Annotated in this window: 51 protein-coding genes (1 of these 51 only partly in view); 25 read left to right on the top strand and 26 right to left on the bottom strand. The window is 65.5% G+C overall.

Going from position 1 to position 56,779, the window contains the following annotated elements:
• Window positions 1-78: 78 nt before the first annotated feature.
• The 4 genes from E4K64_RS19490 to E4K64_RS19505 form a co-directional block, all read right to left on the bottom strand.
• A complete protein-coding gene (locus tag E4K64_RS19490) occupies window positions 79-375 on the bottom strand; it encodes a HigA family addiction module antitoxin (protein ID WP_135164960.1) in 297 nt (98 codons plus the stop codon).
• A 26-nt stretch (window positions 376-401) separates the two neighbouring features.
• Entirely contained in the window at window positions 402-1,427 is a 1,026-nt protein-coding gene (locus tag E4K64_RS19495; RefSeq protein WP_167772122.1) for an AlbA family DNA-binding domain-containing protein, read from the bottom strand.
• Between the two features lie 134 nt (window positions 1,428-1,561).
• The gene (locus E4K64_RS19500; RefSeq protein ID WP_135164962.1) at window positions 1,562-2,059 is read right to left on the bottom strand and encodes a GNAT family N-acetyltransferase; all 498 of its coding nucleotides are present in this window, start codon (window positions 2,057-2,059) and stop codon (window positions 1,562-1,564) included.
• Window positions 2,060-2,061: 2 nt separating this feature from the next.
• Window positions 2,062-2,421: a type II toxin-antitoxin system TacA family antitoxin gene (locus tag E4K64_RS19505; protein ID WP_430642512.1), complete on the bottom strand. Its 360-nt coding sequence runs from the start codon at window positions 2,419-2,421 to the stop codon at window positions 2,062-2,064.
• Between the two features lie 644 nt (window positions 2,422-3,065).
• On the opposite strand from E4K64_RS19505, the gene E4K64_RS19510 reads away from it, so the two are divergent.
• Together E4K64_RS19510 and E4K64_RS19515 are read left to right on the top strand one after the other, a co-directional pair.
• The gene (locus E4K64_RS19510) at window positions 3,066-4,697 is read left to right on the top strand and encodes an amidohydrolase family protein (protein ID WP_135164963.1); all 1,632 of its coding nucleotides are present in this window, start codon (window positions 3,066-3,068) and stop codon (window positions 4,695-4,697) included.
• A 3-nt stretch (window positions 4,698-4,700) separates the two neighbouring features.
• Complete coding sequence (locus E4K64_RS19515; protein WP_135164964.1) at window positions 4,701-5,660, top strand: CobW family GTP-binding protein; 960 nt, start codon at window positions 4,701-4,703, stop codon at window positions 5,658-5,660.
• Between the two features lie 208 nt (window positions 5,661-5,868).
• On the opposite strand, the gene E4K64_RS19520 is transcribed toward E4K64_RS19515, so the two are convergent.
• A complete protein-coding gene (locus E4K64_RS19520; protein WP_135164965.1) occupies window positions 5,869-6,246 on the bottom strand; it encodes a tautomerase family protein in 378 nt (125 codons plus the stop codon).
• Between the two features lie 161 nt (window positions 6,247-6,407).
• On the opposite strand from E4K64_RS19520, the gene E4K64_RS19525 reads away from it, so the two are divergent.
• Complete coding sequence (locus E4K64_RS19525; RefSeq protein ID WP_135164966.1) at window positions 6,408-7,013, top strand: TetR/AcrR family transcriptional regulator; 606 nt, start codon at window positions 6,408-6,410, stop codon at window positions 7,011-7,013.
• 97 nt (window positions 7,014-7,110) lie between these two features.
• Here E4K64_RS19525 and E4K64_RS19530 read toward each other — a convergent pair whose 3' ends face one another.
• Window positions 7,111-7,584, bottom strand: coding sequence for a hypothetical protein (locus E4K64_RS19530; protein WP_135164967.1), 474 nt, complete (start codon window positions 7,582-7,584; stop codon window positions 7,111-7,113).
• 11 nt (window positions 7,585-7,595) lie between these two features.
• On the bottom strand, window positions 7,596-8,096 hold the full coding sequence (locus E4K64_RS19535; RefSeq protein WP_135164968.1) for a hypothetical protein: 501 nt from the start codon (window positions 8,094-8,096) through the stop codon (window positions 7,596-7,598).
• Window positions 8,097-8,381: 285 nt separating this feature from the next.
• Here E4K64_RS19535 and E4K64_RS19540 point away from each other — a divergent pair, with 285 nt between their 5' ends.
• From E4K64_RS19540 to E4K64_RS19550, 3 genes are all read left to right on the top strand, one after another.
• The gene (locus E4K64_RS19540; protein WP_135165036.1) at window positions 8,382-10,064 is read left to right on the top strand and encodes a methyl-accepting chemotaxis protein; all 1,683 of its coding nucleotides are present in this window, start codon (window positions 8,382-8,384) and stop codon (window positions 10,062-10,064) included.
• Window positions 10,065-10,344: 280 nt separating this feature from the next.
• A complete protein-coding gene (locus tag E4K64_RS19545; RefSeq protein ID WP_167772123.1) occupies window positions 10,345-13,650 on the top strand; it encodes an acetyl-CoA carboxylase family protein in 3,306 nt (1,101 codons plus the stop codon).
• Between the two features lie 272 nt (window positions 13,651-13,922).
• A complete protein-coding gene (locus tag E4K64_RS19550; RefSeq protein WP_167772124.1) occupies window positions 13,923-15,794 on the top strand; it encodes a sigma-54-dependent Fis family transcriptional regulator in 1,872 nt (623 codons plus the stop codon).
• Between the two features lie 68 nt (window positions 15,795-15,862).
• Here E4K64_RS19550 and E4K64_RS19555 read toward each other — a convergent pair whose 3' ends face one another.
• The 5 genes from E4K64_RS19555 to E4K64_RS19575 all read right to left on the bottom strand — a co-directional run bounded on the left by E4K64_RS19555 (window position 15,863) and on the right by E4K64_RS19575 (window position 19,946).
• Window positions 15,863-17,080, bottom strand: coding sequence for a hypothetical protein (locus tag E4K64_RS19555; protein WP_135164971.1), 1,218 nt, complete (start codon window positions 17,078-17,080; stop codon window positions 15,863-15,865).
• A 177-nt stretch (window positions 17,081-17,257) separates the two neighbouring features.
• Window positions 17,258-17,518, bottom strand: a complete 261-nt coding sequence (locus tag E4K64_RS19560) for an SEC-C metal-binding domain-containing protein (protein ID WP_167772125.1) — start codon at window positions 17,516-17,518, stop codon at window positions 17,258-17,260.
• A 119-nt stretch (window positions 17,519-17,637) separates the two neighbouring features.
• The gene (locus tag E4K64_RS19565; protein ID WP_135164973.1) at window positions 17,638-18,024 is read right to left on the bottom strand and encodes a hypothetical protein; all 387 of its coding nucleotides are present in this window, start codon (window positions 18,022-18,024) and stop codon (window positions 17,638-17,640) included.
• Between the two features lie 212 nt (window positions 18,025-18,236).
• Complete coding sequence (locus tag E4K64_RS19570; protein ID WP_135164974.1) at window positions 18,237-18,791, bottom strand: flavin reductase family protein; 555 nt, start codon at window positions 18,789-18,791, stop codon at window positions 18,237-18,239.
• Between the two features lie 57 nt (window positions 18,792-18,848).
• Complete coding sequence (locus E4K64_RS19575; RefSeq protein WP_135164975.1) at window positions 18,849-19,946, bottom strand: LLM class flavin-dependent oxidoreductase; 1,098 nt, start codon at window positions 19,944-19,946, stop codon at window positions 18,849-18,851.
• A gap of 252 nt (window positions 19,947-20,198) precedes the next feature.
• Between E4K64_RS19575 and E4K64_RS19580 the strand changes: the two genes are divergently transcribed.
• The 3 genes from E4K64_RS19580 (at window position 20,199) to poxB (ending at window position 23,602) form a co-directional block, all read left to right on the top strand.
• On the top strand, window positions 20,199-21,113 hold the full coding sequence (locus E4K64_RS19580; RefSeq protein WP_135164976.1) for a 2-dehydro-3-deoxygalactonokinase: 915 nt from the start codon (window positions 20,199-20,201) through the stop codon (window positions 21,111-21,113).
• 13 nt (window positions 21,114-21,126) lie between these two features.
• A complete protein-coding gene (locus E4K64_RS19585; protein ID WP_135164977.1) occupies window positions 21,127-21,759 on the top strand; it encodes a 2-dehydro-3-deoxy-6-phosphogalactonate aldolase in 633 nt (210 codons plus the stop codon).
• Window positions 21,760-21,865: 106 nt separating this feature from the next.
• Window positions 21,866-23,602: a ubiquinone-dependent pyruvate dehydrogenase gene (poxB, locus tag E4K64_RS19590; RefSeq protein ID WP_135164978.1), complete on the top strand. Its 1,737-nt coding sequence runs from the start codon at window positions 21,866-21,868 to the stop codon at window positions 23,600-23,602.
• 78 nt (window positions 23,603-23,680) lie between these two features.
• On the opposite strand, the gene E4K64_RS19595 is transcribed toward poxB, so the two are convergent.
• Together E4K64_RS19595 and E4K64_RS19600 are read right to left on the bottom strand one after the other, a co-directional pair.
• A complete protein-coding gene (locus tag E4K64_RS19595) occupies window positions 23,681-24,094 on the bottom strand; it encodes a hypothetical protein (RefSeq protein ID WP_235884715.1) in 414 nt (137 codons plus the stop codon).
• 67 nt (window positions 24,095-24,161) lie between these two features.
• Window positions 24,162-25,070: a PaaI family thioesterase gene (locus E4K64_RS19600; RefSeq protein ID WP_135164979.1), complete on the bottom strand. Its 909-nt coding sequence runs from the start codon at window positions 25,068-25,070 to the stop codon at window positions 24,162-24,164.
• Between the two features lie 139 nt (window positions 25,071-25,209).
• On the opposite strand from E4K64_RS19600, the gene E4K64_RS40410 reads away from it, so the two are divergent.
• On the top strand, window positions 25,210-25,530 hold the full coding sequence (locus tag E4K64_RS40410) for a hypothetical protein (protein WP_167767702.1): 321 nt from the start codon (window positions 25,210-25,212) through the stop codon (window positions 25,528-25,530).
• A gap of 172 nt (window positions 25,531-25,702) precedes the next feature.
• Here E4K64_RS40410 and E4K64_RS19610 read toward each other — a convergent pair whose 3' ends face one another.
• Window positions 25,703-27,172, bottom strand: coding sequence for an amidase (locus E4K64_RS19610; RefSeq protein WP_167772126.1), 1,470 nt, complete (start codon window positions 27,170-27,172; stop codon window positions 25,703-25,705).
• 127 nt (window positions 27,173-27,299) lie between these two features.
• Complete coding sequence (gene atzD, locus E4K64_RS19615; RefSeq protein ID WP_135164980.1) at window positions 27,300-28,412, bottom strand: cyanuric acid amidohydrolase; 1,113 nt, start codon at window positions 28,410-28,412, stop codon at window positions 27,300-27,302.
• A gap of 283 nt (window positions 28,413-28,695) precedes the next feature.
• On the opposite strand from atzD, the gene E4K64_RS19620 reads away from it, so the two are divergent.
• From E4K64_RS19620 to E4K64_RS19635, 4 genes are all read left to right on the top strand, one after another.
• The gene (locus E4K64_RS19620; RefSeq protein ID WP_135164981.1) at window positions 28,696-31,035 is read left to right on the top strand and encodes a Tex family protein; all 2,340 of its coding nucleotides are present in this window, start codon (window positions 28,696-28,698) and stop codon (window positions 31,033-31,035) included.
• 336 nt (window positions 31,036-31,371) lie between these two features.
• Window positions 31,372-31,779 (top strand): hypothetical protein, encoded by a 408-nt coding sequence (locus tag E4K64_RS19625; protein WP_135164982.1) that lies wholly within the window; start codon window positions 31,372-31,374, stop codon window positions 31,777-31,779.
• Window positions 31,780-31,876: 97 nt separating this feature from the next.
• Entirely contained in the window at window positions 31,877-32,569 is a 693-nt protein-coding gene (locus E4K64_RS19630) for a response regulator transcription factor (RefSeq protein WP_135164983.1), read from the top strand.
• Window positions 32,556-33,632 (top strand): sensor histidine kinase, encoded by a 1,077-nt coding sequence (locus tag E4K64_RS19635; RefSeq protein ID WP_135164984.1) that lies wholly within the window; start codon window positions 32,556-32,558, stop codon window positions 33,630-33,632. Before E4K64_RS19630 ends, E4K64_RS19635 begins: the two co-directional genes overlap by 14 nt.
• A 6-nt stretch (window positions 33,633-33,638) precedes the next feature.
• On the opposite strand, the gene E4K64_RS19640 is transcribed toward E4K64_RS19635, so the two are convergent.
• Window positions 33,639-34,010 (bottom strand): response regulator transcription factor, encoded by a 372-nt coding sequence (locus E4K64_RS19640; RefSeq protein WP_135164985.1) that lies wholly within the window; start codon window positions 34,008-34,010, stop codon window positions 33,639-33,641.
• Complete coding sequence (locus E4K64_RS19645) at window positions 34,007-34,873, bottom strand: S1C family serine protease (RefSeq protein ID WP_135164986.1); 867 nt, start codon at window positions 34,871-34,873, stop codon at window positions 34,007-34,009. The genes E4K64_RS19640 and E4K64_RS19645 overlap by 4 nt, the downstream gene beginning before the upstream one ends.
• A gap of 184 nt (window positions 34,874-35,057) precedes the next feature.
• Between E4K64_RS19645 and E4K64_RS19650 the strand changes: the two genes are divergently transcribed.
• The 4 genes from E4K64_RS19650 to E4K64_RS19665 all read left to right on the top strand — a co-directional run bounded on the left by E4K64_RS19650 (window position 35,058) and on the right by E4K64_RS19665 (window position 40,695).
• Entirely contained in the window at window positions 35,058-36,023 is a 966-nt protein-coding gene (locus E4K64_RS19650) for a VOC family protein (protein ID WP_135164987.1), read from the top strand.
• A gap of 62 nt (window positions 36,024-36,085) precedes the next feature.
• Entirely contained in the window at window positions 36,086-36,961 is an 876-nt protein-coding gene (locus tag E4K64_RS19655) for a dihydrodipicolinate synthase family protein (RefSeq protein WP_135164988.1), read from the top strand.
• A gap of 176 nt (window positions 36,962-37,137) precedes the next feature.
• Window positions 37,138-38,244 carry a S1C family serine protease gene (locus E4K64_RS19660; protein ID WP_135164989.1) on the top strand — a complete coding sequence of 369 codons (1,107 nt, stop codon included), beginning with the start codon at window positions 37,138-37,140 and terminating at the stop codon, window positions 38,242-38,244.
• Between the two features lie 126 nt (window positions 38,245-38,370).
• Entirely contained in the window at window positions 38,371-40,695 is a 2,325-nt protein-coding gene (locus E4K64_RS19665) for a xanthine dehydrogenase family protein molybdopterin-binding subunit (protein WP_135164990.1), read from the top strand.
• A gap of 237 nt (window positions 40,696-40,932) precedes the next feature.
• Here E4K64_RS19665 and E4K64_RS19670 read toward each other — a convergent pair whose 3' ends face one another.
• Genes E4K64_RS19670 through E4K64_RS19680 form a run of 3 tightly spaced genes read right to left on the bottom strand, consistent with a single transcriptional unit; the run spans window position 40,933 to window position 44,144 of the window.
• Window positions 40,933-42,129 carry an acyl-CoA dehydrogenase family protein gene (locus E4K64_RS19670; RefSeq protein WP_135164991.1) on the bottom strand — a complete coding sequence of 399 codons (1,197 nt, stop codon included), beginning with the start codon at window positions 42,127-42,129 and terminating at the stop codon, window positions 40,933-40,935.
• A 15-nt stretch (window positions 42,130-42,144) separates the two neighbouring features.
• A complete protein-coding gene (locus E4K64_RS19675; RefSeq protein WP_135164992.1) occupies window positions 42,145-43,284 on the bottom strand; it encodes an acyl-CoA dehydrogenase family protein in 1,140 nt (379 codons plus the stop codon).
• 5 nt (window positions 43,285-43,289) lie between these two features.
• Window positions 43,290-44,144 carry an enoyl-CoA hydratase gene (locus E4K64_RS19680; protein ID WP_135164993.1) on the bottom strand — a complete coding sequence of 285 codons (855 nt, stop codon included), beginning with the start codon at window positions 44,142-44,144 and terminating at the stop codon, window positions 43,290-43,292.
• 277 nt (window positions 44,145-44,421) lie between these two features.
• Here E4K64_RS19680 and E4K64_RS19685 point away from each other — a divergent pair, with 277 nt between their 5' ends.
• The 6 genes from E4K64_RS19685 (at window position 44,422) to E4K64_RS40415 (ending at window position 49,901) form a co-directional block, all read left to right on the top strand.
• Entirely contained in the window at window positions 44,422-45,030 is a 609-nt protein-coding gene (locus E4K64_RS19685; protein WP_061878947.1) for a LemA family protein, read from the top strand.
• Between the two features lie 132 nt (window positions 45,031-45,162).
• A complete protein-coding gene (locus tag E4K64_RS19690) occupies window positions 45,163-46,086 on the top strand; it encodes a TPM domain-containing protein (RefSeq protein ID WP_167772127.1) in 924 nt (307 codons plus the stop codon).
• A gap of 5 nt (window positions 46,087-46,091) precedes the next feature.
• Window positions 46,092-46,589 (top strand): TPM domain-containing protein, encoded by a 498-nt coding sequence (locus E4K64_RS19695; RefSeq protein ID WP_135164995.1) that lies wholly within the window; start codon window positions 46,092-46,094, stop codon window positions 46,587-46,589.
• Between the two features lie 505 nt (window positions 46,590-47,094).
• Window positions 47,095-48,081, top strand: a complete 987-nt coding sequence (locus E4K64_RS19705) for a hypothetical protein (RefSeq protein WP_167772128.1) — start codon at window positions 47,095-47,097, stop codon at window positions 48,079-48,081.
• Between the two features lie 93 nt (window positions 48,082-48,174).
• On the top strand, window positions 48,175-49,713 hold the full coding sequence (locus tag E4K64_RS19710; protein ID WP_135164998.1) for a hypothetical protein: 1,539 nt from the start codon (window positions 48,175-48,177) through the stop codon (window positions 49,711-49,713).
• 23 nt (window positions 49,714-49,736) lie between these two features.
• The gene (locus tag E4K64_RS40415; RefSeq protein ID WP_167772129.1) at window positions 49,737-49,901 is read left to right on the top strand and encodes a hypothetical protein; all 165 of its coding nucleotides are present in this window, start codon (window positions 49,737-49,739) and stop codon (window positions 49,899-49,901) included.
• 124 nt (window positions 49,902-50,025) lie between these two features.
• Here the strand turns inward: E4K64_RS40415 and E4K64_RS19720 are convergent, their stop codons facing one another.
• The 3 genes from E4K64_RS19720 to putA all read right to left on the bottom strand — a co-directional run bounded on the left by E4K64_RS19720 (window position 50,026) and on the right by putA (window position 55,429).
• Complete coding sequence (locus E4K64_RS19720) at window positions 50,026-50,673, bottom strand: glutathione S-transferase family protein (protein ID WP_135165000.1); 648 nt, start codon at window positions 50,671-50,673, stop codon at window positions 50,026-50,028.
• Between the two features lie 221 nt (window positions 50,674-50,894).
• Window positions 50,895-52,100 (bottom strand): CaiB/BaiF CoA transferase family protein, encoded by a 1,206-nt coding sequence (locus tag E4K64_RS19725; protein WP_135165001.1) that lies wholly within the window; start codon window positions 52,098-52,100, stop codon window positions 50,895-50,897.
• Between the two features lie 329 nt (window positions 52,101-52,429).
• On the bottom strand, window positions 52,430-55,429 hold the full coding sequence (gene putA, locus E4K64_RS19730) for a bifunctional proline dehydrogenase/L-glutamate gamma-semialdehyde dehydrogenase PutA (protein ID WP_135165002.1): 3,000 nt from the start codon (window positions 55,427-55,429) through the stop codon (window positions 52,430-52,432).
• Window positions 55,430-55,542: 113 nt separating this feature from the next.
• Between putA and E4K64_RS19735 the strand changes: the two genes are divergently transcribed.
• Window positions 55,543-56,004 carry an Lrp/AsnC ligand binding domain-containing protein gene (locus E4K64_RS19735; protein ID WP_135165003.1) on the top strand — a complete coding sequence of 154 codons (462 nt, stop codon included), beginning with the start codon at window positions 55,543-55,545 and terminating at the stop codon, window positions 56,002-56,004.
• A 173-nt stretch (window positions 56,005-56,177) separates the two neighbouring features.
• Here E4K64_RS19735 and E4K64_RS19740 read toward each other — a convergent pair whose 3' ends face one another.
• The gene (locus E4K64_RS19740; RefSeq protein WP_008563500.1) at window positions 56,178-56,378 is read right to left on the bottom strand and encodes a cold-shock protein; all 201 of its coding nucleotides are present in this window, start codon (window positions 56,376-56,378) and stop codon (window positions 56,178-56,180) included.
• A 209-nt stretch (window positions 56,379-56,587) separates the two neighbouring features.
• On the bottom strand, window positions 56,588-56,779 hold the 3' portion of the coding sequence (sorB, locus tag E4K64_RS19745; RefSeq protein WP_167772130.1) for a SorB family sulfite dehydrogenase c-type cytochrome subunit. 117 nt of this gene lie beyond the right edge of the window; only the last 192 of its 309 coding nucleotides appear in the window; the start codon falls outside the window, past its right edge; the stop codon is at window positions 56,588-56,590.

A 56,779-nucleotide genomic window follows, 5' to 3' on the forward strand; every position in this document is an offset into this window, starting at 1 on the left:
GAACTCGAACGCTGTGATGATGTCTTGGAACTTCGCGGGCATCGGACTTGGCTCCAAATCGCCGCAACTGCGGCCCCCTCAAGCCGCCTCGTAAGACGCGATTTTCCTGATCTGAGGTGCGAGCACGTCTTCCGCCGTTTCGAGGTCGAAACGGGTCTGGATGTTCATCCAGAACGCCGCGCCGGTCTTGAAGAATTTTCCCAGCCGCAGCGCGGTGTCGGCCGTGACGGGCTTTTCTTCGCGCGCAATGCGCTCGATCCGGGTGCGCGGCACGTTCAGCGCGGCCGCGACCGCGTAGGGGGTCAGCTTGAGCGGAACGAGAAATTCTTCGCGCAGGATTTCGCCTGGATGAATCGGCGGAAGTTTCCTTGCCATCTGCGAACTCCTACTGGGTCGCCACATCAGAACGAAGCATTTTCGAGGCTCTCCGCCAGTATCTCAAACATCTCCCATTTTCCTAACTCGAATGTGCCCGTGTCGGGAAGGACGTTCTCGGCGCCGAACGTTACTCGGAAAGTACCGAATGAGATATCTGACAAATTTTTCTCCTCGAACGGCTTAATTCGAAACAGCTTATCGTCTCTGGTTTCGCAAATCTTCGAGATTATCTCGCTGCGATCTCCTGTCATCATCAATTCGATACCTGATGTGCGTCGTGCGAGATGAAATTCGTCGTCGACGTGAACTAACTGATCGTTTTTGGCGTAGAGGCCTACTGTGTTGCCCCGAAGCTGGCGCACATCGAGGAGCCCGACACCAACTGCCTGCCAACCAGAGCTCGGAGAAACTTTTAGATATGGTGCTCGGACAGGAAGCTGTCCGGCGTTCGCGACCGAAAGCAGGAAGCTGCCTCCGAATTTGTTTCCTGACCTCATGCTAATCTGGGTTGAAGTTCTCACTTTTAGGCTGCCGTGACGTGTGGCGAACATGAGGTCGCGAATTTCGCCATGTTCCATTACCCGGGTTCTGTCTGCTCCTCGCCTAAAGTACTGGTGATGGACGTTGCTGTAGTGAGGGCGGTCCGGTGATGCGGGAACGTCGATTACGACAAAGCCCTCATCGTCCTTCTGGGCTTCAATAACGGATAGTAATTTGATTCCCGAATGTCGAGGCGAGAACATCTCTGGGATCTGTGCGCGTATTAGGTTGGCTGTACGCTGCAGTTGCTTGACAGATCGCTTTCCAATGGCCACATCGACACCTTCGAGACGCTTTGTCTCGATACCGATGATCAGAACTCCGCCTTCTGCATTAGCGAGGCCGGCGATAGCTTCAGCGATCATTTTCCGATCGTCACGCGTTAGCCTGCCGCCATCTTGTGCGAGTGTCTTAAATTCTAGATGGAGGGTCTCCTCCTCTCGATCGGCGATTATCTGCTCAAAATAGCTGGCACCAAGTGCGCGTATTTGGTCAACACGACTTTCCATTGGAAGTTTCTCGCCAAGATAGAAGACGCCTATCATAGGCCGGCAGGTTACGCTGACAATGCACTTGCCCTTGCTTGGCTGTCGGTTTCCTAATTGCGGTGCACTATAATCCGGACTGGGACGGCGTGAAGTGTCTAGCGAAGCGACGCCGCAATGTCGGCGATTGATCTAAAGAGAACGAGCGCATCATCCTTCGAGGCAATGAAGCCGCGCCGCGCCCAGAAGGCAGCAGCCTCGGCATCGACCGCATTGACGATCAGCGCGCGGCCTCCAATCAGGCCTGCGGCCGTGACGCAGCGCTGGAGCGCATGCTTGACCAAGCCGGTGCCGATCCCTTTGCCGATCCAGTTCTCGTCGGTTGCGAGCTGTCCCAGCAGGAGGCAGGGTACGGGGTCAGGCGGCTGACCGGTTCGTATCGACCGCGGCAGGGACGAAGGAACGATGGCCGTCGGTGCAAGGCCATAATAACCGACCACCCGGTTCATCTCGTGCACCACCATGACGGCGGTAAAACCCTTTTCCTGGTTGGACAGCGCCCGTGTTTTCAGCCAGCGGTCGAGCGATGGCTTGCCGCAGGAGAACTCGTCGAGTTGGTGCGCTGGCGCCAACGGCTCGGGGGCGGAGATCGCCAACCTCAGCGCCGCTTGCCCGAGCGGATCTTTCGCTTGGACGCGCCTTCTTCACGCGAACCGGTGTCCACGTTGCTTGAAGATGCATTGCTCTCCCATGGCGCAGCGCGCTCGAAGAGCTCGACCATTTCCGGCACCGGGGCGGCCGGTCCTGATAGTGTCGCCATGAACGCCTTGAAGCCGGCCGGACTCATGCGAATGGGAGCCGTCTCCATTAGCACGTCCTCGGCGGCGCGCACGGCTGCGTCCCGCACGAAGTCCGTACGCGAACGCCCGCGCAGCGCCGCGGCCCGGTCGATGATGGCAATGTCGGTTTCCGGCATCCGCATCGAAAGCGGATGCTCCTTGCGTTCTGCTCGCGACATGATGAACACCTCCGCAGACGCCAATATAGACTTTGTAGCGCATTTTGCAATACGATCAATGCAAACAGGTTCATCGCCCGTTTCAGCGAAACACCCCAGCCGCTGTCAACCCCTCTCCGCAAAAATATTCCACTTTACCGAAATTCGGATTTAGCGTATGTGTCGGCCATCCCAGCTCACCAAAGGGGCGGTCGTACGTCGTTTCGAACGCGGGCTGGGATTGCGGTGGACGCGGGCGGCGTTAAAGGCGGAGCTTGCGCGTGCAGGGCGAGATCACCTCGTGAGCATGCGTGACCCGCGAAGACGAACGGCGCCCCTGCGTGCGGCGAAACCGTGTGGTCCTGGCCGTCGTTGCTACGGTCAAGCCTTTCGCGAGATGCCAGCGAGCCCAACCGGGCAGACTGCATCATCCAATTCGCGGGGCGAGGGAGGCCAGAAGGAAAGTTCGGCTCCCGGGAGAGCGCGGCATAGGCCGTCAAACCATCGCGCAGGGAAGGCCGGGTTTTGGCTGCCCTGTGTCTCCCCTGTGCATTGCGTGTGCATCCATTCAGCACGGGGGTCTTTACGAGTGCCAGCCGGCGCCCGGCCTTCCCTGCGCCCTTTCCTTCGAGAGGGTGAGAAGAGAAGCACAGCTCGGGCAAATCATGCCGCGAGGACGTGGGCGCTTGTGCGCGACTTGCCTGCCAGACGATCTTCCCTATGAGCATGCTGCGTCGGCTCCGGTGGAGGTGGTCGTCGCTTCCGGAATCTGCCTTGATGCGATCTCGAGGTGGAGGAGTGACGATATGAGCGGTATGGTGATCTCTGGCGGCCGGGTGGTGGATCCCGCAAGCGGCATGGACGCCGTCGCCGACGTGGCGGTAATGGACGGCAGGATTGCTGCGGTCGGCTCCTCGCTCGGCGGCGCCGAGCGGGTGATCGACGCCACCGGGCTCGTGGTCGCCCCGGGCTTCATCGATCTGCACGCGCATGGCCAGTCGATCCCCGCCGACCGCATGCAGGCGTTCGACGGCGTCACGACTACGCTCGATCTCGAGGCCGGCGTGCTGCCGGTCGGGTCCTGGTATGAGCGCCAGGCCAGGAAGGGGCGCGTGTTGAACTATGGTGCCGCCACCAACTGGGCCTTTGCGCGCATCGGCGCGATGACCGGCTCCAATGCCGAGAGCTCGCTGGAGGCGTTCGGCAACGCCATGCGCGATCGCCGCTGGATGGACAATGTCGCGACCGACGCGGAAGTCTCGGGCATTCTCGAACGCCTCGGGCGCGGCCTCAACGAAGGCGGCATCGGTATCGGCATCCTCAATGCTTACGCGCCGGGCGCCGGCGTGCAGGAGCTGACCGCGGTCTGCCAGCTCGCGGCTGCCAGGAACGTGCCGACCTTCACCCATGTCGCCTTCATGTCGCGGATCGACCCTGAGAGTGCGGTGGAAGCCTATATCCGCCTGATCGGCTATGCCGGCGCCACCGGCGCGCACATGCACATCTGCCATTTCAACTCGTCGAGCAAGACCGACGTCGAGCGCTGCCGCACGCTGATAGAAAAGGCGCAAGGGCAGGGCCTGCCGATCACCGTCGAGGCCTATCCCTACGGCACCGGCTCGACCGTGCTGGCCGCCGCCTTCTTCAGCGACCCCGAATTCGTCGAGCGCAACGGCACCGGCTACGATTCCGTGCAGCGCGTGACCGACGGCTATCGCTTCCACGACCGCGAGGAGCTGTTGAAGGCGCAGGCGGAGGAGCCCTCCTCGCTGGTGCTCTGGCACATTCTCGACACCGAGCACAATGCGCATCACCGCGACCTGCTCGACATGTCGGTGCTGTATCCCGGCGGCGCAATCGCCTCCGACGCGATGCCGTGGACGACGTCGGACGGCAAGACCTACACCGGCGATGCCTGGCCGCTGCCGGACGATGCCACCTCGCATCCGCGCTCGGCCGGCTGCTTCACCAAATTCATCCGCGAATGGGTGCGCGAGCGCAAGACGGTGTCGCTGCTGGAAGGCGTGCGCAAATGCGCGCTGATCCCGGCCGAGATCTTGTCGCAGAGCACGCCGGCGATGCGCGCCAAGGGCCGGCTGCAACAAGGTGTGGACGCCGACATCGTCGTGTTCGACTACGAAAAACTCTCGGACCGCGCCACCTTCACGGCGATGAACCGTCCGTCCGAGGGCGTGCGGCACCTGATCGTCAGCGGCGAGGTGCTGATCAGCGACGGCATTCTCGATGTCGCGGCGCGGCCGGGAAAACCGGTGCGCCGCCCCGTCGTCGAGGGCTGACCCATGCCGGTCCCCATTCTGCTGGTCACGGGCTTTCTGGGGGCGGGCAAAACGACTGTCGTGAACCACCTGCTGGCGCATGCGGAGGGACGGCGCATCGCCGCCGTCGTCAACGATTTCGGCGCCATCAACATCGATGCCGAGCTGATCGCGGGCGCCAGCGACGGCGTGGTCAGCCTCGCCAATGGCTGCATCTGCTGCTCGCTGGAAGGCGATCTCTTGCGCACGCTTTCGATGCTGCTGCGGCGCGATCCGAAGCCCGATTATATCGTGATCGAGACCAGCGGCGTCGCCGATCCCGCCGACATCGTCCGCAATCTGATGGATCCCGTGATCCTGCGCGAGGCGCTGCTGGAGACGGTGCTGTGCGTGATGGACGCCGGCACACCGCCGGCCGCCCTTGACGATGCCCTCCAGCGTTCGCAATTGCGCGTCGCCGACATCGTGGCGCTCAGCAAGCTCGATCTGGCGGACGAGGGCGCGGGAATGCGGATGCGCGCCGCCATTCGCGCTCAGCGCGTTCCGGCCGTGGTCGTCGATGCGCCACACGGCGCAATTCCGTCCGCGCTGCTGTTTCCCGCGCATGTCGATCGCGCGCCGGCGCCGCGCACGCCCGGGCCGAAACGGCCGGCGGAGGACCGTTTCGAGACGCTGAGCTGGACCTCCGATCGTCCGCTCTCGCTGCCGCGCCTGCAACAGGCGATCGCCAGGCTGGCGCCGAAGCTGGCGCGCGCGAAAGGCCTGTTCGAGACGGTTGAGCAGCCCGGCCGCCAGATGGTGTTTCAATTCGCCGGCGGCCGCGCCACGCTGGCCCCTGGCGATGCACCCGCCCCGGGCGTGCCGCGCGCGCGGATCGTCTTCATCGCAGAGCTCGGGGTGCTCACGCGCGCCGAGCTCGACAGCATCATGGCGGCGTGCGTTGCGGATGAGAAAGGTTCTGAAGGCGGAATAGGATTTGGATGACTCGATGCAGGCCGAGAACTCGAACACCTCTCCCGTAGGGAGAGGTCGGATCGCATCGAAAGATCCGATCCGGGTGAGGGGTTACAGTCTCACTGAGTGCTGCGGCCCCTCACCCCGATTGCTCCGGACGATGCTTCGCATCGCAGCTCGGCGGAGGTGAGCCTTGCGGCCGAAAATTCTCAAGAGGGGGATGGAGGGCTCGGCAAATTCATGCGAATTGCGCGATGCCGTTTCCGACCGACCAGTTTTCCTTGGGAGCATCGAGCACGTTCACGAACACGTCCTCCGGCCGGATGCCGGGGCTTTCGCCGAGACGGTCCGCGATGCGGCGATACAGCGCCTTCTTCTGCTCGGTGGTGCGCGAGGCGAACACGGTGATCTGGATCAGCACCGCATCGTCGCTGCGCGCGACGCCGTAACCGGTGCCGCAGCGGAAGTTCGCGGGCTCATGCTCGGTGATGGCCATGAACGCGTCGTCCTCGGGCACGTCGAGCGCTTCGCGCATGGCGTAATAGAGGCCGTCGAGAATCGCCTGGCGGTAGGCTTCGGGCTTGCCGGCGCGAATCGCGATGTGAAGGAGAGGCATATCATTGGTCCCTTTGCATGCGGGCTCTATCCGGCATGGCGAATATGTGCGCCGCCGGTACGGCCCATTGACGAAATGGGCTATCACTTCCAATCAGTTTTTGACACGATGTCTAGAAAGCATGTTCTTGACACCATGTCAAATACTCTGGGGAGCCGAGGTTGAGGCCGCGCGAATTCGATCACGACGAGGTCCTGCGCATCGCGTTCGATCAATTCTGGCGCAAGGGCGTGCGCGGCACCTCGATGTCCGACATCGCGCGCGATGCCGGCGTGCAGCGCGGCAGTCTCTATAATGCCTTCGGCAGCAAGGAGGCGCTGTTCCTGCAGGCCTATGAACGCTATGCGGAGGATTATGTCGCAGCGCTGCAAAGGGCGCTGGGGATAGGCAGCTTGCGCAAACGCCTCACCGTGTTCTTCGAACTGACCATCACCAATTTCCGTTCCGGCACACCGCCGCGGGGATGTCCGACCACGCGCGGCTTGATGGAACTCGGCTCGGCCGAAGGCGAAGGGCTCGATGAAGCGGCGCGTCAGGCTTTTGCGAGCCTCCTCTCGCGCGTCACCGCTTTGGTTCAGGATACGCTCGCGGCCGGTGCAGAGCGCGGCGAGTTCAGCGGCAATCCCGCCGCCGCAGCGCTGCACATTGTCACGGTCACGCGCGGTCTCGCCGTGCTCGAACGTGCGTTCGGCGACGAGCCGCAGCTGCGCAAGATCGCCGCCCACGCGATCGATCTCGTGCTGGGCAAAAGGGGGCCTAAAGCATGATCCGGAAAAGTGCGTAGCGGTTTTCCGAAAAGATCATGCTTAAACAACAAGCTAAAGCGCGATGACGATTCATCCTAATCGCATCGCGCTTTTGGTGTCAGCACAGTGCAAGCGCGTTGACCGCCCGTGTCGCCGCGTCTTCCTTGCCGGAGCCGACCAGCTGGCAGACGATGGATTCGAGCTCGCCCGGCTGCTTGCGGCGCGCGACCGCCAGCAATTGCATCAATCCGGCCTCGTCCTTCGACAGGCGCCGGCAGGACGGCGGCATGAAGCACAATTCGCAGGGCCGGCCGCTGCGCAGGATTCTGACCAGCGCGGCAGCGCGTGCCACCAGCAGCGGACTGTCGGAGACGCCGGGCGCCTCGTCGGCAAAGCGATAGGCCGCTTCCCAGCAATCGGAGGCGCCGGTCGTATAGGCTGCCCCGATGAACCGGAACAACGACAGCGCGACGCGGCAGAAATCATCGTAGCTTTCGACGGTGGGACGCGCCGCAAGCGCGGCCTGGAGCGGACAGAGCCGCGGCTGGCCGGCGTTCGGGACCGTCACAGAACCGCAAATATCCGGAGGCATGAACGATCTCGTCAGTGCAGCGTCGGGCTTCCGACCAGCCAGCTCTTCATCGCCATGGTGCGGTCATGATCGAAAGACCGCACTTGGCGGTCGGGCAGGATGAGGCCTGCCATGCGAAAGATCGTCGCGAGCCCTCGCACGGGCGCGAGCGCCCAATCGGCGCCGACCGGCGGCAGCCAGCTCTCGAACCGCTCGCGCGCGATGTCGATGCGATCCTGTTGTGCCGCGGCGATGGCATGCAAAATTTCCCGCTCGCCGTCAGACACGCGCGGGCAGGTCGGGCAGTGCACTTCGATGGCGGTATGGGCCGTGCAGGCGAATATCTCGATGATGGATTCCAGCGAGGCCACGGCATCGCCCACGCGAAAATGGTCGTACACCTCCTGGATGTCGGCTGCGGTCGGAACGGCACCTCCGCTGCGTGCCTTGGCCCGGAATCCCCAGATGAAGAGCCGTTCCGCCGCGCTCAGCGCGGGCAGGTCGAGAGACCTTGGTGATGTCGATGGATGCATGGAGCCTCTGGCCCTTGGCTTCTCGCACGCCACAGCTGGCGCTGGTTGCTGCGTCGATCGTTCTGCCAGAGCCCCCGCCAAGTCAACGCGCAGAAGGCCGATATCGAGGTGTTCTAGATTTGAAGAGGTTTACATTCGAATGCGGGGCCGGGTCGTTAGACGACGACATCGATGCGCGGCGGCGGGCCTGCGGCGGCCGCTGGCGGAACCGGAATGCTTAAGGCTTTGCTAAGGGGGGCGGGATAAATTGGCATATCTGTACCGCCAATTCTGCGAGCTCTGATGATTTTTTTCTCCCGCATCAGCTTCAAGCTGGTCCTCATTGTCGGCATCAGCCTGCTCGGCATGATCGCGCTGGCGCCGATCGCGCTGTCGACCCTGCGCACCCAGATGGTGGCCGATCGCCAGGCCAAGACGCAGCAGATGGTCGACGTCGGCTACGGCATTCTCGCCCATTATCAGAACCTCGAGAGCGAGGGAAAACTGCCGCGCGAGCAGGCCCAGGCCGCCGCAATGGCCGAGATCAAGAGCCTGCGTTACGACAAGGTCGAGTACTTCTGGATCAACGACATGACCCCCAAGATGGTCATGCATCCGATCAAGCCGGAACTCGACGGCAAGGATCTGTCCGGCATGAAGGATCCCGCCGGCAACGCCCTGTTCCTGGGCTTCGTCGACGTGGTCAAGAAGCAGGGTGCGGGCTTCTACGGCTATCTCTGGCCCAAGCCCGGCTTCGACCAGCCGGTCGGGAAAATCTCCTATGTGAAGGGCTTTGCGCCCTGGGGCTGGATCATCGGCACCGGCATCTATCTCGACGATGTCGACGCCGCGTTCCGCCAGAACGCGATGACTTTCGCCTATGTCTGCCTGGCGGTGCTGGTGGTGGTCCTTGCAGCCTCCTTCCTGATCGGCCGCAGCGTCACCGGACCGCTGGCCCGGATCACCGCGCTGACCGAGCGCCTCGCCGCCGGCGACAGCGCCTTCGAGGTGCCCTACATCGATCGTCGCGACGAGGTCGGCGGGCTTGCCAAGGCACTTGCCGTGTTCAAGGACAATGCGTCGGCCGTTCGCCAGATGCATGCCGAACAGGAAGAGATGAAGCGGAAAGCCGATGACGAGAAACGCAAGGCGATGACCGACCTCGCCGGCAAGTTCGAGGCGAGCGTCCAGGCCGTCGTCCGCGACGTCTTCAACGAGGCGCGCGCGATGCAGCAGGCCGCGCAGGGCATGTCGGAGACCGCGAACAAGGCGAGCGACCGCGCCAGCTTCGTCGCATCCGCCTGCCAGCAGGCATCGAGCAACGTGCAGACCGTGGCCTCCGCCGCCGGTGAGCTGTCGTCCTCGATCTCGGAGATCAGCCAGCGCGTCGCGCAGGCCGCGACCGTGGCCGACAAGGCCGCCGCCGACGGGCAGCGCACCAACGACACCGTGCAGGGGCTGGCTGCGGCCGCGCACAAGATCGGCGAGGTCATCGACCTCATCAACCAGATCGCATCGCAGACCAATCTGCTCGCGCTCAATGCCACCATCGAGGCGGCACGGGCCGGCGAGGCCGGCAAGGGTTTTGCGGTGGTCGCGAGCGAAGTGAAGTCGCTGGCGAGCCAGACCGCGAAGGCAACCGACGAGATCGGCGCGCAGATCACCGCGATCCAGGCCGAGACCAATCAGGTCGTCGGCAACATCGAGAGCATCCGCGCCACCATCATGGAGGTCAACGAGATCTCCTCGTCGATCGCCGCCGCCGTCGAGGAGCAGGGCGCCGCCACGCAGGCGATCGCGCACAGCGTGCAGGAAGCCGCGTCCGGCACCGATCAGGTCTCGCAGAACATCTCCGGCGTCACCGAGGCCACCGCGGCGACCGGCCAGGCCGCCGGGCTCGTGCTGCAATCGAGCGGCCGGCTGACGCAGAAGCTGCAATCCCTCGAAAACGAGGTCAGCACCTTCGTCGCGGGCGTGCGCGCGGCCTAGCGTACTGCGCGACGCCTGTTATTTCCGCGTCGCGGCATCGGCCGCGACGCCGGTGCTGTTTTTCTTGACATGACCTCTGCCGTGCTCGACGTGTAACGACGTCGGTCGACGGCACCTGCGTGCCTTCGCGAGAAGAAAAGCAACACGGGAAGAACGTCATGAACGTGGGCCTCGACGAGAAGGACTACCTCGCCACCTTGCGCGGCCTGTGGGACAAGGCCCGGCCGAAGGGCGGGACCTCGATCCCAATCGTTCTGCTGCCGTCTGAGTGAGAGATACCATGTCGTTCAAGAAGCTCCTGATCGCCAATCGCGGCGAGATCGCCATCCGCATCGCGCGGGCTGCGGCCGATGCCGGCATCGCGACCGTTGCGATCCATCCCGCCGACGATGCGCTGTCGCTGCACGTGCGTGTTGCCGACGACGCCATCGAAATCCCCGGCCGCGGCGCCCGGGCCTATCTCGATATCGACGCAGTGGTGACGGCGGCGAAGGGCGCCGGCTGCGACGCCGTGCATCCCGGCTATGGCTTCCTCAGCGAGAACGCAGCGTTCGCGAAAGCCTGCGCCGATGCGAGTCTTACCTTCGTCGGCCCAAAGCCGGCGGCGCTCGACCTGTTCGGCGACAAGGTCGCGGCTCGGCAATTGGCAAAGCGCTGCGGCGTGCCGATCATCGCCGGCACCAGCGGGCCGTCGAGCCTGGAGGAAATCACGGCGTTCTTCACCTCGCTCGGCGGCAACGCGGCCATCGTCATCAAGGCGATGGCCGGCGGCGGCGGGCGCGGCATGCGCGTGGTGGAGAACGCCTCCGATCTCGCGGAAGCCTATGCGCGCTGCCAGTCGGAGGCCAAGGCGGCCTTCGGCTTCGACGGTGTCTATGCCGAGCGCCTGATCCGGCAGGCGCGCCATATCGAGGTGCAGATCATCGGCGACAAGCATGGCGCGATCACCCATCTCTGGGAACGCGAATGCACCATCCAGCGCCGGCATCAGAAGCTGATCGAGGTGGCGCCGAGCCCCTCGCTGAGCGACTCCTTGCGCGGCCGCATCATCGACGCCGCGAAGCAGCTTGCAGCGGCCGCGGCCTACGACAATCTCGGCACGTTCGAGTTCCTGGTTGACGGCACCGCCGAGGACAGCTTTGCCTTCATCGAGGCCAATCCGCGGCTTCAGGTCGAGCACACCGTGACCGAAGAGGTGCTTGACCTCGATCTCGTCCGCGCCCAGCTGGCGGTCGCCGCGGGGGCTTCGCTGGCCTCCCTCGGCCTGGCGCAGGAATCCATCCCGAAGCCCCGCGGCCATGCCATGCAGCTCCGCGTCAACATGGAGACGCTTGACGAGACCGGCGCGACGCATCCGACCGGCGGCGTGCTGGCGGTGTTCGAGCCGCCCTCCGGGCCCGGCGTGCGCGTCGATAGTTTTGGTTATTCCGGCTACAAGACCAGCGCCGCCTTCGATTCGCTGCTGGCAAAGGTCATCGTGCATACGCCGGGCGAAGCCTGGCATGACGTGGTCGCCAAGGCGTCGCGCGCCTTGCGCGAGTTCCGCATCGACGGCGTGGTCACCAACATCGCCTTCCTCCAGGCGGTGCTGGCGCATCCCGATTTCAGGACCAACCGCATCGCGACTGATTTCATCGACCGCAATATCGCAAAGCTCGTCGATGCCGCCGATGGCGCGGCCAAGCCGCTCTATTTTGCCGCGGCGGAACGAAGCGGAGCGCACGGCACCGAAGCGCATGTCGCCCAGGTGGTGCCCGAAGGCGCGGTCTTGGTCGCAGCGCCCTTGCAGGGCACCATCGTCACCATTCAGGTAAAGGAAGGCGAGATCGTGCGCCCGGGCCAGCAGCTCGCGGTGATCGAGTCCATGAAGATGGAGCATCTCGTGATGGCCGAGCAGGGCGGCCGGGTCATGAAGCTCGTCGCCGGCGACGGCGCCACGCTGCTGCATGGCGAGCCGATCATGTATCTGGAGCCGCTCGACGTCGCGGCGGATCACACGGCCGCGGAAGCCGATGTGGATCTCGACCACATCCGCCCGGATCTTGCCGAGCTGATCGCGCGCCAGGCCAACACGCTGGATGCGAACCGCCCGGCCGCGGTCGAGCGCCGCCGCAACACCAACCAGCGCACCGCGCGCGAGAACGTCGCCCAGCTCGTCGACGAAGGCTCGTTCATGGAATATGGCAGCCTCGCGATCGCGGCACAGCGCCGCCGGCGCAAGCTCGACGACCTCATCAAGAACACGCCGGCCGACGGCCTCGTCATGGGCGTCGCCACGGTGAATGCCGAGAAGTTCGGCCCCGAGGGCGCGCGCTGCATCGTCGTGGCCTATGACTACACCGTGCTCGCGGGCACGCAGGGCCACATGAATCACAAGAAGATCGATCGCATGCTGACCCTTGCGGAAGACTGGCGGGTGCCGCTGGTGTTCTACGCCGAAGGCGGCGGCGGCCGGCCCGGCGACACCGACCGGCTCGGCATGACCGGGCTCGACGGTCCGTCCTTCGTGCAGTTCGCAAGGTTGTCCGGCCTCGTCCCTGTCGTCGGCGTCGTCTCCGGCTATTGCTTCGCCGGCAACGCCGCGATGCTCGGCTGCTGCGACGTCATCATCGCCACCAAGAACGCCTCGATCGGCATGGGCGGCCCGGCCATGATCGAGGGCGGCGGGCTCGGCGTCTATCACCCGGCCGAGGTCGGCCCCGTCTCGTTCCAGTCGCCCAACGGCGTCATCGACATCCTGGTCGAGGACGAGGAGGAGGCAACGCGTGTCGCGCAGAAATATCTGTCGTATTTCCAGGGCGCGGTGACGGAGTGGGAAGCCGCCGACCAGCGCCTGCTTCGCCGCGCCATCCCCGAGAACCGCTTACGCGTCTACGACATCCGCAGCGTGATCGATCTCGTCGCGGACAAGGATTCCGTGCTGGAGCTGCGGCGCGACTACGGCGTCGGCATGATCACCGCGCTGATCCGCATCGAAGGCAGGCCGTTCGGCCTGATCGCCAACAATCCGCGCCATCTCGGCGGCGCCATCGATGCCGATGCCGGCGACAAGGCCGCGCGCTTTCTCCAGCTCTGCGACGCCTTCGATCTGCCGATCGTCTCGCTCTGCGACACGCCTGGCTTCATGGTCGGCCCGGAGGCCGAGAAGACCGCGATCGTCCGCCACGTCTCGCGCATGTTCGTGACCGGCGCGAGCCTCACCGTGCCGCTGTTCGGCATCGTGCTGCGCAAGGGCTATGGTCTCGGTGCGCAGTCGATGATCGGCGGCGGCTTCCACGCCTCGTTCTTCACCGCGGCCTGGCCGACCGGCGAGTTCGGCGGCATGGGCCTGGAAGGCTATGTCCGCCTCGGCTTCCGCAAGGAGATGGAGGCGATCGCCGACCCCGAGGAGCGCGAGACCTATTATCGCAACAAGGTCGCCGAGCTCTATGCCAACGGCAAGGCGGTCTCGATCGCCTCGGTGTTCGAGATCGACAACGTGATCGACCCCGCCGAAACGCGGCGCTGGATCATGGCGGGGCTGCGGTCAGTGCCGAAGCCGCCGGCGCGCACGGCGAAGAAGCGGCCGTGCATCGATACCTGGTGAGGGCGGTGCAGCAAATCGGCTCTGACTGAGCATCCAGGCATTCTGCTTCGACACCGTCATGCCCGGGCAGAAGCGCGAAGCGCGTCTTCGCGCTAGATGTCCCGGGCATCCACGTTCTTTCGCACGCGCGGCAATACGTGGATGGCCGGGACGAAGCCCGGCCATGACGGCGTTGAGGCAATGTGCCTCCATTCCCCATTCCCGGTTCCCGATTGACATCCCCGCCTGTGGTGCCAGACTTTGCACAATAATACAGGGTGGAGACGTCCGCGATGGCCAGCTTGTCGGCCTCGAACCATGTCGCCCGTGTCTTGTCGGTCGCCAATCATGTGGCCGACGTCGATGCCTCTTCGCGAATTGCCAATTCCTGGCGGCGGTGCCTCGTCAACCACAAGCTCGATCCGGCGCGGCAGGGACCGCCGCAGACCTTCACCGAAGCCGAGGTCCGGCATGCCGCCGAGCCGATGGAGGAGACGATCAGGCTCGCAATGCCGGAGCTCGACGATCTCGCCCGTGCGCTGCGCGACGCCGGCTATTGCGTCAATCTCGCTGATGCCAACGCAACCATGCTGTTCAGCCGCCTGCCGGGCGAAGCCGACGCAAGGATGTTTCTGGACTGGAAGATCTACACGGGCTCGAACTTCGCCGAGACGTTCGAGGGCACCAATGGGCTCGGCACGGCGCTGGCCGAGGCGAAGCCGATCCTGGTGCATCGCGACGAACATTTTCGCGCGCAGTGGCACATGTTCTCCTGCGCCGTGGCGCCCCTGTTCGACCAGGCCGGCCGGCTCGTCGGCGCCGTCAACATCACCTCCTGCCGCGAGGATCTGGAGCGCACCGCACATCAGCTCGCGCTCGCGGTGACGATGCAGGCGACCCGGCGGATCGAGGGCGCGATCTTCCGTGCCCATTTCCGCAACGCCTGGATCGCCACCGTGCCCGGTGACGGTGGCAGCGGCCTCATCGCCTATGACGATGACCGCCGCGTCGTCGGCGCCTGCCGCTCCGCGCGCGCACTGCTGGGCCTCACCGACGGCATGATCGCCTCCGGCATCGATGTGTCCCGCTACGTCCGTTTTGATCATCAGGCCGTGCGCGGCACGGATGAGCTCGTCGAGCTGCGTCGGGCGGATGGCGGTCCGCTGGGCCAGGGGCATGTGGCGCCGCCGATGCGCGCAAAGCCCCTTGCACCACGCCGCGACGCGCCCGTCGATCGCTTCGATGCGCTGCATCGGCTCGCCGGCCGCGATCCCGGCCTGATCAAGAGCGTGAACCGGCTCAGGCGCATCGGGGATCACAATCTGCCGGTGCTGCTGCATGGCGAGACCGGTGTCGGCAAGGACGTGTTCGCGCGCGCCATTCACGCCGCCAGCAACCGGGCGCGTCACAACTATGTCGCGCTGAATTGTGCGGCGATGCCGGAGAGTCTGATCGACGCCGAACTGTTCGGCTACGAGGCCGGCGCCTTCACCGGCGCCCGGCGCGACGGTTCGAGGGGCCTGATCGTGCAGGCCGATCGCGGCACGCTGTTCCTCGACGAGATCGGCGACATGCCGATCGGCTTGCAGACGCGCCTGTTGCGCGTTCTGGAAAACCGCGAGGTCTGGCCGCTGGGCGCGCTCAAGCCTGTCGCCGTCGACATCCGTCTGATCAGCGCCACACATCGCGACCTCGGCCGCATGGCGGAGCAGGGCGCGTTCCGCGCCGATCTCTATTTCCGCCTGCGCGGCATCGAGGTGCGGCTGCCGGCGCTGCGCGAGCGCGCCGACAGGGACGATGTCATTCGCCAGATCGCGCGTGAGGAAGCACCGAATTGTCGCCTGTCGGACGAGGCCTGCTCGCAGCTCGCGGCCTATCCGTTCCCCGGAAACATGCGCCAGCTTCGCCACGTGCTGCGGCTCGCCGGCTGCACGGCCGAAGATGGCGTCATCACCGATGCGGATCTCGATCTCCCGCCGTTTGGTGGACGGACGGAGCCTGATCTCGAAGCAGCCGAGCGTGCGACGATCGTGGACACCCTTCGCAAGCACGGCGGCCGCGTCACCGAGGCGGCGCGCGCGCTCAAGCTCAGCCGCGCAACGCTGTATCGGAAGATCAAGCAGCTGAAGATCGAGACGGCGCAACGCGGCTGGTGCGAGAGCTAGGTTTGAAAGAGCCCAAGGACCGTCACCAAGGCTTTGGCGTAAGTTGGCGAGAATTTGCGGGCGGGGAGCTAATCATCTTTCCGCGCCGCTCCGAAAGCCTGACGTTCGCAATATAGTATCGCGAGGTCGGCTTGCGAAAGCGTCTTGAGATACTCTATATCGTCAGACGAAGCCATCCACTCGAGCAATTTCTCGCGAGGCGTGGACTTGTAGGTTTCGTAGAAGAACAATGCCAGCTCCAGCCAATTCTGTGCCTTACTAGGGAGCGGGCGTACTTCTCCAAAGAACGTCTCAGGATGACGCTTCCACGCAGCTATTTCCAAATCAGTCATCGGCGTTCGCATGGTCATGTTCTGCATTCCATCGACTGACCGATAGAAACCGATGACTTCTTTCTCGTTCTCCAACACGATGGCCTCATAGAGCCGAGCGCTGATTTCTTTCCCACTCGGGTCTGGGATCAAGTAAACTTCGCCAAAACGCAGACGTGGCGGCGATCCTTCGGGGGCAAAAGCGAACTCTGGATTTTCACCGTCGAATGTCGAAGGAATTTCGTAGTGCGCTCTCATGGAATCGAGAAGCGCGAGCATTTCCTTGTGACGCTCGTGCGATTCGATCGCATCTTTCAATCGATTGAAGCCGACGTCAGGTCCAAAGTCGGGAATACGACAACCCGCTGCGATCACTTGTGTGCCGCTGCCAATCGCGTTCAGATTATTGTGGAACGAATGGTTAGTGACTACTACGTATGCACTCGGTTTCTCGCCCCCATCGGGAGCCGGGGTCTTTTCTATGTTACGTATCTGATCAAGGGCTGCCTTTGGCCATCCATCGTCAAAGGACGGTTCTGTCAGCATGTCGGGCACATTCACTTCGATCATTACGATGCGCTTGTGTTGTGCGTGCTTGGATAGAGCCTTGTTCAGCTTGTTGCCAACACGCAACCGCTTGACCTCATCTATTGGCCCGTCCTCGGTCGATGATCTATTCCTCGCCTTTACCTCGACCGAAAAGTTTGCTCCAGTTTTTGGATAGGTGGCAACAAACTCCACGTGCGATGAACGCCCATCCTTTTCATTCTCGTAAGCCAACTTAAAACCAGCCTTCAAGAATGCAGCGGCCGCATAGGTTTCGAACAGCTTCCCGATGAAATCGTCGGAGCGTTCGCTTTTTAACTTGTCGACGAAACTTGAAGTGAGTTGATCAACATCCTTCGGGTCTGCGTGATGAGCGATTAGGTACAGATTGTAAGCGAGGTTGATAAACGCGCGCTGTGCCCCGGTCATCGGCCCGACGAGCAGATTGCCGACTTTGGTATGATTTCGTTTCGAATCTGCGATGGCTTGATGATACCAGCGGACAATTGGATGGCGTTCTGTATCTGGCTTGTTGGATTCGGCCTGAAACCATTCCTTGCCGAGAGAGCCGATCAGAAATTCTCTCAGAAAATCTTGAAAAGTTTTCTAATTCTTGGAAAAGTAGACTGTGTTGCCGACCGCGACTATTCGATGGTCATTAAATGGCGCAGAGATAATTCCCTTTCCTAAGCCCTGCTGTTTTTCTCGCTGGGCACGCTCCGCTTCCATTTTACGCATCGCTTGTTTGAACGCGCGCTCGTGCTCTGCATCGCGGAACGGAGCAGCATTGGGGTATTTGCCGTGGCATTTCTTGTATTTCAACCCGCTGCCACAGTCGCACGGCTGATTTCGTCCGATCTTCGCCAAGGCTGCTAGTGCTCCGTCTTCCGAATCGGCGTGGCTACGGTGGCACAATGCAGGGTAGCGGTACGAGGATTAGGACGTTTGTCCGGGTTATTCACAGGCAGCAAGACCGGGGTTAGACGTCAGCGTGCCAGCTTTTTTAGCCGAAGCCAGCGATATGACTGGATGATAAAGCAATGAAATTCGGCGGTTGTCATACCGTATTTGGCGGCATTGGCACTGCGCCCAACCAGCCGAACGTTCCGCTTCGTATAACCGCGTGCTGGCGTGGTGCGGTCAATGGTGACGCCGAACGGACCGCTGAATTCGAGTGGCGCTCCTGTCAGCGCACAGCAGCCCTTTTGCCGACGCCACAGCCGCTTGAGGTACGGCAGATCAATGTTGATCTTAGGCAATGCAGGACGGTTGGCTGCATCAACGACATCTGCGATGCGCGCGATGGTGCCTATAGGATCGCTGTTCGTTCGGGCTGGTGCTTCGGCAAGAAGGGTGAGATCGGCGCGGAACATAGCTGGCACAGATGCACGCGCGATTCTCTGAAGTAGTGGCCGGGCGTGAATAAGGCGCTGATCTGCGTGACGGCGCGACACTGATGTCCCCGCATTGTCAGCGATTTCTACTTTTTACACCAGCCATACACTCGAACGATTGCCGATTGATTTTGCTCGGCAATTCCCGCTATTGACTTTCCCACAAGGGAGAAGGCAAGAGGGCAGCTCTCTCACGAAAAATCCGTCCAGCTCAGATGGCGTGCATCGAGATCGCCGAGCGAGATCCCTTCCCGTATCTCGCGCGGCGTGTGGAAATTGCTGCGCAGATACACCAGCGGCGTTGCCATGGCCGAATGCGAGGCGCTGCGGACCTCGCCGACGAAGATCGAATGGGTCCTGGTCTCGAACTCCTGCGCCAGCACGCAGTCGAACGCGGCGACCGCGTCCGTCAGCACCGGGGCGCCGGTCGCGCCCCGCGTCCACTGTCCGAAGCCGAAGCGGTCGTCGCCGTTGATGCCCTTCTGGCCGCTGAAGGTGAGCGCGAGCAGCGCGTGATCCTCGTGCAGGAAGTTGACCGCGAACGCGCCTTCCTCGCGGATGCGCGCATGGGCGCTGGCATTGCGGTTGACGCAGACGATCAGCGAGGGCGGGGTGTCCGACAGCGAGCAGGCCGAGGTCACCGTCAGGCCCGTGCGCTTGCCGTGCTCGGTCCCCACCGTCACCAGTGCCACCGCGCCGGCGCATTGGCGCATCGCCTGCTTGAAGTCCTTGGCGTCCACCGTCACGCGGAAATCTCCGAAATGAATGCGGGTGCGGCACGATCGCGCCGCACCCGCTGAGCGTCAAGCCGCCTTCCTCGCAGAACCGAGATGCGCAAGGCGCGGCATCACCTCGTTCTTCAATAGCGAGAGCGAATGGTGCCAGGCTTCGGCCTTGTGCTTGTAGTCGAAGCCGAACACCAGGAGCACGCCGAAGCCGCCGACCTCGTCGTAGATCTTCTCGATCTTCTCGGCGACGGTCGCGGGCGAGCCGACGATCCAGTTCCGCTTGGCGCAATATTCGACAGTGACGTCGCTGTCGGGCACGTCGGGCGCGTGCTTCAGATAGTCCTTGAAGCCGAAATGGCCGAGCAGCGGCAGGAAGTACTCGCTCATCATCCGGCCCATCATGTCGCCGGTCGAGAGCCTCCAGGCCTCCTCGTCCGTGTCGGCGACGAAGACCTCGCGCACCAGACGCCAGTCCTGCCGGTTCGGCTTGCGCCCGGTCTTGGCGGCGCCGACCTCGACGGAATCCCAATGGCTGGAGACATAGGCCGGATTGAGGTTGAGGCTCATCGGGATGAAGCCGCGCTCGCCTGCGAGCTTCAGCGTGTCCGAGTTCTTGGAGAGACCGGCAACCCCGATCGGCGGATGCGGCGCCTGCAGCGGCTTGATGTGTGGCTTGAGGAAGTCGAACATCGTGTCCGGCTTGGTCACCGTCCAGAACTTGCCTTTGTAGGTCCAGGGCGCGGGATCGCTCCACATCTTCAGGATGATCTCCAGCGCCTCGCGGGTCATGTCGCGGTTCTGCCCGCTCATGCCGTCGACGTTGAACATCGCCCAGTCGCTCGGCAGGCCCGAAGCCGCCACGCCGAAATTGAGCCGGCCCTCGGAGAGATGGTCGAGCATCGCGACGCGGTTGGCGAGCTCGGCCGGGTGGTGATAGGGCAACAGGAAGCCGCCCGGCCCGATGCGAAGCTTCTTGGTCTGCATCAGCGCCTGTGCGATGAGGAGGTCCGGCGTGGGATTGGGTTCCCACGGCGCGGTGTGGTGCTCGCCGACCCAGGCTTCCTGATAGCCGAGCTCGTCGAGCCAGCGCATGACCTGCAGGTCCCAGTCGTTCCCTTCCTTCAGGCCGCACTCCGGCGGATGCGAAGGCATCGTGAAATAGCCGATCTCCATGGGTTTCCTCATCTGGTGTTGACGCGTCTTGTCGCGCGTTGACGGAGTTGAGCGGGGAGCGTTCAGCAAGCGCTGTGCCAGCGCGCTGCAGCCGAAAATCCGAGAGAAAGGGCTGGTTTGCCCGCGCAATAGCCGGTATCTCGACCAGGGCCCGCAAGAGATCGTCTCATTGTCGCGAGACGGCGTCTTGCTGGTGAGACAAGACCTTGCAGGTGAGACAAGAACCTGGCCGTGAGACGAGGACAGTTTCGCATGACCGAACCCGCTTATGTCGCGGTGGACTGGGGCACCAGCAGTTTTCGCCTGTGGCTGGTCGATCGTGCCGGCCTCGTGCTGGCCGAACGCCGCAGCGATGAAGGCATGCTGGCCGCCGCCAAGACCGGCTTTCCCGCGGTGCTGCAATCGCATCTCGCGGCGGTCGAGGCGCCGGATCATCTGCCGGTTCTCGTCTGCGGCATGGCCGGCGCGAAGACCGGCTGGGTCGAGGCCGGCTATGTCGACACGCCGGCCCCGCTCTCCGCCGTCCTGAACCAGGCTGTGCGCGTCCCCGGGCAGGCGCGCGACATCCGCATCCTGCCGGGCATCGCACAGCGAGACGCTGCCGCGCCGGACGTCATGCGCGGCGAGGAAACGCAGCTGCTCGGCGCGCTCGGCCTCGATGCGGTGGGCGAGGCGCTGGTCTGCATGCCCGGCACGCATTCGAAATGGGTGCGCGTCAGGGGCGGCGTCGTCGAACGCTTCTCCACCTTCATGACCGGCGAGCTGTTCAGCGCCGTCTCGCGCGAGACCATCCTGTCGCTCGCGATCGCGGGCGCCGACGAGGCCGAGGATATCGCGAGCTTCAAGGCGGCGGTCAAGGCGGCGTACGCCGCGCCGGCCTTCGCCGCGAATCTCCTGTTCACGGCGCGCTCGCGGCAATTACTGTTCGGCGGCACGCCGGCCGCGGCGCGCGAGACGCTGTCGGGCACCCTGATCGGCGCCGAGCTGGCCGCCGGTCTCTCCGGCGCGGTGCGGCAGGCGGCTGTCGTGCTGATCGCCTCGGGCCGGCTTGCGATGCTGTACCGGCATGCCTTCGATGCACTGTCGTTCACGGTGCAGCCGGTCGATGCGGATGAAGCCGTCCGCCGCGGCCTGTCGATGGCGGCTGCCGCGATATGGACGAAATAGAAGGATTCTTGAGATGAGCGTTGCCTTTCCGTCAATGAAGCGGCCGCTGGTCGCGATCCTGCGCGGCGTCAAGCCCGAGGAGACCGAGGCCATCGTCGGCGTGCTGATCGAAGCCGGCATGACCGCGATCGAGATCCCGCTGAACTCGCCCGATCCGTTCCGCTCCATCGCAATGGCCGTGAAGCAGGCGCCACCAGGCGTGTTGATCGGCGCCGGCACGGTGCTCACTACCGCGGATGTCGATCGCCTCAACGACGTCGGCGGCAGGCTGATGGTCTCGCCGAACGTCGACACCCAGGTGCTGGTGCGTGCACATCAATACGGCATGGTCACGCTGCCCGGCGTGTTCTCGCCGACCGAGGCGCTGCTTGCCGCGCGCTCCGGCGCATCGGGCCTGAAATTCTTTCCGGCGAGCGTGTTGGGTGCCGCCGGCATCGCCGCGATCCGCGCCGTGCTGCCGTCAGGCGTGATGATCGCCGCCGTCGGCGGCGTCTCCGACCAGAATTTTGTCGAATACATCAAGGGCGGCGTGACCGCGTTCGGGCTCGGCTCCAGCCTCTACAAGCCCGGCATGAGCGCCGCCGATGTCGCCGCGCGCGCCAAGGCGACGGTCGAAGCCTATGATCGGGCGATTGCGAAAGACTGAGCGTAATAAACCAGCTGTGAACTCGTCATCGCCTAGTATGCCTCAAATTGCCGCGATGCTGATGTTGACACTTCGCGCAGTGTGACCGGCGCAGCAGGAGACTGATATGGCGATCAACAACGTGGCCGATCTGTTCGTGGCGACGCTCGAACAGGCTGGCGTCAAGCGCATCTACGGCATCGTCGGCGACAGCCTGAACGCGCTGACCGAGGCGCTGCGCCGCCGCGGCACGATCGAATGGATCCATGTCCGCCACGAGGAGGTCGCTGCCTTCGCCGCCGCCGGCGAAGCCGAGGTGACCGGGAGCCTTGCGGTGTGCGCCGGCTCCTGCGGTCCCGGCAATCTGCATCTGATCAACGGGCTGTTCGACGCGCATCGCAGCCGCGTGCCCGTGCTGGCGATCGCGGCGCAGATCCCGACCGCCGAGATCGGCGGCGGCTACTTCCAGGAGACGCATCCGCAGAACCTGTTCCGCGAATGCAGCCATTATTGCGAGCTGGTCTCCGACCCCAGCCAGCTTCCTTTCGTGCTGGAGAACGCGATCCGCGCGGCGGTGGGCCTGCGCGGCGTCGCCGTGGTCGCGATGCCCGGCGACGTCGCGTTCCGTAGCCCGCCGAAGCGCGCGCTGTCGACGACGCGCGGCCTTGGCGTGGCGGCGCCGAAGGTGGTGCCGCAGGCCGATGAGCTCAAGGCGCTCGCCGATCTCCTCAACGGCACTGAGCGCGTCACCCTGTTCTGCGGCCGCGGCTGCGCCGGCGCGCATGCGCCCCTGATGCAGCTCGCCGAGGCGCTGAAGAGCCCGATCGTGCATGCGCTCGGCGGCAAGGAGCACGTCGAATACGACAATCCCTACGACGTCGGCATGACCGGCTTCATCGGTTTCTCCTCGGGCTATGCCGCCATGCACGCCTGCGACGCGCTGGTGATGCTCGGCACCGACTTTCCCTACAAGCAGTTCTTCCCGACCGATTGCCAGATCGCGCAGATCGACATCCGCCCGGAAAATCTGGGCCGCCGCTGCAAGATCGATCTCGGCCTCGTCGGCGACGTCAGGCTCACCATCGAGGCGCTGCTGCCGCTGTTGAAAGCGAAGACGCAGCGCAGGCATCTCGACGACGCCGTCGCGCATTACAAGAAGGCGCGCGAGGGCCTGGACTCGCTCGCCAAGGGCACGCCGGGAGCCAAGCCGATCCATCCGCAGTATCTCGCCAAGGTCGTCAGCGACCATGCCTCCGACGATGCGGTGTTCACCGCCGATGTCGGCACGCCGACGGTGTGGGCCGCGCGCTATCTCGACATGAACGGCCGCCGCCGGTTGATCGGCTCCTTCGTGCACGGCTCGATGGCCAATGCGATGCCGCAGGCGATCGGTGCGCAGGCGGCCCAGCCCGGCCGGCAGGTCATCTCGCTCTCCGGCGACGGGGGCTTCACCATGATGATGGGCGATCTGATCACGCTCACGCAAGAGAAGCTGCCGGTGAAGGTGGTCGTCTTCAACAACGGCGTGCTCGGTTTCGTCGCGCTGGAGATGAAGGCGGCCGGCTTCGTCGACACCAATGTCGACCTGGAGAATCCGGATTTCGCGGCGATGGCGCGTGCCATGGGGATTTTTGCCAAACGCGTCGAGGATCCGGGCGAGCTTCCCGGTGCGGTGAATGAGATGCTCGCGCATGACGGGCCGGCGCTGCTCGACGTCGTCACCGCCAAGCAGGAGCTGTCGATGCCGCCGACCATCACCACCGAGCAGATCAAGGGCTTCAGCCTCTGGGTCTTGCGCGCGGTGATGAACGGCCGCGGCGACGAGGTGCTCGACCTTGCCAAGACGAACCTGCTGCCGCGGTGATTCGGCTGGGGCAGATCGGCCCACCTCTCCCGAAGGGAGAGGTCGGATCGCATCGAAAGATGCGATCCGGGTGAGGGGTTACGGTCTCGCTGAGTGCTGCGGCCCCTCACCCGGATTGCTCGGGCGCGCAATTGCGCGCCGAAGCAATCCGACCTCTCCCCGCCGGGGAGAGGTGAAGGTCTGCCAGTGCAGCACGCTGCCGATCAGCAGGGCCGGCACGAAGCCAAGCACGATCAGGAAATGCGGCAGCTGCCTCGGCGAGACGAAGGCGATCGCGATGTCCGAGATCAGCCAGAGCGCCGCGAACATCACCGCGAAGTCCGTTCGCGGGCAGCGCAGGTAGTAGAACACGGCGGTGATGACGATCGCGGGGCCGATCGCGACCGCGATCATGATCGCGGTCAGCTCCTTCGGCGTCACCGCGTCAAGCATCATCGAGGCCAGCAGCCAGAGCGCGGCGAACATGGCGACGATGTCGAGCGGATGCCGCAATTCAATACCTCTCGCGGGGACGTATTATCGTTGTGGCCGGAGCCGCGGCCGTCAAGTCAAAATGCGCTTATTCGTCGTCACTTCCCGGCGTCGGGCGCAGCATGAAATGACCGAAGGCGGTGGCGATCGGCTTCTCCGCATCGTCCTGCCAGGCGCGCGCCTCGAAGGCGACGATGCGCCGGCCCTGCTTCACGATCGAGACGTTGGCAAACGTATCGAGCGCGCGCCCCGATCGCAGGTAATTGACGGTGAGCCCGATCGGCTTGGGCGGCGCGGCGGTACCGAGCTCGCGCGCGACGCCGATGACGGCGGTGGTCTCGAGGAAGGCCCCTGTCATGCCGCCGTGGATCGCGGGCAGGATCGGGTTGCCGATGATCTGCGGCGAGAACGGCATCGTCAGCGTGCCGTCGTCGTTGACGCTGATGCCGAGGGCGCGCGCGAACGGGCTGCGCGCGAAGGGCCCATCAGGATCCTCCGGCGCCTCCAGCACCGGGATGCTGCGCGCATCCATCCGGCGATCGGCAAGCATGTTGGTGCGGTTGGCGCCGATCATGAAGCAGGCGGTCGCGGTCGCGACCGGATCGTCTTCGGAGTTCTGATAGGCGGTGGAGCGCACGAAGGCGATCGAGCGCGTGGTGCGGTAGCAGACCGAATGCGCCTTGATGTCGAGACCTGGCGTTGCCGGCTTCTGGTAGTCGATGCGCAGGTCCAGCGTCGCGATCGCGCGCGTGCCGTCGAGCGCGAGCTGCACCGCCATGCCGCAGCTCTCGTCCAGCATCGCGGTGACGACGCCGCCATGCAGCACCCCGGTTTCGGTGTCGCCGACGAAGACGGGCCGATAGGGCAGGCTCGACCAGGCCTCGGCGGGCGCGAAGCGGTCGAGCTGGAGCCCGCTGATATGGCCGTAATCGGAGCGGCGGCCCTTGATGGCCTCGGCGAGTTCCTCGAACGGGAGCGTGGTCGGCATGGTGCTCATGAGGACGTTCTAGACCAGTGTCGGGCGCCGCGCAAAACCCCGGATGGGCCCCCGCACCACAGGCGGTTTGGCCTCGACAGAGCGGGCCGAAGCGCCGATGGTGGGCGCTTCGTTCGTCGATGACCTGTAAGGAGCGCCCATGGCCGACCCCGAAACGCCCGCCGCCAATCAGGGGCCCGTCACCATTTCGAGCTCCAGCGCGGAGCGGGCGCCGATCATCTATTTCGACGGCGCGTCCTGCTTCGGCCATCACAACGGCGCGATCCAGATCGAGCTCGCCGCGAACCTGTTGATGCCGGTCGGCGCCGCCGTCAGGGTCGACGTGGTCCAGACCGCGCATTTGCGTTGCAGCGTCGCCGCGGCGCTGGCGCTGCGCGAAGCCCTCGACAAGGCGCTGGCGATGTACCAGCAGGGCCAAAAGCAGCCGATGGCGGAGGAGATTCCGGCGGTGAAGAACTGAGACCGCGGGGGCCTTCATGGTTCGAGACGCGCCGCAAGGCGGCGCTCCTCACCATGAGGGTCAAAGATCGCGCCGCGAGGATGACCTCATCCTGAGGAGCCCGCCCAAAGCGGGCGTCTCGAAGGATGGCCGCAACGAAGTCGACATTGACTTTGAGGTGAACGGCTTCGCCTCAGCCCACATGCACCTTCGGCTTCTTGCCGCCGTTCCACTTGCCGTCGAGCGCGCGCTCGATCTGGGCGGCGAGTTGCAGCAACAGGCCGTCGTTGGCCTGCTTGGCGATGGCCTGGATGCCGAGCGGCAGGCCGTGGTCTTGCATGGCCATCGGCATCGAGATCGCCGGCATGCCGCAGAGATTGGCGAGCGGCGTGAAGGCGAAAAAGCGCCAGAGATTGCCGAACCAGTCCAGCACGTCGGGATTGTCGGAGATGGTGAGATATTCCTTGGTGCCGACCTTGGGCGTCGGCAGCGCGGTGATCGGCGTCAGGATCACGTCCCACTGCTCGAAGAAGGCGCCGAAGCCGCGCGAGGTGGTGTTGAACACGCCCTGCATCTTCGCGCGCTCGGCGAAGCTCGTATGCCGGCCGGCTTCCCAGATCCGGATGTTCATCGGCTCGATCAGATCTTCCGGCGGCTTGTCCAGCCCGCGCGCGGCGAGCATGTTGGAGATCACCACCGCGAAGTTCGAGATGTAGCAGGTGGTCTGCGCCGCGAACGCGGCACGGAAGTCGAGCTCGGGCAGCGCATAATCGACGTGATGGCCGAGGCCCTCGAGGAAGCGGCCGGTCTTCTCCAGCTCGGCGGCGATCTCTGGCGTCGCGGTGTAGTCGCCCCATGTGTGCGAGAGCGCAATGCGCAGCTTGCCGGGATCGCGCTTGATCATCTCGGAATAAGGCTGCGCCGTGGTCCAGAACGGCATGAACTCGCCGGGCGCAGGTCCCCTCGCATGATCGACGAAGGCGGCGGTGTCGCGCACCGAGCGCGACTGGCAGCCCTGGATCGAGACGAGACCGGTCAGGTCCGACATGTGGGGCGCCAGCGAGAACACGCCGCGCGAGACTTTCAGGCCGATATTGCCGTTGACGCCGGCGGGAATGCGGATCGAGCCGCCGCCGTCGGTGGCGTGTGCGATCGGCACCACGCCGGCGGCAACCATCGCGGCGCTGCCTGCGGACGAGCCGCAGGTGGTGTAGTCGGTATTCCAGGGATTGCGCGTGACGTAGACGGCGGGATTGTCGGCCGAAGAGCACACGCCGAATTCCGGCGTCGTGGTGCGTCCGATCAGGTTGAGGCCGGCGTGGCGGAACTTACCGGTCAGGAACGTGTCGGCGCTGGCGCGATTGCCGCGCATCAGCAGCGAGCCCATTTCCTGCAACCGGTCCTTCATGGTCGGCCCGAGGTCCTTCATCAGGAAGGGCAAGCCGGCGAAGGGACCTGCGAGATTGGCGCCGTCCTTGGCGGGATCGGCGATCACGTCCTCGAACAGCTCGACCACGCCCGAGAGCGCCGGATTGACCTTGGCGACGCCTGCGGCGGCCTGGCGCGCCAGCTCCTTTGCCGTCAGCTCGCCCTTGCGGACGCGGCCGGCCAGCGCGACGCCGTCGTGCTGCGCCCATTCATTCCAGCTCATCGGCAACGTCATGAAATCCAAATCCCCTCAAGGTGCGGCGCCACCTTTTTCGCAAGGGAGGGCCTGAATCAACTGAGCCGGCGCGGGGGGCAGGGTTGCGCCGGGCGGAGGGGTCGCAAAACCGGTGATGCCGCCCGTCTCAATCCGACAGTCGCGCAATCACTGCAACCGGCCCGCCGCCAGCGGGACCCTGATGCTCGGCGCCCCCTGATACGTAGACCGCGCCGGTGCCGGCAAGACCCGCGATCAGGCCGCCGACCGCGGCGCGGGCGTGGCGCGTCGAGCTGATGTCGGTGTCCTCCAGCATGGTATGACGGCAGCCGCGCACCGTGCCATCAGGTGAGGCCTCCGCCTTGGCGAAGACGTTGATGAGCTCGCGGCCCTCCGTTGCCTGCGGCGCGATGCGGAGTCCAACGCTTTGCAGCGCCGCGACCACCGCGGCGGAGTCGATGGCGTCGTTCATCACGGCATGACCGATCTCGAACTCGCTTGCTGATGCCGCCGAGTTGCCGAGCACGATGACGACGTTGTGCATCAGCTCGATGCCTGATGAGGTGGAGGCCACGGACGAGAACAGATCGTAGCGCCGCAGCACGTCTTCATCGTGGAGATCGGCCGCAATCTCGCCGAGCGCGACGGCGACGCCGAGCGCGGAGGCGCCGCGGGAATAGGCCATCGAGGCGTAGGCGCTGGTCGTCGCTGTCTTGTTGCCGCGCGCCGCTGCCGCCTCGACGCGATCGCTGGTGAGCAGCGGGCACTTGATCTGCACGAAGTGGATGTCGGCGGGATCGCTGATGCCGGCATCCGCCATGGCCGCCTTCACGGCGGTCGCCGTCTCCGTGATCTGCGCGGAGCGGCCGAGCTCCTCGGGCAGGAAATCCCGCGTCTGCGCCATGCCGATGCTCAGCCGCTTTCCGGAGGGGCGTACCGGAGGGCTGTCGATGGCTCGGCGCGTGAACACCGTGATGTGCGGGCTGAGCACGCCCTCGGTGCCGCCGGACATCACGAAGGCGATGCGCTGCTCGACCTCGTGCTGCGGCAGGTCGAGGTGGGGCGCCAGCGCTGCGCACAGCGCGCTGACGGCGTATTCCCGCGTGAAATCATTGACGCCGCCGTTACCCTCGGTCTTGCCGAGGATCGCTAGGATCTCGCGCGGATCGATCGCGCCCGAACCGATCATGGCCATGAGACCGGAGACATCGCCGGGGCCCGTGGTGGCGATCTTGAAGACGCCGACCGATGTTGTACGCATGACTGTCCTTGTGGAGTTCAGGGGCCCGGCGGAGCAAACAGCCGTTGAACAGCGGCTCCTGTCAAGCAGGGATGACGGATCGGCTATCCTGGTCTGCCGCGATGCAAGAGAGAAGCCGCGCCTCCCCACGAATGTGGCGAGATCGCATCGGTTCGAGAAAAAAATCCCCTGTCGACGGTGGTCCGGCGTACCTTGATGAATCAACCCCGCTTGGTCCATAAGCGGCGTCCCGTGGCCGGTGGTTCGCCGCCCGCACGGCGGGCTTGGATAGAGGGAATCTCGCGTGGCAAATATCAACCAGAAGATTGCGCAGGAGCTTGGGGTTCGGGCCGAGCAGGTCGAGGCGGCGGTGACGCTGCTCGACGGCGGCGCCACGGTTCCCTTCATCGCCCGCTACCGCAAGGAAGCGACCGGTGCGCTCGACGACGCGCAATTGCGCACCCTGGAGGAGCGCCTGGTCTATCTGCGCGAGCTCGAAGACCGCCGCAAGGCCATCCTCGAATCGGTCCGCGAGCAGGGCAAGCTCGATGCCGCGCTGGAGGCCTCGATCATGGCTGCCGACAGCAAGGCGCGCCTCGAAGACATCTATCTGCCGTTCAAGCCGAAGCGCCGCACCAAGGCGGAGATCGCCAAGGAGGCCGGCCTCGAGCCGCTCGCCAATCAACTGCTCGCCGAGCCCGGCAACGATCCGAAGGTCGTGGCCGAAGGCTTCATCAATGCCGAGAAGGGCGTTGCCGATGCCGCCGCCGCGCTCGACGGCGCCCGCGCCATCCTGGTCGAGCGTTTCGACGAGGACGCCGACCTGATCGGCGCGTTGCGCGAGGAGATGTGGACCAATGCGCGCATGGCCTCCAAGGTGCGCGACGGCAAGAAGACCGAGGGCGAAAAGTTCGCCGACTATTTCGAGTTCTCCGAGCCGCTGACCAAGCTGCCCTCGCATCGCATCCTCGCGATGTTCCGCGGCGAGAAGGAAGAGATCCTCGACCTGCAAATTCAGGCCGAGGCCGAGGCGCCGCCGCCGGGCGTGCCCAGCGCCTATGAATTGAAGATCATGAAGCGGTTCGGCATCGCCGACCTCAAGCGTCCCGGCGACCGCTGGCTGATCGATACCGTGCGCTGGGCCTGGCGCACCAAGATCCAGGTCCATCTGAACATCGACCTGCGCATGCGGCTGTGGAATGCGGCTGAGACCGAAGCCGTGCGCGTGTTCGCCTCCAACCTGCGCGACCTCTTGCTGGCCGCGCCGGCCGGTACCCGCGTCACCATGGGGCTCGATCCCGGCTACCGCACCGGCGTCAAGGTCGCGGTGGTCGATGCGACCGGCAAGGTGGTCGACACCACCGCGATCTATCCGCACGAGCCGCAGCGGCAGTGGAACGAGTCGCTGGCGACGCTCGGCCGGCTCGCGATGAAGCACAAAGTCGAGCTGATCGCGATCGGCAACGGCACCGCCTCGCGCGAGACCGACAAGCTCGCGACCGAGCTGGTCAAGGGCCTCGCCGAGCTGAAGATGTCCAAGATCGTGGTGTCCGAAGCCGGCGCGTCGGTCTATTCGGCCTCCGCCTTCGCCTCCGAGGAATTGCCGGGTCTCGACGTCACGCTGCGCGGCGCGGTCTCGATCGCGCGGCGGCTGCAGGATCCGCTGGCCGAGCTGGTCAAGATCGAGCCCAAGGCGATCGGCGTCGGCCAGTATCAGCACGACCTCGGCCAGGCCAAGCTCGCAAAATCGCTCGATGCGGTGGTCGAAGACTGCGTGAACGCCGTCGGCGTCGACGTCAACACCGCCTCCGCGCCGCTGCTCGCGCGCGTGTCGGGCGTCGGCGCAGGCCTTGCGCAGAGCATCGTGGCGCATCGCGACGCCAACGGCCCGTTCAAGTCGCGCAAGGCGCTCAAGGACGTGCCGCGGCTGGGGCCGAAGGCGTTCGAGCAGTGCGCGGGCTTCCTGCGCATTCTCGGCGGCGAGGACCCGCTCGACGCCTCCGGCGTGCATCCGGAAGCCTATCCGGTGGTGCGCCGCATCCTCGCGGCGACCAAGAGCGACATCAAGGCGCTGATCGGCAGCAGCGAGATCGTCCGTACGCTGAAGCCGAAGGATTTCGTCGACGAGACCTTCGGCCTGCCGACTGTCACCGACATCCTGCGCGAGCTGGAAAAGCCGGGCCGCGACCCGCGCCCGGCGTTCAAGGCCGCGGTGTTCAAGGAGGGCGTCGAGGAGATCAAGCACCTCCAGAAGGGCATGATCCTCGAGGGCACCGTGACCAACGTCGCCGCGTTCGGTGCCTTCGTCGACATCGGCGTGCACCAGGACGGGCTCGTGCACATCTCGGCGATGTCCAAGACCTACATCAAGGATCCGCGCGAGGTGGTGAAGCCCGGCGATATCGTCAAGGTCAAGGTGCTGGACTTCGAGGTCGCGCGCAAGCGCATCTCGCTGACGCTGCGCCTCGACGACGAGGTCGGCGCCAAGAAGGACGCTCCCGGCATGCAGCGCGACAACAGCTCCCGCAACCCTTCCCGCATGACCTCGTCGGCCCCGCGCAAGCAGGAGTCCTCTTCCGGCGGCGGTGCCCTCGCCGAAGCGCTGCGCCGCGCGGCCGAGAAGAACGGCGGCAAGCGGGTGTGATCCCTTCACCTCTCCCCGCTCTTCGGCGGGGAGAGGTCGGATCGCGTTAGCGATCCGGGTGAGGGGCGTGGCACTACGTTGCCCAGATGGAGGCCCAACCGACGCCGATACGAGTGCGCGCCGAATTTGGCCAGCAGCTGATATCGCATGCGCGGAAGCAACCCCTCACCCCACCCTCTCCCCGTAAGAACGGGGAGAGGGAGCGATAGAGTGTTGCCTCCCTGACACCCGCGTCAGAATCTGGCGCGTTTGTAAGTTGAAGCTTGCTGTTCCTTCCTTTCATCTGATCGTCCTCGTGCGGCCTCAAGTCCGTCGCACTGCCAGGAGGATGTTTCGATGAACAACAGGCTTCTCACAGGCCTCGCTGTAGCGACGATCGCCGCGGTGATGGCGGTCGCTTCACCCGTGCTCGCACGTGGCGGACATGGCGGCGGCGGGCACTTCGGTGGCGGCGGGCATTTCGGCGGCGGCATGCGTGCCGGTGGCATGAGCGGCGCCCATTTCGGCCATGTCGGGGGTTCTGGCCTCGGCGGACCGCGGTTCGCCCACGCGGCCGTCGGGCCGCGCTTCGCCGGCACGACCGGCTGGCACGGTCGCCACGCCTTCCATCATCATCATCATTTTCGCCGTTTCGCCGTCTTCGGCGCACCCTATCTCTACGCCGGCTACAACAATGGTTGCTGGCGCCGAAACTGGACGCCCTACGGATGGCGATGGGTCAATGTGTGCGGAGACTATTGGTAGTCGCATCGAACCGCACCATTGTCGCGGTCGCCACCGGGCGGTTCCGTCCAGCCCCGGAACGGGATAGTCTGGTGGCGATCGTCGCGCGGAGTTTTGCATGACCGGAGGTCACCGTCGCATCCTGGTCGTCGAGGACGATCCGGAAACCGCAGGCCAGCTCGTCGAGGAATTGACGACCTCCGGCTACGACGTCGATCTTGCGGCAACGGGGCGCGAAGCCCTGAGCCACGGCGCCGCGCGCGATTATGCCGTGATCACGATCGACCGCATGCTGCCCGATATCGACGGCATCAGCGTGATGCGGCAATTGCGCGACGACGGCGTCGCCGCACCGTTCCTGATCATTTCCGCGCTGGGCGAGGTCGATGACCGCGTGCGCGGCCTGCGCGCCGGCGGCGACGACTATCTCGTCAAGCCGTTCTCCTTCACCGAATTGCTGGCCCGGCTCGAGGCGCTCGGTCGCCGCAGCGAGACCATCGCCAAGGAGACTTTGCTGCGGGTCGGCGATCTCGCCATCGACCTGATCGCGCGCAGTGCGAGCCGGCGCGGCCGCAAGATCTCGCTGCTGCCGCGCGAATTCCAGCTGCTCGAATATCTCGCGCGCAACGAGGGCAGGGTCATCTCCCGTGCGATGCTGCTCCAGCACGTCTGGGACCTGCATTTCGATCCCTCCACCAACATCATCGACGTCTATGTCGGGCGCGTCCGCCGCAAGGTCGACGACGCCCAGGCCTATCCGTTGATCCACACCATCCGCGGCATCGGATATTGCCTCCGTGCTCCTGGCTAAGACGCTCCGCTCCTCGACCTTTCGTCTGGCGCTGATCGCGATCGCCGCATTCGGGCTGATCGTCGCGGCGATCATGGCCTATGTCTATTTCGGGACGTTGGCCTATGTGGAGAGCCGGCTCGGCACCGTCGTCGAGCACGACGGCTTCACCGCTACGATCGAGCTCGCGATGGCCGCGGTTGCCGGGCTGTTGCTGGTGCTCGCCGGCCTGGCGGCCGTGCTGGTGACGCGGCGCACGGTGGGGCGGATCGAAGCGATCAATGCCACCAGCCGCGCCATCATGCTCGCCGGCCTCGACCAGCGCATCCCCTTGCGCGGCAGCAACGACGAATGGGACCGCGTCGCCGAGAACCTCAACCAGATGCTGGACCGCATCGAGACGCTGATGGGCGAGGTCAAGCAGGTCAGCGACAACGTCGCCCACGATCTGCGCACGCCGCTGACGCGGATGCGCGGCCGGCTGGAGAAGGCCTATCATCACGAGCGCAACAGCGAGGCCGATGCCGCGCTGATCGGCGACACCATCGCCGATCTCGACGCCGTGCTCGGCATGTTCGCGTCCATTACCCGGATCTCCGAGATCGAGTCCCGCGCCCGCACCGGCGCCTTCCGCGCGCTCGACCTCGCCAGGATCGCCGGCGAGGTGGTCGAGCTCTACGATGCCGCCGCCGAGCAGGTTGCTACCAGGCTCAGCCTTGCGGGAGACCGAAAGGTGGCGATCACGGGCGATCGCGACCTGCTGTTCGATGCCATTGCCAACCTCGTCGACAATTCGATCAAGCACGGTCGCAAGGGCGGGCAGGTGACCGTGACCTGCCGCAGCACCGATCGCGGCGCGGTGATCGCCATCGCCGACGATGGTCCGGGCATTCCCACCGAGCAGCGCGATCACGTCTTCAAGCGCTTCTACCGGCTGGAGCAGAGCCGCTACACGCCGGGCAATGGACTTGGACTCAGCCTCGTTGCCGCCGTCGCGCGCCTCCACGGTGCGGAGATCGCGCTGCGCGACAACGCGCCGGGACTGACGGTCGAGCTCAGTTTCCCCAAGCCCTCAGCACGATAGAGTCCATCACAGCTCGATCACGCCGCGGCGCGCCGCATGCGCAACCGCATCGGTGCGGCCGGTGGCATCGAGCTTGTCGAGCAGCGAGCCGACATGGAATTTGACGGTGTGCACGGAGATGCCGAGCCGGCGGGCGATCATCTTGTTGGAGGCGCCCTCGGCCATCAGCGCCAGCACGTCGAGCTCGCGCTGCGTCAGCGCGATGTCGTCGGGCATGGCACGCGGGTCGCGGGCCACGATCGTCGCCGAGGCCTGCTCGCCGGGCGCCGCAAGGCGAAGCCCGGCGACATTGCCGAGCAAGGCCGCCAGGCGGTCCGCGAGCGCGGGATCGTCGATCTCCAGAGCGAGGACGATCTGCGGCGTCTTGTCCTCGCTCACGCCTCGGGCCTCTCGCCGATCGTCACCTTGAAGCTGACCGGCTCGCCGCCGCGTCGCGCCGTGACGTCGACCACCGCGCCGACGCTGGAAGGACCCAGCGAGCGCAACAGCGCGCGCACGCCGGACAGCTTCTGGTCGTTGACCGCGACGATCACGTCACCCTGGCGGATGCCGGCCGCGGCAGACGGTCCGGCCTGGTCGACATTCATCACCATCGCGCCGACACCGTCGTCGAGCCGCACCGGCTGCAGCCCAAGGCCGAGATACCCGCGCGCGATGCGGCCGCGCGTCTCGAGCTGGGCCGCGACGCGCTCGATCGTCGCCGTCGGGATTACCAGCACGCGCCGCGGGCCGAGCACGGCCATCCCGAACGCTTGTCCCGACGCATCGAGGGCGAGGCCGCCCTGCTGGGCGGCACGCAGGCGAATGTCGAGCTCGATCCGCGCATCGATCTCGCCGCCGCGCAAGGAGCGCCAGCCGCTGGCGGAGGTCGACACCATCCCGAGCGCCGCGCTCGGTGTGTCGCGGTCGGTGGCGACCACCACCGACAAGGCGCCCAGCGGCGGGACCGTCGCGGCGAGCTTGACCGGCGCGACGGCGGCATCGACGCGAAGCAGCGCGATGTCGGTCGTATGGTCGCGGCCGGCGATCGTGGCGGCCGCGGTGCTTCCGTCGGCAAGGCCGATCTCGACCGCGCCCTCGTCCGCCAGTGCCTCGTCGGCAGTGACGATCAGGCCGGGTTTCCAGGCGAAGCCGGTGGCGCGGGAGCGGTGCGAATGCACGGAGACGACGGACGGCGCCGTGCGCGCCACCATGTCCGCGAGGGCGGACGACAGGGAAGATAGGGGAGTAGGGGCGGTCATGGCAGGCTCCTGTAAGCTGTCCTCAATCTGGGATATCGCGGGCGCGTGCGAAACTGGCCGGGTGGCCAGGACTTCCCTCCGCGCGGCCGACGAACATGTGATTGGGACCCGCTCACGGGAACGTGTAGCAATCGGCCGACATTTGCGCCGCATGGCCCCAACCATTTTGAACGAGCCCTGACCGATGACCATCGATCTCACCCGCCGCACCCTGCTGCAACTCGCCGGCGCAACCTCGCTCGCGATGGCGGCTGCAGCCGCGGCGCGCGCCGAGGGCGTTCCTCAAGGCGGCGGGCCGACCTTTGCCAGCCGCACGCCGATGCGGGTCGGCATGGTGACGCTGCGGGTGAAGAATCTCGACAAGGTTGCGGATTACTACCGCGACGTGATCGGGCTTGCCGTGATGGAGCGTTCGGCGACCGCCGCGAAGCTCGGCACGGCCGGCATAGCGCTGCTGGTGCTGGAGGCCCGTCCCGATGCGGAAATCGAGCCGCGCAATGCCGCCGGCCTCTACCACACCGCCTTCCTGATGCCGACCCGCAAGGACCTGGCGCGCTGGCTGGTCCACGCCGCCTCGCATCGCGTGAAGCTGTCGGGTTTTGCCGATCACCTCGTCAGCGAGTCCGTCTATCTCGACGACCCCGAGGGCAACGGCATCGAGGTCTATGCCGACCGCGATCCCTCGCAATGGCAATGGAGCGAAGGCAGCGTCAAGATGGCGACCGACGAGCTTGACATTCCCGACCTGCTGTCGCTGACCAATCCGCGTGTGCCCGATTATGCCGGGGCGCCCGAGGGCTTGCGCATCGGTCACATGCATCTGCGGGTCGGCGATCTCGCGCAGGCCGGCAATTTCTATCATGGTGCGATCGGTCTTGATCCGACCCGCAGCCGCAGCGGCGCCGCGTTCTTGTCGTCCGGCCGCTATCATCATCACCTCGGCATCAACGTCTGGCAGAGCCAGGGCGCGGGCCAGCGCGATGATCAGATGACCGGCCTTGCATGGTTCTCGCTGGTGACGGCGAAGCAGGGCATTCTCGCCGCACAGGAGGAACGCCTGCGCAAGGGCGGCGCGAAGGTCACGGCGCTTTCGGACGGCCTTGAGGCCGTGGATCCCTGGGGCACCCGGGTGCGGCTGATCAGGGTTTGATCGCCGGCGCGGGCGTTGCTAAGACCCGTCAGGCCAGTCAGCGCTACGGGATCCTCACCGACATGTCCGAATTCCACGGCGTCTTTCCCTATCTCGTCTCGCCCGTCGATGCCGACGGCACGGTGCGGACCAACGTGCTGGCAAAGCTCTGTGACGACCTGATCGGCGCCGGCGTACACGGCCTGACGCCGCTGGGCTCGACCGGCGAATTCGCCTATCTCAATGCCGCGCAACGCAGCTCCGTCGTGCAGACCACGATCGAGGCCGCGCAGGGCCGCGTGCCGGTGATCGCCGGCGTCGCTTCCACCTCGACCGCGGATGCGGTGGCCCAGGCGCAAGCCTATCAGAAGTGTGGGGCCGACGGCATCCTGGCGATCCTCGAAGCGTATTTCCCGCTCACTGACGCCCAGGTCGAATCCTACTTCCGCGCCATTGCGGATGCCGTCGACATTCCCGTCGTCATCTACACCAACCCGCAATTCCAGCGCTCCGATCTCACCCTCGACGTCATCGCGCGCCTCGCTGCGCATCCGCGCATCGGCTACATCAAGGACGCCTCGACCAACACCGGCCGGCTGCTCTCGATCATGAACCGCTGCGGGGACGCCTTGCGCGTGTTCTCGGCCTCCGCCCATATCCCGGCCGCGGTGATGCTGATCGGCGGGGTCGGCTGGATGGCGGGCCCGGCCTGCATCATCCCGCGCCAGAGCGTTGCGCTCTACGAGCTCTGCAAGGCCGGCCGCTGGGACGAGGCGATGGTGCTCCAGCGCAGGCTGTGGCGCATCAACGAAGCCTTCGCGCGCTTCAACCTCGCAGCCTGCATCAAGGCCGGGCTCGCGATCCAGGGCTACGACGTCGGCGATCCCGTCCCGCCGCAGGCCGCGCTGACGGCCGAAGCGCGCAAGGTGGTCGAGGCGGCCCTGCGGGAGCTGACATAGCTCGTCGTCACGCGGCAATATGCCCCGGCGCCGGCGCCGGAGCCGGAGCCAGAAGAGCCCCTCCCTGCCCAAGCGAGAAACTTCCGTGCTCTTGCGGCGTTGCTGCGTGAGCGACCTCTGTCGCCCACGCATGTGCATCTCAGAGCCCGCATTCAGCACAAGACACGGTGATCACCATGAACCGTCGCTACGCGATTGCCGCGGCAGCCTTCGCCGCCCTGCTGCTCGCCGTCACGGCCGCGAAGATCCTGCATGTCCCGATCTCCTATGTCCCCTGGGGGGCGCCCTCCGCGCGCGCCGTCGAGCAGCGTGGGCCCCTGTCGGATGGCGAAAAGGCGACCATCGACATCTTCGAGCGCGTGTCGCCTTCGGTCGTCCAGGTTGCCGCCAAGTCCGCAGCCAGTCCTCTCATGGGCGAGGAAGGCCAGGGCGGCGCCGGCGCGTCCGGCACGGGCTTCGTCTGGGACCGGGAGGGCCATCTCGTGACGAACAATCACGTCGTGGCCAATGGCAGCGAGATCGCCGTCCGCTTTGCGTCGGGAGAAGTCGCGCAGGTGGACCTCGTCGGCACGGCTCCCAATTACGATCTCGCGGTGCTGCGGATCCGCAGCGCGCGCGAGCTTCCGCCGCCGGTGGCGCTCGGCAGCTCGAGCGACCTGAAGGTCGGCCAATCCGCTCTTGCGATCGGCAATCCGTTCGGGCTGGATCAATCGATGACCTCTGGCATCATCAGCGCGCTCAAGCGCAGGCTTCCGACCCATGCCGGCCGGGAGATTGCCAACGTCATCCAGACCGATGCCGCGATCAACCCGGGCAATTCAGGCGGGCCGCTGCTGGATTCCGCCGGCCGTCTGATCGGCGTCACGACGGCGATCATCTCGCCGTCCGGCTCGAACGCCGGCATCGGCTTTGCGGTGCCGGTCGACGTCGTGAACCGGATCGTCCCCGAGCTCATTCGCAGCGGCCGGGTGCCGACGCCCGGCATCGGCATCGTGGCCGCCGGCGAGGATGTTTCCACCCGGCTCGGCGTCGAGGGGGTGATTGTGGTGCGGATCGCCCCCGGCAGCCCGGCGGAGCGGGCGGGGATTCGCGGCGTCAATTTTTCGACAGGGGCGGTCGGAGACATCATCACCGCGGCCGAAGGCAAGCCGGTGCGGCGCCTCTCGGACCTGACCGACGCGTTGGAGCAGGCCGGGGCGGGGAAGACCGTCCGGCTCACGGTCAAACGCGGCTCGGACAGCCGTGATGTGAATGTAGGCATTGTCGATATCGACCGGTCCTAGCCGGCCATTCCGCGCCGGCAAGGGGCTCTGACGCGCATCGCAGATGTGCCGGGGCTCGGTTGTCTGGCCCGCAAAATCCGCTAAAACCGCCGCGGTCGTTTTTGCGGATTTCGAGGACACAGCGGAATGAATATCCTTCCCGGCAATTTGCGTTTCGGAGCGGGGCAGCCCGTCAAGCGTTTGGAAGACCAGCGGCTGCTGACCGGGAAAGGACAATTCATCGACGACAAGCCGGCTGACGGCGCGCTGTGGTTGCACGTGCTGCGCTCGCCGCATGCCCACGCGAAGATCGTCTCGGTCGACACCAGCGCCGCGGCGTCGATGCCCGGCGTCACCGCGATCTACACCGGCGCTGATCTCGTCAAGGACGACATCGGCGCCATCCCCACCCTGAACATCTTCAAGCGCCCCGACGGCAAGCCGATGACGGTGCCGCCGCGCCGGCTGCTGGCCCATGAGGTCGTGCGCTATGCCGGCGAGGCCGTGGCTGCCGTGGTGGCCTCCTCGCGCGTGGAGGCGCAGAGCGCGGCCGAGGCGATCGTCGTCGAATACGACGTGCAGCCCGCGGTGGTCGATCCGGTCGAGGCCGTCAAGCCCGGCGCACCCGTGGTGTGGCCGGAGGCGCCGGACAATATCGTCAGCGCGATGTCTTACGGCGATGCCGCCAAGGTCGACGAAGCCTTCGCCAAGGCGGCGCACACCGTCGAGCTCGATCTCGTCAGCCAGCGCCTCGTTCCATCCGCGATGGAGCCGCGCTCGACCATCGCCGAGATCGACAAGAAGACCGGCCGTCTGCTGCTGCACGTGCAGTCGCAGACGCCGGCCTCGACCCGCGACGTGCTGGCGGAGGCCGTGCTCAAGCGCCCCAAGGACAGTGTCCGCGTGCTGGTCGGCGACATCGGCGGCGGCTTCGGCCAGAAGACCAACCTCTATCCCGAAGACGGTATTGTTGCCTATGCCGCGACCAAGCTGAACAAGAAGATCCGCTGGCGCGGCGACCGCACCGACGAATTCGTCGGCGGCACCCATGGCCGCGATCTGACCTCGACCGCCTCCTTCGCGCTCGACGACAAGGGCAAGGTGCTGGCCTATCGCGTCAAGTCGATCGGCTGCACCGGTGCCTATTCCTCGGGTGCGGCGAACATCATCCCGCTGGTGCTCGGCCCGTTCGTGCAGACCGGGGTCTACGATCTGCCGCTGGTGCATTTCGAAGTGAAGTCGGTGATGACGCACACCGCGCCGGTCGGAGCCTATCGCGGCGCCGGCCGTCCCGAGGCGGTGTTCATCGTCGAGCGCCTTTTCGACGCCGCCGCGCGCAAAATCGGCATGGATCCGCGCGCGATCCGCAAGGCCAATTACATCAAGCCGGCGCAGCTGCCCTACACCAATGCGGCCGGCCAGGTCTATGATTCCGGCGCCTTCGCCCACATGCTCGACCGCGCCGTGAAGCTTGCGGATTGGGACGGCTTTGCCGCGCGCAAGAAGGCCGCGAAGAAGAAGGGCCTGCTCTACGGCCGCGGGCTCACCTCCTACATCGAATGGACCGGTGGCCGCGCGCACACCGAGAAGGTCAGCCTGCACGCGACTTCTCAGGGGCGCGTCGTGCTGCATTCCGGCACCATGGCGATGGGGCAGGGCTTGCAGACCACCTATACCCAGATGATCTCCGACACGCTCGGCATTCCCATGGAGAAGATCGACGTGGTGCAGGGCGATACCGATCTCGCCATGGGTTTCGGCAGCGTCGGCTCGCGCTCGTTGTTCGTCGGCGGCACGGCGGTTGCGGTCTCCTCCAACGATCTGATCCAGAAGGCGCGCGAGAAAGCGGCCAACGTGCTGGAGACCTCGCTCGAGGACATCGAATATCAGGGCGGCATGCTCACCGTGGTCGGCACCGACCGCCGCATCAGCCTGTTCGATCTCGCCGAGAAGGAAAACGGCGCCAAGCTCAGCGTCGATTCCGAGGGCGAGGTCGATGGCCCGAGCTGGCCGAACGGCACGCATATCTGCGAGGTCGAGATCGACCCCGAGACCGGTGTGTCCAAGGTGGTGCGCTACACCACGGTCGACGATGTCGGCGTCGCGGTGAACCCGATGCTGGTCACGGGGCAGATCCATGGCGGCGTCGCGCAAGGCATCGGCCAGGCGCTGTATGAGGGCGTGTCCTACGATGCCGACGGCCAGCTGCTGACCGCGAGCTATCAGGACTATTGCATCCCGCGCGCCGACGACGTGCCGCCGATCGTGGTGACGCTGGATGATTCCGCGCCCTGCCGCACCAATCCGCTCGGCGCCAAGGGCTGCGGCGAATCCGGCGCCATCGGCGGCCCGCCCTGCGTCACCAACGGCGTGATGGACGCGCTCGCCGAGCTCGGCATCACCCAGCTGAACACCCCGCTGACACCGCAGAAGATCTGGCAGGCGATCAGGGACGCGAAGGCGGCGGGGTAGCGTCGGGTTATCGCGCGGGCTGTTACCACACACGCAAATGTCGTCCCGGGGCGCGCTAAGCGCGAACCCGGGACCCATAACCACAGGACGTGGTTTGGCGCGGAACTGGTGACTCCGAATCCCCGTAACCACATCTGCCTGTGGTTATGGATCCCGGATCTGCGCTTACGCTTGTCCGGGACGACAGCGGAGGATGTGGCGCGTTTGCACGCGAAGCGTCGGTCCGTGAAGCCAGACTCAAATCCCCAGCATCATCTTCGCGATGATGTCGCGCTGGATCTCCGAGGTGCCGCCGAAGATGGTGTAGGCGCGGCCGTTGAGATATTCCGGCACCATTGTCAGCATCTCCTCAGGGATCGCCGGCTCGTGGTTGAGCCTGTAGAGCGGGCGCATCGGCTCGACAGCGAGAGCGTCGTGGCCGATCACGTCGACCCCTAGCCGCGTCACCGCCTGGCGGATCTCGCTGTTGCGCAGCTTCAGGATCGATGACACCGCGCCCGGGTTTTGCCCGGTCTGCAGCGCCGAGAGCACGCGCAGCTCGGTCATCTCCAGCGCGTCGATATCGACCTCGACCTCGGAGATGCGCGTTGCGATATCGGGGCTGTCGATGGCCCGTCCCGTCAGGTCCGACTCGGCCAGGTCCGCGAGCGCCCTCAAGCCCTCGCGCAGCTTGGCCGAAGCGATGCCGGAGCCGCGCTCGAACTCGAGCAGATATTTGCCGTAAGTCCAGCCCTTGCCTTCCTCGCCGACGCGGTTGGCGACGGGCACGCGCACGTCGTCGAAGAACACCTGGTTGACCTCGTGGTCGCCGCCGATGGTGAGAATGGGACGGGTGGTGATGCCCGGCGTCTTCATGTCGATCAGGATGAAGCTGATGCCGTCCTGCTGCCGCGGCCCGTCACCGGTGCGCACCAGCGCGAACATGCGGTTGGCGTGGTGGGCGTGCGTGGTCCAGATCTTGGTGCCGTTGATGATGTAATCGTCGCCGTCGCGCACCGCCCGCGTCTTTAGCGAGGAAAGATCGGAGCCCGAGCCCGGCTCGGAATAGCCCTGGCACCAATAATCCTCGCCGGAGAGAATCCGCGGCAGGTAGAAGTTCTTCTGCTCGGGGCTGCCGAAGCCGATGATGACCGGCCCGACCATCTTCACGCCCATCACGTTGACATTGGGCACGCCGGCCCGCGCGCATTCGGTTTCGAAAATCCAGCGTTGCGCCGGCGTCCAGGCCGGCCCGCCGTACTCGACCGGCCAGCCCGGCGCGCCCCAGCCCTGCCTATGCAGCGCGCGCTGCCAGGCCACGCCGATATCGGGATCGGAGAACACCGACGGCGTCAGCGCGGTCGCGCGCTTCATCTCCTCGGTGAGATTGCTGGCGATGAAGCCGCGCACCTCGTCCTGGAAGGCGCGCTCCTCGGCATTGAACGACAGGTCCATGATGCTCTCCCGGTGTCAGGCTCTGCGGCCAAGCTCGGCGTGGCGGGCATAGTGATGCGCGCTGCCGCCGAACAGCGTGTCGAAGGCGACGAGGCGCTTGAAATAGGCGCCGACCTCGAGCTCCTCGGTGACGCCCATGCCGCCGTGAAGCTGGATCGACTGCTCGCCGACGAAGCGGGCGCATCTGCCGATCTTCGCCTTCGCGCCCGACGCCGCCCGGGCGCGCTCGGTCGGCGCGGCGTCCACCTTCAGCGCGGCGCGCAGCGCCATCGAGCGCGCCTCGTCGACCTGCATGGCCATGTCGGCGAGGCGATGGCGGATGACCTGGTTGGCCGAGAGCGGCCGGCCGAATTGCTTCCGGATCTTGGTGTAGTCGAGCGTGGTGTCGAGCAGCGTCTGCATGATGCCGACGGCTTCCGCACCGAGTGCGGCCATGGCGCGATCGACGGCCCATTCGATCGCCGGCAGCGCGTCGTGGCCGTCGCCGAGCAGGGCGTCTTCGGGCAGGTGCGCGTCGGACAGCTCGATGTTGCAGGCGCGCCCGCCGCCGAGGCGCGCGTAGTCGGAGATCGCGACGCCCGGCACGGTCGCCGGCATCACGAACAGGCCGATCCGTCCCGAAGGGCCGTGATGGTCGTGCATGAGCGCGGAGACGATGATCTCATCGGCGGCATGGCCGTCGAGCACCGCGATCTTGCTGCCGGAAAGACGCCAGCCTTGCGCCGTCTTGGTCGCCGATGTCGCGACCATGGCGAGATCGAACCGCGCCGCGCGCTCGGAATGCGCGAATGCGAGCTTCAGTGATCCGTCCGCGACCTTGGGCAGGCTCGATTGCTTCTGCTCATGGGTGCCGCATCTGGCGATCAGTGCGGCGCCCAGCACCACGGTCGCGACATAGGGCTCCGACACCAGCCCGCGGCCGAAGGCCTCCATCAGGATGCCGATCTCGACCGCGCCGCCGCCGAGTCCGTCGAATTCCTCGGGCAGCGGCAGCGCCAGCCAGCCAAGCTCGGCGAATTGCTTCCACACCGCGGGGCTGAAGCCGAGCGGATCGTTCGCCATCCTGCGGCGGTGAGCGGCATCGTAGCTGCCGGCCACGAAGCGTTCCGCGCTGTCGCGCAGCAGCTTCTGCTCGTCGCTGAGATTGAGGTCCATGTTGTCTACTCCGCCGCCGGCGGCGGCTTGCGCACGGAAGGATGCAGGCCGGAGGGATCGACGATCATGCCGAACTCCTGAAGATTGTGGGCATGGCAGAGCTGATGCAGCGCAAAGGCCTGATCGATCGCGGCGGGCTGTCCCATCACGTCGACCGAGCGGTTGACGGCTTCCTTGGTCATCTTCAACGCGAAGGACGGTTTTGATGCGATCCGGCGCGCCAGCTCCAGCACGCGCGATGACAATTCGCTGCGCGGCACGACCTGATTGACCATGCCGAGCTGGTGCGCCTCCTGCGCGCTCCAGCTGTCGGCGGTGAACAGGAACTCCTTGGCCTTGCGCGGGCCCAGCTCCCAGGGGTGCACGAACCACTCGACGCCGCAGACGCCCATGGTGACGACGGGATCGCAGAACTGCGCATCGTCGCTGGCGACGATGAGATCGCAGGCCCAGGCCAGCATCAGCCCGCCGGCGATGCACTTGCCGTGCACCTCGGCAATGGTCGGCTTGGCGAGGTTGCGCCAGCGCCGGGTGATCTGGAGATAGATTTCCTGCTCGCGCGCAAAGCGGCCATGCGCGTTCGGCTCGGCAAAACCGCCCCAATTTCCGATCGGCGGGAAATCGACGCCGGCCGCATTCTTGCCGCCGGGGCGCAGGTCGTGGCCGGACGAGAAATGCGGCCCGCTGCCGGCGAGAATGATCACCTTGACCGCATCGTCCTGCACCGCCGCGTCGAAGGCGGCGTTGAGGTCGTAGGTCATCTGCAGGTTCTGCGCGTTGCGCGCCTCGGGCCGGTTCATCACGACCCTTGTGATCGCCGGCTCGGGCCGCTCCACGAGGATGGTCTCGAACGAGGTCATCGCGTTCCCCCTGGCGCTTTTCGTCTTGTTGTCGAGAGTTGACTATGTCGGTCAGGGATAGGCAAGAGGCTTGCGTCAGTCGGCTGGGGTGGGCGCGCACGTGCTTGTCGCAGTCATTCCGGGGCGCGAAGCGAACCCGGAATCTCGAGATTCCGGGTCCGATGCCCCAAGTCCCGCTTGCGCGGTCCCGTCGCATCGTCCCGGAATGACGGAAAAATCTCGACACTCCGCGGAGCCGTTCTGGTAGTTTGCGCCAGATTCCACCGGGAGAAATTTGATGCGCAAGATCCTGACCGTGCTGGCGGCGCTGGCCTCGCTGAGCCTCACCAATTGCGGCTACAACGCGATCCAGAGCGAGGACGAGCAGATCAAGTCCGCCTGGTCCGAGGTCGTGAACCAGTATCAGCGCCGCGCCGACCTCGTGCCCAATCTCGTCAACTCGGTGAAGGGCTTTGCGCAGCAGGAGAAGGACGTGCTGCTCGGCGTCACCAATGCGCGCGCCAAGGTCGGCAGCATCCAGGCGACGCCCGAGGTGCTGAACGATCCGGCCGCCTTCCAGAAGTTCCAGGCAGCCCAAGGCGAACTCTCCAGCGCGCTGTCGCGACTTCTGGTCGTGACCGAAAACTATCCGCAGCTGAAGTCCGACGCCCTGTTCAAGGATTTGATGTCGCAGCTGGAGGGGACCGAGAACCGCATCACGGTAGCGCGCAACCGCTACATCAAGTCGGTGCAGGACTACAACGTCACCATCCGCTCCTTCCCGAGCAACCTCACCGCGATGATGTTCGGCTACAAGGAGAAGCCGAACTTCTCGGTGGAGAACGAGAAAGCGATCTCGACCGCGCCGAAGGTGGATTTCAATCCGGCGCCAGCGCCGTCGAAGTAGCCGCGTTCGACACAGATGCGCGCCCAACCCACCGCTGTCATTCCCCGCGGAAGCGGGGAATCCAGTACGCCGCGGCTTCTCCGTATTTCGCTGGCGTCTCTGGAATACTGGATCGCCCGGTCAAGCCGGGCGATGACAGCGAGGTTGTGGCGGGCTGCTTCGGCCGCATCCTCGCGCATCGTCTTCGTCATCGCACTCCTCCTCGCCCTCGCTTTCCCAGCCTCCGCCGACGTCGCCGTTCCCCAGCTCACCGGCCGCGTGGTCGATCAGACCGGCACGCTCTCCAGCGCCGACATCGCCTCGCTGTCGCAAAAGCTGCAAGACTTCGAGGCGCGCAAGGGCAGCCAGATCGCCGTCCTGATCGTACCGACGACGCAGCCGGAGACGATCGAGCAGTTCTCGATCCGGGTCGCGGACGCCTGGAAGATCGGCCGCAAGAAGGTCGATGACGGCGCGATCCTCGTCGTCGCCAAGAACGACCGCCACTTGCGCATCGAGGTCGGCTACGGCCTCGAGGGCGTGCTCACCGACGTCACCTCGCGCCGCATCATCGACGAGGATATCAGCCCCAAGTTCAGAAGCGGCGATTTTGCCGCGGGCATCGGCGCAGGCGTCGACCGCATGATGCGGGTGATCGACGGCGAGCCGCTGCCGTCCCCCTCGCGCAGCGTCAACTTCGCCCACAATCTGGACGATCTCGCGCCGGTCTTCGCCGTGGCGCTGTTCGCCTCGATCGGCGTCGGCGGGTTCTTCCGCGCCATGCTGGGACGGCTGCTCGGATCATTGGTGACCGGGGGCATCATTGCGGCGGTGACGTGGTTCATCCTCGGCTCCGCAGCGCTCGCCGCCGCCGTCGGCGTCCTCGGCTTCATCGTCGGCTTCATCGCCGATCTGTTTTCGGCGATCACGCCGGGCACCGGCCGCTCGCGCGGCGGCTCGTGGTCGAGCGGCTCGTCGGGAGGCGGCTGGAGCAGCGGCTCGAGCAGCAGCGACAGCGGCAGCTTCAGCGGCGGTGGCGGCAGTTTCGGCGGCGGCGGCGCCTCGGGGAGCTGGTAGCGGTCATGAGCATCAAGCGCATTGCCAGACATCTCGTGCAGCATCATTGGCGGGCAAAGCAGATCTTTCCGCCAGACGTCCTCGCCCGCATCGAGCAGGCGATCAAGCGCGGCGAAGCCACCCATTCCGGCCAGGTCCGCTTCGTGGTCGAGGGCGCGCTCGACGGCGTGCCGCTGTTCCGCAACCAGCCGGCCCGAGCGCGGGCGCTCGACGTGTTCTCGCTCCTGCGCATCTGGGACACCGCGCACAACAACGGCGTCCTGATCTATCTCCTGCTCGCCGATCGCGACGTCGAGATCATCGCCGATCGCGGCATCGACGCGAAGGTGGGCGCGGCGGGCTGGGAGAGCATCTGCCGCGCCATGGAGGCGGAGTTCGCCTCCGGCCAGTTCGAGCGCGGCGTCATCGGAGGCATCGAAGCGGTGTCGCGCGAATTGGCGCGGCATTTCCCGCCGCAGGCCTCGCATGCGAACGAGCTGCCGGATGCGCCGGTCGTGATGTGACGAACCGTGATGTGAGTGAGGGGCGGGCACTGCCTGCTCCGTCATTGCGAGGAGCCCTTGCGACGAAGCAATCCAGACTTCTTCCGCGGAGGGATTCTGGATTGCTTCGCTGCGCTCGCAATGACGACGTGGAGGTGGCGCGCTCAAGTCTCTCACCGTCACCCTGAGGTGCTCGCCACTTCGGCGAGCCTCGAAGGGCGACGGCCCGGCTGTAGCAGCTCGTTCATCCTTCGAGGCTCCCGGCGCGGTGCTGCGCACCGCGCCACTCGCGCCTCAGGATGACGGGTGAGACACGCGCGTCGTGTCGTCATTCCGCCGCCGTTCATTTTGCCCCGATTACAATTTGTTTCATGCCCGCCACACCGGTTCCATCTTCCCGGCCCAATTCGGCCCCGGATAACTTCCTAAAATTTCGGTAAGCGGGTCCCAAGGTAAGGATCTCGCAAGCAATGAAAGTTACCAAAAGGTCAATCCAGAGCGGAGTATTTGAACCGTGAGCGAACCAATGGCTGAGCAGGCTGCCCAGGATAAGAGCGTCGTCGATGCCGGGACGACCGCGCCGCAGGCTGTCGAGGCTGCCGGGATCGACGCCCCTTCGATCGCCCCCGACCACGAGGCGCCGCCCAAGCCGGATCCGGTCGAGCCGCCAAAGATCGAAGCGTCAAGGATCGAGCTGCCGAAGGTCGAAGCCAAAGCCGAGACCAAGCCCGAGCCGAAGCCCGGCAAGCTCATCGTCATGGCGCCCTCGGAGCGGTCGTGGAATGGCTCTTGGGACCGCGAGGATTTTGCCCCGCATGTGAAGGCGGACGAGCCGCGCGAGGCCGCCGGCAAGCGGCGCCTGTCGGCAATGGCCGCGGTGGTGGCGATCGCAGCAGGTGTCGGCGCGATCAGCGGCGCGCTCGCAACGGCCGGTATGATGCATTTCGCAAGCCCCGCCCAGGCGCCGGTGCAGGTCACTGACACCAGCGCGCTCGATGCTTCGGTCGCGCGGATCGATGCCGACCTCGTCGCGCTCAAGGCCAATGTCGAGCAGGGCTCGAAGACGGGCCTCAGCCAGTTCAATCGCGCCAACGACCGCCTCGACAAGCTCGAGAAGGCGCAGGCCGAGCCGCTCGCCAGGATCGCAAAGCTGTCGGAGGCCGTCGACAAGCTCCGCGTCACGTCGTCCGCCGCGTCCGCGCAGGCTGCCGCAGCTCCGGCGCCCGCGAAGGATATCACCGGCTCGGTCACGCCGACCCAGGTTGCGACCGCCGCTGCTGCACCGGCCCCGGTGGCAGCCGCCCCCAAGCCCGAGGTCGGCCGTCTGCCGACGATCGAAGGCTGGCGGCTGCGCAACGCCGCCAATGGCGGCGCGCTGATCGAGGGCCGCGACGGCCTCTACGAGGTCTATCCCGGCGACCCCATCCCCGGCGTCGGCCGCGTCGATGCGATCCGCCGCCAGGACGGCCGCTGGGTGGTCGTCACCAGCAAGGGGCTGATCGTCGCGCGCTGAGCATTCGATATTCGACTTTCGAAGAGGCGCTTCACCAGCATGTGAGGCGCCTTTTTGCTTGAATAGGCATCCCGGCGCGGTGTTACCTAAGGCATGAGCCGCGCGCTGCGAATTGCCATTGCTGTCGTCGTGTTGCTTGGCGGCGCCGCCTCGTCATCAGCCGCGGAGACCGCGCAGCTGATGCGCGGCACGGCAATCGCCGATCCCGATCTGTTGCGCAAGCTCGACGACGGCGACGTCCTCACGATCCCGCGCCTGTTGGCGCCGGCGCGCAAGGCGGACGGTCCGCTGACAACCGACCGGCTGTTCGCATCGCTGCCGCAGCTCAAGGACATTCCTCCCGCGATCGACGCGGAGCTCGAGCGCTACATTGCCCAGCGGAAGGCAGCGTATCCGACCGAGACCATCGGCGTCGGCGAGGGTTTTGACGTGCTGCTGTTCGATCGGGCCAATCTGACGTCGCCCGACACGCGCTTCGTGCTGGCCGGTATCGTCAACCGTATGGACCGCGCCTACGTGTCAGAAGAGTCCTGCGGAGAAATCCGGCTGATCTATCGTCTGGCGCGTTTCGACAGCAGGCCCGATGGCGGCAAGGTCGCGACGCGGTTGCCGATGACGTTCAATCTCATAATGAAGGCGAGGGATGCGTCGCGGACGGACGGGAACGGCAAGCCGATCAGCTGCGCCGAAATCGCGCGGCGCTGGCTCGACAATGGCAACTGGCAGGAGCTGATCGGCGGCCGCGACGATTCCATGCTCGAGCGCATCGAGACCAACATCCAGATCTCCGTCGCGCCGAAATCGGCGCTGCACGATTTCCGCTCCGACTATTTGCTCAAGGTGTTCAAGTACGACGCCGCGACGAAGACGTTCGCGGAAGCGGTGCTGGAGAACCAGATCGATCGCGACCGCGTCCTCGCCGACGATGCGCTCCGGCGCGATTTCAGGGATTGGCTGCTCGCACCCGAGAATCTGCGCGAATTCGATCGCGGCACGGTGCTGATCCCGGAAAGATTCCTGGCCAAGGCTGCGGTGGTGGCGACGCCCGCCGGCCTCGACGCTTCCGCGCTGCAGCCCGAGTTCGGCATGTTGCAAGGAGAAGAAGGAGGCGAGGGCAGCGGCGCCCCGGTCTTCACCGATGACGACGTGGTCGGCGCGCTGAAGCAGGCCGCCGCGCGCGGAGACATGCAGAACATCCGCTCGGTCGCGGGCTTCCAGCGTCGTCTCAACGACGTCACCTGCTCAGGATGCCACCAGACCCGCGGCATCGGCGGCTTCCATTTCCCTGGCGTCGACTGGCTCGCCGACAAGCCGTCCAACGCGGCCATCGTGCCGGCCTCGCCGCATTTCGTCGGTGACCAGCTGCGTCGCCGCGATATCCTGACCGCCTTCGCCACGGGCAAACGTCCTGATTTCTCACGCGGATTTGCCAGCCGGCCGCAGACCCGCGGCAGCCGCGAGCTCGCCGGAAGCGAGTATCAGGACGGCTGGGGCGCGCATTGTTCCCTGCGGGATGCGGGATCGGGAACGCCAGACAAGAGTTTTACGTCATGGAACTGTGCTAACGGTCTCACCTGTCAGGCCGCCGCGGCCTCGCGCCGCATCGGCATGTGCTTCATCAAGACGCGTTAGCCAACAAGCGATTTGGATGATTCATGACGGATACGGGCAACGCCAACAAGGCGCGCAATCGCGAGATCGCGCAGAACGAAGAAGCCAAGCAGGTCGCCGGCAGCGCCCGCATCAGCATCTCGGCGATCGCGATGGCCGTCATCGTCGGCGGCATCCTGTTCACGCTCGGCTGGCTGTCGCTGCGGTAAGCCGCGCTTCCTTCGTCATGCCCGGGCTTGTCCCGGGCATCCACGTTCTCGTATCCGCGTCCAAGATCGTGGATGGCCGGGACAAGCCCGGCCATGACGGCGCTGAAGCTTGGCGCTGGCCCCCTCATTTCGCGTAGTTCGTCATCCGCTTGCCCGGCAGCAATTCATAGGCCGGCTTCCAGCCGGGCAGCGCGGCCATGCGGCCGAGCCAGGCGTGGATGGCGGGATGGCTCGTGGCGAAGTCAAAACCGTGCTCGTCGCTCGGATAATGCAGATAGGCCATCATCGAGATGTCGGCGACCGTCGGCCTTGCGCCGATCGCGAAGTCGTTGTGCCGGAGATGCCCGTCGAGAATGCCGAGGAAGTCCTCGAGCCGGCGGCGAAAATGCTTCAGCACCTGGGGATCGTTCTTCTCGGTGAAGGCGCGCATGAAGCGATAGGTCGCCATGTAGCCGGTGAGCTTGTGGTTGTCCCAGAACAGCCAGCGCAGCAGCTCGAACTTTTCCTGCTCCGTCTCCGCGCCGAAGCGGCCGTACTGCTCGGCGAGTTTCAGCAGGAGCGGCGCGGTCTGTGTCATCTTCACGCCGTCGATTTCGAGCACGGGAATCTCGCCCATCTCGTTGACCGCCTTACGCCATTCCGTCGTGCGCGTGACGCCGCCGGCAAAATCGGTCCAGACCGGCTCGAACCTCTCGCCGCACAGCGTCAGCATCAGCGCGAGCTTGTAGCTGTTGCCGGATTCCGGGAAGTAGTGCAGGCGGTAGCTGGGCATGGAACCTCGCGACGTTGATGTCTTGCCGATGATTATACCGAGATGGTCCTGCGCCGTCATTGCGAGCGCAGCGAAGCAATCCAGCAATGCATCCGCGGTGGGGTTCTGGATTGCTTCGCTGCGCTCGCAATGACGGGGTGTAGAGACGAGCTATCTCCCCGCTGTCGTCCCGGACAAGCGGAGCGCAGATCCGGAACGACAGCGGAACGTGTCGCGCCGCCTTACCCGACAGCTCCCGACCCCCGCAGCTGCTTGATCGCCGCCTCGTCGTATCCCGCCCCGCGCAAAATCTCGTCACTGTGCTCGCCGACGGCGGGCGGCTTGCGCGGCTGCACCTTCTTGGCGCCGTCGATCCAGATCGGGCTGCTGATGGTGAGCATGGTGTCGTTCTCGAACGGCACCAGCACCTCGTTGTCGAGCATCTGCTTGTCGTTCGGGATGTCGTCGAGAATGGCGACGACACCGAACACGAGGCCGTTGCCGTCGAGGATCCTGCGCCATTCGGCGAGATCCCTGGTGGCAAAGGTCTCGTCCAGAATCTTGATCAGCTCGATCGAGCGGGCGTGGCGGTCGGCCTTGGTGGCGAAGCGCGGGTCGGCGATCAGGTCCTCGCGCCCCAGGCACTTGGCCAGCGTCGGAAACTGCTTCTCCTCGCTCAGCAGTGACAGGATCAGCCAGCGGCCGTCCTTGCACTGGTAGTGGTTGGCGACCGCGTTGAGCGCGCGCTCGCGCGGGCGCCGCTCGCCGAACTTGGCGCCGCAGAGTTTTGCCTGCGCCAGCACGCTCGCGGCCCATACCCCGTTCGCCATCAGATTGGAGGCGACATGCGAGCCCTTGCCGGTCTTCTCGCGCTGATACAGCGCGGTGACGATGGCACCGTAGAACGCCATGGCGCAGGGATGGTCGCCCATGCCGGCGACCGAGCGGGCCGGCGTGGTATCGGTGTCGGCGCGCACCAGGTCCATCAGGCCGGAGCGCGCCCAATAGGCGTTGCTGTCGAAGCCGGGCTTGTTGGCCTCCTCGCCCTTCTCGCCATAGCCGGTGAAGGAGGCGTAGATCAGCCGGTCGTTGAGATGGGCGAGATGGTCATAGGTGATGCCGAGCTTGGCGCGCACCGGCGGCGGCATGTTGGTGATGAAGACGTCGGCCTCTTCCACCAGTCTGTAGAGCACCGCCTGCGCCTCCGGCTTGGCGAGGTCGAGCGCGATGCTCTTCTTGTTGCGTGCCTCCAGCAGCCAGGCGAAATTGTGCTCGCCCGTGGGATAGCCCGGCAGGTTGGGCAGATTGCGGTAGGGATCCCCGGCGCCGGGCGGCTCGATCTTGACGACGTCGGCGCCGAAATCCGACAGCACGGTCGCGGCCGCGGGCGCTGCGATGAAGCTCGCGCAGTCCAGAACTTTCAGGCCGGCAAAAATGCCCTTATCCATCGCAGCGTCGCTCCCTCGCTTCAGTCGTTTCCCGCGCGCTGGAATTGGCACGGGCGCATTCATGGGAGCATTAGACCGATGTTTCCGCGGGATGCAACGGCGCCCGGCGCAGGGCCCATTGCGGCAGTCGGCGCGCGTCCGCCACGGACCCGAACCCATCTCCCGTCACCCTGAGGTGGCCGCTTCTTCAGCGGCCCTCGAAGGGCGACGGCCCGGCTGCATCGGGGCCGCTATCCTTCGAGGCTCCCGGCGCGATGCGTGGCATCGCGCCACTCGCACCTCAGGATGACGGAACTGCTATCGTGCGCTGATAAAAGCCGGAAGCCGTCTCACTCCTCACCCGCAAGCAACGCAGCATTGCCACCTGCCGCAGCCGTGTTGATGGTCACGGTCTGCTCGGCGGCGAAGCGCGCGAGGTAGTGCGGGCCGCCGGCCTTGGGGCCGGTTCCGGAGAGGCCGTTGCCGCCGAACGGCTGCACGCCGACCACGGCGCCGATCATGTTGCGGTTGACGTAGACGTTGCCGATCTGGGCGCGGTCGATGATGGCTTCGATCGTGTCGTCGATGCGGGAGTGGATGCCGAGGGTGAGTCCATAGCCGGTACGCTCGATGGCCTGCAACACGCGCGCGAGAGTCTCGGCGCGATAGCGCACGACATGCAGGATCGGGCCGAAGACCTCCTCGGTGAGCTGGCCGGCGTCCCTGAGCTCGAAGATGTGCGGCGCGACGAAGCAGCCCTCCGGTGCGTCGCCGGCAAAGTGCAGTCGCGCCTCGCGCTTCATCCGCGCGATATGCGCATCGAGGCGCTGCTTGGCCTCGAGGTCGATCACCGGGCCGACATGGGTCGCGACATCGGAGGGATCGCCGATCTTCAGTTCGCGCGCGGCGCCCGCGATCATCTCGATCATGCGGTCGGCGACGTCCTCCTGCACGAACAAGAGCCGCAGCGCCGAGCAGCGCTGGCCGGCGGAACGGAACGCGGAGGTGACGACGTCGTCGGCGACCTGCTCGGGCAGCGCGGTGGCGTCCGCGATCATGGCGTTGATGCCGCCGGTCTCGGCGATCAGCGGCACGATCGGCCCGTCCTTGGCGGCGAGCGTCCGGTTGATCAGGCGTGCGACCTCGGTCGAGCCGGTGAAGACGACGCCGGCGATGCCAGGATACGCCGTCAGCATCGCGCCGATCTTGCCGTCGCCGGTGACGAGATGCAGCGCGCTTCTGGGGATGCCGGCCTCGTGCAGCAGGGCGACGGCTTCGCGCGCGATGCGCGGCGTCTGCTCGGCCGGCTTTGCCACCACGCTGTTGCCGGCCATCAGCGCGGCCGTGACCTGACCCAGGAAGATCGCCAGCGGGAAATTCCATGGCGAGATCGCGACGAAGACGCCGCGACCGCGCATTGCGAGCGCATTGCTCTCGCCGGTCGGGCCGGGCATCGCGGTATCAGCGCCGAACAGCTTGCGGCCTTGCGCGGCATAATAGCGGCAGAAATCCGCAGCTTCGCGCAGCTCCGAGAGCGCATCGTCGAGCGTCTTGCCGCCCTCGGCTTGCAGAAGCGCGATGAAGCGGGCGCTGCGGCTCTCCAGCAGATGCGCCGCCTGCTCCAATGCCGCCGCGCGCGTACCTGCCGGCGTCCGGCTCCAGGCGGCAAAGCCCGCAACCGCCACGGCGAGTGCCGCATTGGTCTGATCCGGCGTGGCATCGGCGATGGGCTTGAGGTCCACAGCTTCGGCCTTCACGTCGGCCAGCAATTGCTCGAGCGCGAGGCGCGCGCCGAATTCGACGCCGCGCGAATTGCGCCGCTCCGGCGCGAACAGATCGCCAGGCAACGGAATCCTGGAATGGGCCGCCGCTTGCGGCCGGACAATGGCATCCGCCGGCCGCTGCAGCAGCGCCGTAACAGGCACGCGATAATCGGCAGCCTGCGCCACGAAGGAGGAATTGGCGCCGTTCTCCAGCAGTCGCCGTACCAGATAGGCCAGCAGGTCGCGATGGCTGCCGACCGGCGCATAGGTGCGGTAGGCGATGTCAGGCTGGTCCTTGGCGAGCTGCTCGTACAGCGCCTCGCCCATGCCGTGCAGGCGCTGGAACTCGAAGCCGCCGCCGCTTGCGGCAAGCTCCAGCACGGTCGCGACCGTCAGCGCGTTGTGGGTGGCGAATTGCGGGAAGATGCGCGGCCGCAAGGCCAGCAGCTTCGTCGCGCAGGCAACGTAGTTCAGGTCCGTCATCGCCTTGCGCGTGAACACGGGATAGCCGTCGAGCCCGCGCTCCTGCGCGCGCTTGATCTCGGTGTCCCAATAGGCGCCCTTGACGAGGCGCACCATCAGCTTGCGGTCATGCGCGCGCGCGAGTGCATCGACATAGTCGATCACGGCGCCGGCGCGTTTCTGATAGGCCTGGATCGCAAGGCCAAATCCGTCCCAGCCTTTGAGCGAGGGATCGGCGAGCGTTGCTGCGATCACGTCGAGCGACAGCTCCAGCCGGTCGGCTTCCTCGGCATCGACGGTGAAGTTGAGGTCATGGGCCTTGGCGCGCTGCGCCAGATCGAGCAGCAGCGGCACCAGCTCGGCCATCACCCGCGCGCGGCTGATCGCCTCGAAGCGCGGATGCAGTGCCGAGAGCTTGACCGAGATACCGGGCCGGTCGGGCAGGGAATGAGTGCCCGCCGCCTTGCCGATGGTCTCGATCGCGCTGGCATAGGCATCGAAATAGCGCTTCGCATCGGCCGCCGTGCGCGCGCCTTCGCCGAGCATGTCGAAGGAATAGCGCGGCTTCTGGCCGGAGCGCGGCTGAGCCCGCTCCAGCGCCTGCTCGATGGTCTCGCCCAGCACGAAATGGTTGCCCATCAGCCGCATCGCCTGGCGCGTCGCGGTGCGTACCGCCGGCGCGCCCAGTCGCTTGACGAGGCGGCCGATGGTGCCGTCCGGCGTCTCGCCGGGCTGGATCACCCGCGCCGACAGGCCGAGTGCCCAGGCCGAGGCGTTGACCAGGAAGGCCGTGGACTTGGTCTCGTGGTGGATGAAGTCACCCTCGCCGAGCTTGTCCTCGATGAACTGGTCGGCGGTGCGGGCGTCCGGCACGCGCAGCAGCGCCTCGGCCAGCACCATCAGCGCGAGGCCCTCCTTGGTCGAGAGCGCGAACTCCCGCAGCATGTCCTCGACCCCACCGAGCCGGTCGTCGCGCTTGCGGATCGCCTCGATCAGCCGGGTCGCGGTACGGTCGATCCGTGCCTCCTGCGGCGGACTGAGATGCGACGCCGGTAACAGCTGCGCGGCGAGCTCGGCATCGTCGGGCGCGTAGGGGGCGCTAAAGGGAGGCGGGATGTTCGGCATGGCGTGTCCTGTGGCTGAATTCAGGATAATGCCCGCGCGACCGTAGTTCGATAGACAATCTAGCTCATTTGCCTTAGAAAATGAAGATTGGTAGGCAACTGACCTCAGAAGTTATGGAATTAGATCGCATTGACCGGAGAATCCTCTCGATTTTGCAGGAGGATGGCCGGATCGCCAATGTCGAGCTCGCCGAGCGCATCGGGCTGTCGCCGACCTCGATCGGCGAGCGGCTGAAGCGCCTGCAACGCGAGGGCGTCGTCGAGGGCTACGGCGCGCGGCTCAACCCGCATCGGCTCGGCCTTGGCCTTCTGGTGTTCGTCGAAGTGCTGCTCGACAAGACCACGCCCGACAATTTCGAGCGGTTTGCGCGCGCGGTGAAGCTCGCGCCCGAGGTGCTGGAGTGTCACATGGTTGCCGGCGGCTTCGACTATCTTGTGAAGGCGCGGCTTGCGGACATGTCCGCCTATCGACGCTTCCTCGGCGAGACCCTGCTGTCGATGCCGGGCGTGCGCGAGACGCGGACCTATGCGGTGATGGAGGAGATCAAGCGCGACGCACCTTTGCCGGTGGGCTGACGAAATGTCGTCGCGATTGTCATTGCTGCGGCGTCGAACAAGCGGTCTTCGCAGGAAAAAATAGCTATCCTCGTGCAATCGCAACGCCTGTCGTCGAATGCACTGGCCGTCTTCTGAAATTTTTTTGGCCCGCTCCCGGAAGGTGATCCGGGAGGCAGCAAAGGCTAGCGGGCTTATACTTTGAGGTTCTCTGCGGAAGTCTTGCCCCGGTTTGCGATCTCTTCGTATTCCACCGTCTGTCCCTCGTTCAGGGTCGACAGACCGGCCTTCTGCACTGCCGAGATATGCACGAACACATCCTTGCCGCCCGACGCAGGCTGGATAAATCCATAACCCTTCGTCGGGTTGAACCACTTGACCGTACCTTTAGCCATCACGACTTCTCCGCGGGTCTTCCTCCGAAATCTCCGAACCGCCAGTCCCCGCCAACCGGCCGGTTCGGTCCTAACAGGATACGCGGAATGTGGCGGGCTTGGTAGCTCAAACCACATCGGCATTTTGCCGAATTCCGCTCAACTTCGCGGCGCTTTTGCCGGTTTTGCCCGTTTCGCGGTCAATTGGCTGAAGAGCCGCGCGCCGTCAGTCAATACGTCGCGGCCAGGTAATCGACGATCTTGCCGATATCTGCATCGTCGATCGGTGCGCCATAGACCTTGATCATCTTGGTCACCTCGGCCTGCCAGAAGCCTTTCCTGTCCTTCATCGGCGGCTGCGTCTTGATGTAGTCGGCCGAGTGGCAGGCGCTGCAATTGCCCTTGACGACCTCGAGGCCGGG

The sequence above is a fragment of the Bradyrhizobium frederickii genome (assembly GCF_004570865.1).
Taxonomy (GTDB): domain Bacteria; phylum Pseudomonadota; class Alphaproteobacteria; order Rhizobiales; family Xanthobacteraceae; genus Bradyrhizobium; species Bradyrhizobium frederickii.

Excerpts from the sequence above, each read along its gene's own strand:
- E4K64_RS19490 (WP_135164960.1), bottom strand. The coding sequence starts at position 375 with ATGGCAAGGAAACTTCCGCCGATTCATCCAGGCGAAATCCTGCGCGAA.
- E4K64_RS19495 (WP_167772122.1), bottom strand. The coding sequence starts at position 1,427 with ATGGAAAGTCGTGTTGACCAAATACGCGCACTTGGTGCCAGCTATTTT.
- E4K64_RS19505 (WP_430642512.1), bottom strand. The coding sequence starts at position 2,421 with ATGTCGCGAGCAGAACGCAAGGAGCATCCGCTTTCGATGCGGATGCCG.
- E4K64_RS19510 (WP_135164963.1), top strand. The coding sequence starts at position 3,066 with ATGCCGCGAGGACGTGGGCGCTTGTGCGCGACTTGCCTGCCAGACGAT.
- E4K64_RS19515 (WP_135164964.1), top strand. The coding sequence starts at position 4,701 with ATGCCGGTCCCCATTCTGCTGGTCACGGGCTTTCTGGGGGCGGGCAAA.
- E4K64_RS19520 (WP_135164965.1), bottom strand. The coding sequence starts at position 6,246 with ATGCCTCTCCTTCACATCGCGATTCGCGCCGGCAAGCCCGAAGCCTAC.
- E4K64_RS19530 (WP_135164967.1), bottom strand. The coding sequence starts at position 7,584 with ATGCCTCCGGATATTTGCGGTTCTGTGACGGTCCCGAACGCCGGCCAG.
- E4K64_RS19535 (WP_135164968.1), bottom strand. The coding sequence starts at position 8,096 with ATGCATCCATCGACATCACCAAGGTCTCTCGACCTGCCCGCGCTGAGC.
- E4K64_RS19545 (WP_167772123.1), top strand. The coding sequence starts at position 10,345 with ATGTCGTTCAAGAAGCTCCTGATCGCCAATCGCGGCGAGATCGCCATC.
- E4K64_RS19550 (WP_167772124.1), top strand. The coding sequence starts at position 13,923 with ATGGCCAGCTTGTCGGCCTCGAACCATGTCGCCCGTGTCTTGTCGGTC.
- E4K64_RS19555 (WP_135164971.1), bottom strand. The coding sequence starts at position 17,080 with ATGACCGGGGCACAGCGCGCGTTTATCAACCTCGCTTACAATCTGTAC.
- E4K64_RS19565 (WP_135164973.1), bottom strand. The coding sequence starts at position 18,024 with ATGTTCCGCGCCGATCTCACCCTTCTTGCCGAAGCACCAGCCCGAACG.
- E4K64_RS19575 (WP_135164975.1), bottom strand. The coding sequence starts at position 19,946 with ATGGAGATCGGCTATTTCACGATGCCTTCGCATCCGCCGGAGTGCGGC.
- E4K64_RS19580 (WP_135164976.1), top strand. The coding sequence starts at position 20,199 with ATGACCGAACCCGCTTATGTCGCGGTGGACTGGGGCACCAGCAGTTTT.
- E4K64_RS19585 (WP_135164977.1), top strand. The coding sequence starts at position 21,127 with ATGAGCGTTGCCTTTCCGTCAATGAAGCGGCCGCTGGTCGCGATCCTG.
- poxB (WP_135164978.1), top strand. The coding sequence starts at position 21,866 with ATGGCGATCAACAACGTGGCCGATCTGTTCGTGGCGACGCTCGAACAG.
- E4K64_RS19600 (WP_135164979.1), bottom strand. The coding sequence starts at position 25,070 with ATGAGCACCATGCCGACCACGCTCCCGTTCGAGGAACTCGCCGAGGCC.
- E4K64_RS40410 (WP_167767702.1), top strand. The coding sequence starts at position 25,210 with ATGGCCGACCCCGAAACGCCCGCCGCCAATCAGGGGCCCGTCACCATT.
- E4K64_RS19610 (WP_167772126.1), bottom strand. The coding sequence starts at position 27,172 with ATGACGTTGCCGATGAGCTGGAATGAATGGGCGCAGCACGACGGCGTC.
- atzD (WP_135164980.1), bottom strand. The coding sequence starts at position 28,412 with ATGCGTACAACATCGGTCGGCGTCTTCAAGATCGCCACCACGGGCCCC.
- E4K64_RS19625 (WP_135164982.1), top strand. The coding sequence starts at position 31,372 with ATGAACAACAGGCTTCTCACAGGCCTCGCTGTAGCGACGATCGCCGCG.
- E4K64_RS19630 (WP_135164983.1), top strand. The coding sequence starts at position 31,877 with ATGACCGGAGGTCACCGTCGCATCCTGGTCGTCGAGGACGATCCGGAA.
- E4K64_RS19645 (WP_135164986.1), bottom strand. The coding sequence starts at position 34,873 with ATGACCGCCCCTACTCCCCTATCTTCCCTGTCGTCCGCCCTCGCGGAC.
- E4K64_RS19650 (WP_135164987.1), top strand. The coding sequence starts at position 35,058 with ATGACCATCGATCTCACCCGCCGCACCCTGCTGCAACTCGCCGGCGCA.
- E4K64_RS19655 (WP_135164988.1), top strand. The coding sequence starts at position 36,086 with ATGTCCGAATTCCACGGCGTCTTTCCCTATCTCGTCTCGCCCGTCGAT.
- E4K64_RS19660 (WP_135164989.1), top strand. The coding sequence starts at position 37,138 with ATGAACCGTCGCTACGCGATTGCCGCGGCAGCCTTCGCCGCCCTGCTG.
- E4K64_RS19665 (WP_135164990.1), top strand. The coding sequence starts at position 38,371 with ATGAATATCCTTCCCGGCAATTTGCGTTTCGGAGCGGGGCAGCCCGTC.
- E4K64_RS19670 (WP_135164991.1), bottom strand. The coding sequence starts at position 42,129 with ATGGACCTGTCGTTCAATGCCGAGGAGCGCGCCTTCCAGGACGAGGTG.
- E4K64_RS19675 (WP_135164992.1), bottom strand. The coding sequence starts at position 43,284 with ATGGACCTCAATCTCAGCGACGAGCAGAAGCTGCTGCGCGACAGCGCG.
- E4K64_RS19680 (WP_135164993.1), bottom strand. The coding sequence starts at position 44,144 with ATGACCTCGTTCGAGACCATCCTCGTGGAGCGGCCCGAGCCGGCGATC.
- E4K64_RS19685 (WP_061878947.1), top strand. The coding sequence starts at position 44,422 with ATGCGCAAGATCCTGACCGTGCTGGCGGCGCTGGCCTCGCTGAGCCTC.
- E4K64_RS19690 (WP_167772127.1), top strand. The coding sequence starts at position 45,163 with ATGACAGCGAGGTTGTGGCGGGCTGCTTCGGCCGCATCCTCGCGCATC.
- E4K64_RS19695 (WP_135164995.1), top strand. The coding sequence starts at position 46,092 with ATGAGCATCAAGCGCATTGCCAGACATCTCGTGCAGCATCATTGGCGG.
- E4K64_RS19705 (WP_167772128.1), top strand. The coding sequence starts at position 47,095 with ATGGCTGAGCAGGCTGCCCAGGATAAGAGCGTCGTCGATGCCGGGACG.
- E4K64_RS19710 (WP_135164998.1), top strand. The coding sequence starts at position 48,175 with ATGAGCCGCGCGCTGCGAATTGCCATTGCTGTCGTCGTGTTGCTTGGC.
- E4K64_RS40415 (WP_167772129.1), top strand. The coding sequence starts at position 49,737 with ATGACGGATACGGGCAACGCCAACAAGGCGCGCAATCGCGAGATCGCG.
- E4K64_RS19720 (WP_135165000.1), bottom strand. The coding sequence starts at position 50,673 with ATGCCCAGCTACCGCCTGCACTACTTCCCGGAATCCGGCAACAGCTAC.
- E4K64_RS19725 (WP_135165001.1), bottom strand. The coding sequence starts at position 52,100 with ATGGATAAGGGCATTTTTGCCGGCCTGAAAGTTCTGGACTGCGCGAGC.
- putA (WP_135165002.1), bottom strand. The coding sequence starts at position 55,429 with ATGCCGAACATCCCGCCTCCCTTTAGCGCCCCCTACGCGCCCGACGAT.
- E4K64_RS19735 (WP_135165003.1), top strand. The coding sequence starts at position 55,543 with ATGGAATTAGATCGCATTGACCGGAGAATCCTCTCGATTTTGCAGGAG.
- E4K64_RS19740 (WP_008563500.1), bottom strand. The coding sequence starts at position 56,378 with ATGGCTAAAGGTACGGTCAAGTGGTTCAACCCGACGAAGGGTTATGGA.